Genomic DNA, 57,671 nt, shown 5'->3' with positions numbered 1-57,671 from the left:
ATTTAAATTGATCAACGTCTATTTTAACGCCCAATTTATCTAATTGTTCTTGTGTACCGTCGACAGTTTTTGTTTGATTATGCGCATTTACAATTTTGAATTCTTGCGCACTTGAATCATAAGATAATTTAGAATACGCCCCTGCCGGTATAATCCACGTCGCTATGACGGCAATAACAGTTAATATAAATAGAATAGTAAATGCACCTGGCATACTTAATTTGAAACGTTTCTTTCTTTTTTTAGATTGTGTGTCTGAAATATCTTTAGCGTGTGTCATGTAATTCAACTCCTTTGTATATATTTATAGTTAAGACATGCGTCACACTTTCTATTTTTGAAAATGATCAACTTATATTTGTGAAAATTTTATCAATCTTTATCAACTTAAGTTTATGTCTAATACAAGTTACATTCAATATAATTACAAATTAAAGTATAAACATTTGAAATACCGTCATACTTCCTTCACATAACTTTACGAATAATCTTTTGAAAATAGCTTGCTATTTTATTGTAATTGTGTAAGCGCTTACTATACTGATGTTGCCCTTTTCAAAAAATAAAAAGAGTAGATAATTAAGTTGTTGAATACTTTAAATTATCCACTCTTATACGTGTTATTTAATTATCGGAACCACGATGTTTACGACGTCCTAACCATACGAATAAGCCGCCTGCTGCTGCGATTACCAATGTGATAGGTAACCACGATTTCTTAAGTGTTTCGCCGGTTGCTGGCAATGAGAAGTTGCCGTCATCGTCGAATAACCCGCTTAGTAATCCACTGTCATTATCCAAATTACCAAGTGACAAGCCTTGTACAGGGTTCGGAATATCATCTATACCATCCAGTAAACTACCGCCTGAATTTAAGTTACCTAATAGACCGCCGTTAAGTAAACCTCCTAATAGGTCTGAACCTAAATCTAAACCACCGCTATTGTGCGTATTGCCATTAATACGATCAAGTAGTGTAGGACGATCTTTTATTGGAGATAAAATGTAATCTAGTTTATTTTTAGATTGGTTTAATTTGTTCTGCAATTGTAGTAAGTCATTCGCCTTACCATTTAGCGCACTTTTGATTAAATCAAGCGTATCTGCTTTTGAAGTTTGTACTTTTGAAATAATATCAGCTAACGCATGTGCTTTAGCTTGATTTAACTTCGTAGCTAAAATCGTTTCAATGGCTTGTTTCTGATTAGTGCTTTTATCTAAGATATCTTTTAAAATATCATCTGCCGTATTCGAAGCTTGTGCTTTAAACTCTTGTTTTAAGCGTTCAACAAGCTCAGAGTTTGATAAGCTTTCATTCATTAAACGTTTTGCTATACTTGATGCTTCGTTATTACCTAAACGTGTTGATAATAATGTCTTGATTAATTGCTCTTTATTTGGTGCTTGATCAAACATTGATTTTAAAATGTCATCACTTGATGTTGTAGTTAAACCATCAAGTTGTTTCATAATTTGGTCTGTAATTTGTTTGTCTGATTTACCTGTAATATTGATATGTTTTAAAATGTCTTGCGTTTCATTTTTACTGAAGACACTACCAAGAATTTGTTTAACCGCTTCTTGTTTATCAGAAGTACTATTCAATTGTTTAAGAATAAGATGACGATTATCTTTGACTTTATTACGTACTGAAGCAATATCTTTTTCAATATTTTGACGTTGTTGTTCCGATAAACCTTGATTTTGATTTACTTGATTACGTAATTCTCTTAATTGCTCAAGTTTACGATCTGTATAGCGTTGACTTGTGTCCTCATGTTGTTTTTCTGTTTTTGAAATCGTTTGATCAATTTTTTCTTTATCAGATAATTTATCTTTTAAAGCGTCAAAGTGTCTATTTATTGTAGAATCAGTATCCACGCTTTGGCCTTGATGGTATTCGTTATTATTTTTCCCCATATGTTCAATACCACTTAATAGGCCTTCATCAGAATCTTCATTACTTTCTACTTTCTCTGAGACAGGCTCTTCAGTTGTATTCTCTTCAGTTGAAGGTTGAGTTTCTTTTGTTGCTTGTGCTTGTTCTTTAGTATTATCGTCTTGTGCTTTGTTATCTTTATACGTGTGTACATCATTTTTGACTTTATTTAAGTCATCTAAAATTGAAGTGCTATGTTTATCGGCATTATTATTCTCTTCATTAGATGGCGTTTCCATTGTATTTTGTTCTTCAGAATTTGTATCCTCTTTAGTTGGTTGTTGAGCTGATGCTTCTTCGCTTGTTTCAGGTTCGTCATTTTGTTGACCTCTATCAACCTTTTTAGAAAGTGCATCTAAATCAGCCATGATTTTATCTAATTCTGCTGATGTACTATCTTTAGTACTCTCATTTGTAGTTGTATGCGTTTCTTCAGTAGAAGACATTTCATCAGAACGCACAATTGATTTCTCTTCTGCCGTTACATTAGACTCTTCACGTGCATCTTTCAAGATATCATCAATTTCAGATTGGTCTTTCGCATCATCTAAATCATCTTTATAACTCTTAATTTCTGCTTTATCTAAATGTTTTAAACGATTGATTTCAGTTTTCGCTTTTAAAATCGCAGACTTCAATCTAGGTTGCGCTGTCGTTGTTTCAGTTGAAGCTTCAGTTACCTCATCTTTCGTTTGCGCAAATGCGTCTTTTGTAAAGCCATAACCAACTAATGAGCCACTTAATAACAACGCTGAACATGACACTTTTAAGTACGAACTTAGTTTAGAAATTTGCGTATTCTTCTTCACTCATATCACCCTTTATCATTAATATACCCCTACATTATATAACAATTTATTGTAAACTTATACTTCTTATTTTTGAAAATTAAGGGAACTTATCTATATTTTGGATTTACAAAAATTTATAGTTTGATACGTCTACTATTCACTTTCTTATTATCTGTTACTTTTACAGAATATTGATATGCATTAGTTAAGTCAATTAATGATAAATACTTGTCATGTCCTGCACCAGTATCGATATCTAAAATATTTTTCTTTTTATAAAGTTCATCATTTTTTAATCCAAAACGATAATTTGGCACATGACCGTGAATTAAAAACTTATGTTTAGGCACATTACGATTTAACTCGTGATTATAATAACCTGTCGTATATTCTTTAATCTGTTTACTTAACGGCTTATTTGTATCAATACCTGCATGCGCAAAAATATAATCATCTATCATTTCAATCGTAGATAAACTATTTAAAAATTTATGCCAGCGTTTAATCTTTTTATCTTTACTCGCTAACCAACGCATCTCATGGTTCCCCGCCAAAGCAAGTGCGCCTTTACGTTTCAAACGTTTCACTAACTTAAGCGTACCAAACGAATCGGGACCATTATTAACATAATCCCCCATCAACACAAGTTGATCTTTTCTATAATTATATTTTACTGCTTTTAAGAGAGTTACCAGCGCCTTCCGATGTCCATGAATATCAGAAACCACAAGTATCCTTTCAACCATTCCAATCTCTCCTTACGTTCCAACCTTTTACACATTTACTTTTATTATAAAGACTACATTTTAAATAACTTTAAACAAAATATTAACGTACTCTCAAAATTAACACTTTACTATTATAAGTAGTATAGAAAAAATTTATATATTTTGGGGACTAAATTTATGAACACGAAACAAATGCTCATTTTTAAACACTTTGTCGAGTTACAAAATGAAAATGCAGTAGCTGAAAAACTTGGGATAACTCAGCCAACTGTTACATTTCATTTGAAGAATTTGAACAAAGAATTTGGTTTACCTTTATATTTTAAAAAGGGTAAACATTTTAATTTAACAGAAGCTGGGGAGTTGTTATATCGTAACGCCAATAAAATGTTAAATTTAATTCAAGAAACAACCGATATGATGGAAGACTTTAAACAATCCAAACGTGGAACCTTGCGTATTGGCGCAAGTCATGCCCCAATTTACAGTATCTTGCCATCTGCTTTTAAAAACTACATGCATGATCATCCTGATATCGACATCGCACTTACGGTAGATACGGCACCTTGTATCATTGAAAAGGTAAAAAATAGAAAAGTAGATATCGCTATTATTTCTGAAAAAGGGTTTAATGAAGATGAACTACAAGCCAAACGCCTACAAGAAAATCCTCTCGTCCTAGCTATGGATAAACGTCATCCACTTGCACAAAAAGACCAAATTTCTTTAGAAGATGTACAAAAGTATCGTTTTATTATTCATAGTAGTGGTTCAACACGAGAAAGTATTGATGAATGGAGTAAAAATAATTTCGTTAATCTAGACATACATATGGAATCTAATAGCATTAGTAGCATTTTAATGACAATCAAAGATTCAAATTATTTAAGTCTTGTTAGTCAAAGCGCCCTCTTCCATCATCCAAGTATTATTGGTAAAACACTACCTGATGGGCCATCACCTAGTTATATCTCATTGTTATATCGTAATGATAGACATCTTACATCAATCATTCAAGACTTCGTCACACTCATTTATAATACAAATGAAATTTGATATTTTATATCAATCTATATATCCGTTTTTACAATTATATAATTACATCATTCATTAGAAGTGGAAGTGAAATCTATTTTGTTTAATAGACTTCATTAATCCGCTTCTTTTTATCTTTTTTACAGGATAAACAATATAATCACAGATTTTCTCTTTAGTAAATTTATGTAATGTTAATATTTTATAAATTTTATTAATAAAATAACCTTAAAATTATAACAATTTTACAATATATTAATATTTCCCTATAAAAATAGTTCTTTAGATAATATAATAAGGATGAAAGCGGTATAAAAATAATGATGTATATTTTTAGCATATGGATTAAGGAGGCTAGGTTGATGCTCATTTTTTCAATCATCTTATTACTTATCGGCATAGCATTAATCGCCACCAGTAGATTTGTTGCCTATAAACGCGATATTGATTTACGAGAAAAAATATATATTCCGGGGGTATTAATTTTTCTAATCGGTGCATTGTGTCTTATTGGCAGTTGGGTAAACTAATTAACCTTATACATAAACTACATTCTCAGGTACATATTATATGTTACCTGTTTTTTTATACTCTCACTTACTTATCCTCCGACATTTTTTACAAAATGTCGCTTTTTTCAACGCCATTAAATTTTTAATGGTACCCATCATCTTTATATCTTGTTACATTAACCTTTGTAATATGAATCTAAGCGCCTTTTATTGAGAAATATACTAATCAACAAAAACTCATAATTAGTTATTGCATTATTCCAGACTTAGATCATCAAATTTTAAAAAATAGGAGGAAATACATTGGCAAAGCTATTATATAAACTTGGAACATTTATAGCTAAAAACAAATGGCTTAGTGTCATTGGTTGGCTTGTCATCTTAGGCGTAATTATTACACCACTTATGCTTAACTCGCCTAAATTTGATGACGACATTACAATGAACGGTTTAAAGTCACTTGATACAAATGACAAAATCAGTAAAGAATTTCATCAAGACAGCGAAAAAGCCTCGATGAAAATCGTCTTCCATTCTAATAGAGAAGATGGTTTGAAAGATAAAGATACAAAGAAAGATATTGAAGATGCATTAGACAATATCAAACAAAAAGATGATTACATCCAAAATATCTCAAATCCATATGACAGTGGACAAGTCAATAAAGATGGCGACACAGCTATCGCAAATATTAGTTATGTTGTTAAACAAACAAATATGCAAGATTCATCTAAGAAAGTCATCGATAAAGAATTACAAGACGTAAAAGATAACCACAATATTCAAATAGAAAAAACCCAAGGTGGTTCAATGGGTAATGAGCCAGGTGGAACATCTGAAATAGTAGGTATCGTAGTCGCTTTCGTTATTCTACTTATTACCTTTGGTTCACTTATTGCCGCTGGTATGCCAATCATTAGTGCCATTATCGGACTAGGCTCAAGTGTGGGTATCATTGCCTTATTAACATTTATCTTCGATATTCCAAACTTTACGCTAACGCTAGCTGTAATGATTGGTTTAGCAGTAGGTATAGACTACTCACTATTCATTCTATTTAGATATAAAGAACTTAAAAAGCAAGGCGTCGATACAATAGAAGCTATCGGTAAAGCTGTTGGAACTGCTGGTAGTGCCGTTATCTTCGCAGGTCTTACAGTAATGATGGCCGTTTGTGGACTTTCATTAGTAGGTATTGATTTCCTAGCTGTAATGGGATTTGCCTCAGCAATCAGTGTATTATTTGCGGTATTAGCAGCACTAACGTTATTACCAGCATTGATTAGCATTTTCCATAAAAGTATTAAAATTAAGAATAAATCAACTAAAAGTAAAGACCCTAAAAATCACCCATGGGCTAAATTTATTGTAGGTAAACCGATCATAGCAGTCATCATTAGTTTAGTTATCCTCATACTAGCAGCCATTCCTGTAAGCGGTATGCGCTTAGGTATTCCAGATGATGGCATGAAACCTAATGATACTTCAGAACATAAAGCATACGAACTTATCTCAGATAACTTTGGAGAAGGTTATAACGGCCAAATCGTCATGTTAGTTAACACTAAAGATGGCGGTAGCAAAAAAGATATTCAACGCGACTTAAGCAACATGCGTGATGACTTAAAAGATCTTGATAACGTAGATACTGTGTCTCAAGCAAGACTTAACGACAATAACCATTACGCATTATTTACAATTATCCCTGAAAAAGGACCAAACGCTAAATCAACTGAAGACTTAGTTTACGATTTACGCGATTACCATAGCCAAGCTCAAGACAAATATCATTTCGACACAGAAATCTCAGGACAAAGTGTCATCAATATTGATATGTCTGAAAAACTTAATAACGCTATTCCAGTATTCGCAGGCGTTATCGTAGTCCTTGCATTCTTACTATTAATGGTAGTATTTCGTTCAATCCTTGTACCACTTAAAGCAGTACTTGGCTTCATCCTATCATTAATGGCAACACTCGGATTCACAACGCTTGTCGTACAAGACGGCTTCTTAGGCGGTCTATTCGGCGTAGAAAATACAGGCCCATTATTAGCATTCTTACCAGTTATCACAATCGGCCTCCTATTCGGATTAGCCATCGATTACGAACTCTTCTTAATGACACGTGTTCATGAAGAATATAGTAAAACTGGAGACAATGACCACTCAATTCGCGTAGGTATCAAAGAAAGCGGACCAGTTATCGTAGCCGCTGCACTCATCATGTTCAGCGTCTTCATTGCCTTCGTCTTCCAAGACGACACAATGATTAAATCAATGGGTATTTCACTCGCATTCGGCGTCCTATTCGATGCCTTCATCGTTCGAATGACACTGATTCCTGCCCTAACAAAACTCTTCGGCAATGCATCATGGTACCTACCTAAATGGCTAGGCGCCGTCCTACCAAAAATCGACGTCGAAGGTAAAGCACTAGAAAGCGATGATTATCATCAAACTTCTTCTGCTTCTGAAAAAGGCCAAGAAGACACACGCTACAGAGAATTCGTTAGCCCAGACAAAGACACTCATCATAAACAAGATGACACACGTAGCTACAGAAACCATGACAATAATCACCCCCATGAACACTACAACAACGAAGATTACAATCATTCTGTAAGCCTAAATCATAATGAAAACGAATCAAGTCACCATTATAATAACCAACACGAAGATGCACCATCGCACTCAAACTTTGATACAACTACAAACCTTTATAAAGATTTAACAGATAACAACGTTGATCAAGATGTACTATTTAAAGCGTTAATGTTATACGCTCGTGAAAATAACAAAGGCGTATATGACAGATACAACAATCCGCCAAATCACCGTCATGATGACGAACATAGAAATTAAAAATTAAAAGGAGGAAACGCGTTATGTTCAAACATCGTAGTTCGAAATTTCTAGGACTACTAGCCATAATTGCCTTAGCCATCGTGCTAAGTGCATGTGGTAATAGTGGTAGCGGGTCATCAGACGATGGCAAAACAACTTTAGGCAAAAAAGAAATTGAAATTCCTTACATCGCAAGTGATAACTCGACTCCACGTTCTTTAGTCATCGCTGAAGTATTAAAAAAAGCAGGATATGATGTAACAACAACACCTGTCCCAGCAAGTGGCCCATTATATGCTGACGTTTCAGCTAATCATGACTCTTTCCACGCGTCAGGTATCTTCCCAGATACAGATAAAAGCTATTATGATAAGTATAAAGATAAACTTACTTTATATGATGATAAAAACTTTATTGATGACGTTAAAGTAGGACTCGCTGTACCTAAATATGAACAAGATATTGATTCAATTAGTGATTTAAAAGACAACAAAGATTTCGGTAAATCTGTAGACTGGACTATTCAAGGTACAGATGCTAGAAATGGTGTAATGAAACAAACAAAAGATGAACTTGATAAAAACGATTTAGAAAATTACAGCTTAAAAGAAAGCTCAGACCAAGCGCAGTTTAAGAAAATTCAAGGCGCATTCAAACAACAACAACCGATTATCTTTACTGCAATGGAACCTAATTGGTTCTCTAAAGAATTAGATATCAAAATGTTAAAAGATCCTGATAAAATTTACGGCAGTGATCATGAACATATTAATTTAGTATTTAATAACAACTTCAAAGATCAACACCCTGCTGCTTATAAGATTGCAACACGTATGGCAGATAACTGGAGTAAAAAAGATGAAGAGAAGCTCGCTAAAAAAATCTTTGTCGATAATAAAAATCCAGAACAAGTTGCGAAAGATTACGTAGATGATAATGACAATAAAGTGGATGATTGGTTAAAAGATGTAGATACTGAATAATCTACAGAGATTTAAAGGTATCAAGATGAAAATTTCATAAGGGGCATGCTTATTTTATATAGCATGGTAAGACTATCTATATCTCAAAGGTATGGATAGTCTCTTTTATTTTCTCTACATAAATATAAACGAGTGGCATGCGGATATTACTTCTTTTAAATTAAAATTTTTTTATGTAATTAAAGTATTTGTCCTAATTGCAATATCCCTATATCGAGAAGTTATGTTTGGAATTATAAAAGGTATTGTGATAAATTACTCTTATTACGTCAGGCTATCTGGCTATATTAAAGACATAGGAGAATCAGATTATGCCGACAGCTAATCAAAAACGAATGATTAAACATATTCATGAAACAGTTTTTACATTATTAAATGATTATCATTTTGATGAAATAACTGTTCAAAAGATATGTGAAACTGCCGAAATCAACCGTAGTACGTTCTATCGTTACTTTCAAGATAAATACGATATACTCTACACTTTGCCAGATTTTATTATTCAAAAAATTGTCAATGACGATATAGGTCTTTCTACACCTGAATCATTTCAAGTTTTTATCTATTACATCGGCAAACATAAAAAATTGTTCAAGCATCTCTTAGTTTCTTCCCGACAAGTAGATGTCTTTCGCAATCTGACTAATGTGAGTAGAGAAATGATTCTTAATAATGCTAAAAATGAACAAAATCCTTTAGCAATTAAAATTCGACAAAGTAAACATCCTGAAATTGTGGCTGATTTTTTTAGTAGTGGTATTATTGAAGTCTTGAGACGTTGGGTGGAAAATGACTACAATTATAGCGTTGAAGAAGTATTCGAAACGTTAAATAGTTTATTAGAAACATCATTAATTTGTTATAAAGATTAAAAAGCATTCTCACTCGAAATCAAGTGAGAATGCTTTTTTGTTATTTCCGTTTTCTAGATCCTATACTCTTATAAATCATAAAACCAGCGTTGATTACTATTAAGATGGCTATAACGGCTAACACCCAAGTAGGCCAGTTCATAATATTATACATAACTAATAATATCATCAATATAAGATTCAACACGTTCAATGCCATCATTTGTTTATCCATTAAAAATCACCTCTGTACTACATTACCCTCATAAATTTAAAATAATAATTTCTTCACTTCTTGAGCTACTTTAGCTGGTGATTGTGGATTTTGTCCTGTTACGATACGTTCATCCACTAATACATAAGGTGTAAAAGGTAGGCGCCTAAACGAATATTTAGCGTCCCGTTTTTTTATTTCATTTTGTAAGTGGAAAGGTACTAAAGTGTCACGGTTGGCTAATACTTCTTCTATATTTGAGAAACCTGTAATGTGTTTATCTGCAATTAAGTAATTTCCATTTTCTGCTTTGGCGTTAAGAAGCGCTGCGGCACCATGACACACTGAGGAAACGATGCCTCCCTTTTGGTAAATCGTTTCAATAGCGTGCTGTATCTCGTTATTTTCCGGGAAATCATACATAACGCCATGTCCGCCTGTAAAATAAATAGCATCGTAATCTTCGGGATTAGCTTCTGTTATAGGTTGTGCGTATTTCAATTTATTCATAAATTCGGCATCTTTATAGTAAGATTTCGTGGTTTTATCTAACATTAATGGGGAAAGGCTCACGGGATCGATTGGTGTATTGCCTCCAGTGACGTTAAAAATATCTAGTATTACGTCTTCATCTTTAAGTTCATTATAAAAATGAACAAGTTCACTTAACCATAGGCCTGTTGGCTTCTCATGTTCTCCAAAATAATCTGTACTTGTATTTACAATTATTATTTTTTTCACGTTATTCACCGCCTTTTTTAGTTATCCATTTTAATAATTATTTTGCCTTTAGCGTGTCCATTTGTAGAATATTCTAAAGCTTGTTGAGTGTCTTTGAAATCAAACACTTTATCAATAATAGGCTTGATTTTACCGTCTTCGATTAATTGTGCAATTTCTTTCAATTGGTCACCACTTGGGTGCATAAATAGAAATTCATAATTTACATTAAATTGCTTTGCACGTCGTCTTAATTTATAAGAAGCTACGCGTAATAAAGCTTCTTTACCAAGGTTAAGCTTCAAATCACGAGCATTTTTATCTGTAGGAATACCAGAAACAGAGGCGATGGTGCCACCAGGTTTAAGAATTTCGAAGGATTTTTGTAGATTATCGCCACCTAATGTATCAAAAACGCCGTCGAAATTATTTAATATTTTAGAGAAGTCTTGTTCGCGATAATTTATAAATTCATCTACTCCTAATGATTCAACTAATTCTTTTCCTCGGTCGCTACCTGTCGTTGCAACGTATAAGCCCATTGCTTTAGCAAGTTGAATAGCAAATGTACCTACGCCTCCTGAGCCTGCTTCTATTAAAACCTTATCTCCCTCTTTAAGTTGCATCACTTCGTTCAATGCTTGATAAGAAGTTAAGCCGACTAATGGAATGCTCGCCGCTTCTTCAAACGTTAGTCCTTTAGGCATAGGCGCAATTTCAGAAGCATCTATTGAAATATATTCCGCAAATGTGCCAATTTTAGTTTTACGTGGTCGTCCAAAAACTTCATCTCCAACTTGATAGTCTTTAACATTTGCGCCTACTTCTGTAATCACACCTGCAAAGTCGTTCCCTAAAATGAGTGGAAACTCATATTTTAATAAAACTTTCAATCCACCATCTCTAATTTTGAAATCAATCGGATTCACACTAGCCGCCTTAATTTGAATACGTACTTCGTTGGGATTCATCGCAGGCATTGGCATACGTTCTTCTGATACTGGATGATTACCATATTGGTGTATAACCATCGCACGCATATCTGTTTTCATTATTCCCTTGCCTCCTCATCTATATTATTGCATCCCATTATAATTACTAAACCATGTAATTACCAACTATTAGTTTTAAAAAATCACCTATAGCCTAAGACTATAAGTGAGTTAAATTTGTTAACGAACTTCTCTCTTTTCTTTTGGTAGGAAAAGGGCAATTAGAAATGCGATGAACCCTATACTAGCGATAACACTGAATTGCACAAAATAGCTAGGAATGGTACTTACAACAATCATTAAAACAGGTGCAATGGCTGTACCTAAAAATAAAATAAACGTGTTAACTGACAAGAAGAAACCTTGATTGCCATTAACGACCATCCCAACTTTAGAAATTGTAGATGGAATCGCAAATGCAATACCACTTATAAAAGTCACGCTCCATATTGTTAATAGAACTGCGTTTGTTGCACATGCCATTAAAATAAGTGAAACAATACAAGTCGCTAATGCGCCTAAAATCACATTTTTAACACCCATGCGATCACTAATACGACCGGCAAATAGTGAAAGGAGCATACCGATAATTCCGAACAATTTCGCATTAATCGCCATGGCATCAGAACCGCCAATATACTCTGACGTTATATAGTGATTAAAAATTTCATACATACTAATGAACATCGTTAATAATGACAATGATACGGCGTAGCATAAAATAACTACTTTATTTGTTTTAAAGTCACTAAAGTTATTGAAAAATTTAAGTAACTTAATATTAGGATTGATAACTGGACTTTCAGGTATATTTTTATAAATTACAAATGCTAACACAAGATATAAAACAGTTAATACAAAGTAAACAACGTGCCAATTTGAAAATTGAACGATGATTTCACTTAAATTTTGCCCTATCACACCTGATAGCATGAAACTCGTACTAATAAAACTAATGGCCGTCATACGCTTAACTGGTGTATAGGTTTCAGTCACATAGGTAATCGATACTGGTGAAAAAGTTGCAGCAAAGATACCTTGGATTGCACGTAATACAACTAATAAAGTAAACGAATGGATAAAGCCTATCGTCAAACAAATGATGACTAACCCGCTTATACCAAATAAAATTGTTCGAATACGGCCAAACTTTTCAGAAATAGTACCATAGAACAAACAGCTTAATGAATATGTAATTGAAAATGCGACGCCATTTAATGTCGCAACAGATGCTGGTATATCAAAATCCTTCGAGAAAGAAGCTGTTAAGGGTAACGCTGTGTATAAACTACACATCACGATAATACCTGCAATAAAGAAGATGGTGGTAATTCGATTATAGTTCATAGATTTTTGCATATCTTTTCTCCTTTACAAGTTTATCTTTGGTTCAACATTATTATTATGCCACTATGTCTCTAAATTCTAAAGGTGTCGCATACTCCCTCAATGCTATATCTTCTTTTTCAATATATTTATCTCTAATTCGAAACTTTTCTATTGACCTTTTCAAAAATAAGGAATACAATTCTAGTATAAAAATTATATCTGTGAGGTGAATATAGTGAAAATTGAATTAGGATTAACGTCATTTGGAGACAATGACAAAATGGTGACAGAAGATGGTACGCTTGAGGCAGTATCAAACGCTCAACGTATTCGGGATATCGTTGAAGAAATAGAGTTAGCAGACCAATTAGGTTTAGATGTTTATGGATTAGGTGAACATCATCGTGAAGATTATGCCGTGTCAGATCCAGTAACGGTTCTTGCGGCAGCGGCTGCTCGTACTAAGCACATTAAATTATCATCTGCAGTTACAGTGTTGCCTTCAGATGATCCAGTGCGCGTGTATCAACGCTTTTCAACATTAGATGCGGTTTCAAATGGGCGAGCTGAAATAATGATCGGTCGAGGGTCATTTATCGAATCATTCCCGTTATTCGGTTATAATTTAAATGACTACGAAGATTTATTTAACGAGAAGTTACAATTATTGCTAAAAATCAATAAACATGAAATAGTTAGTTGGGAAGGTAAATTACGTCCAAGTTTCGAAGCGACGCCAATTTATCCACGCGTAGAACATGGAGAATTACCTATTTCAATTGCTACAGGTGGTACACCTGAATCTTCTTTAAGAGCAGGTGCGTTTGGATTACCAATTACCTATGCAATTATTGGTGGCAATCCTAGACGATTTACACGCAATATTGAGATTTATAAATCTGTAGCCGCTTCTTATGGCCATAATCCAGATGAATTACCAGTGGCTGTTCACTCATGGGGTTATGTCGCTGAAACAGATGAAGAAGCTAAGCGCGATTTCTTCCCTCCTCTCAAAGCCCATCACGATATTATTGGTCGTGAACGTGGCTGGCCTGAGTTTGATCAGAATGCTTTTGAGCGAGAAATTGGACCAAATGGTGCGATTTACCTTGGTAGCCCTGAAACGGTTGCCCAAAAAATTATCGATACTGTAGAAACATTGGGACTTAACCGCTTCATGATTCATACACCGATAGGTTCTATGCCTCATGAGTATGTCATGAAGTCAATTCGTCTATTTGGCGAACGCGTGAAACCAATTGTTGATAAATATTTTGAAAACAAATAAAAAGGAGAAATTTATATTATGATTTTACGTTATGCTGCAAACTTAAAACTTGCGAAAGAATTATACACTGCTTCAAAACCTAAATTAAAAGGTGACCAAAAAATGAAAGAAACATTCACTAATGTATTCGGTTTACCTGAAGACTCTGTTAAATTAGCAGGTACTGTAGAGGCTACTGCTGCTGCATTATTTGCTGCAAGTTTCTTAAGCAAAAACTTATCTCGTTTAGGATCAATTGCTACTTTCGGTGTACTAGGCGTAGCTGCTTACAAACACTTCGAAGCTGGTCACGGTAAAGAAGGCGCTCAACACGCATTAGATTTATTAGGCCTAGCTGCATTAAGCTTTGCTGATACTTTTTGTGAGAAAAAATAATATACTTGTGAAAATATAAATAGAGAGTAGGACGTGTAATTTGTCCTACTCTCTATTTATATTTAGTTAATAACTCAGGGTGGATGTGGCAATAGCTGATATCTTCTGGGCATTTGTCTAAGCGATCTTGATGTTCATCTGCACTCTTAATGTAATTACTGAGTGGTAGAACTTCAACGGCAATACGTTCCTTATCAGGTCGCTGATTAATGAATACTTGAGCTTCTTCTAAGTGTCGAGGATACTCGCTATAAATACCCGTGCGATACTTCGGACCTTCATCTACACCTTGCTTATTGACACTATAAGGATCGATAATTTCAAAAAGATAATTCATTAAATCTGTAATTGAAACTTGGCTAGGGTTGAAAGTCGTTTTTACACATTCTGCATAGCCATCATAGTCGCCATCAAGTTCAGTTGTTGTTCCATTTGCACGTCCCGCTTCTGTTGCCACAACGCCAGGCAATGTTTTAATAAAAGCTTGGACACCCCATAAACATCCCCCAGCAAGATATACCGTTTCCATCACTGCCACCTCATTTACTTCATCGCTTTATTTAATACTTTTTTAAATGCACGTTTATCTATATTATTATTTTGTTGTTTTTGGTGCTCTAATCTTTCTTTAAAATGATTTTTATCTGTCGCAATATCATTAAGTATGTTCGTTAACTGAGTATAGTCTGTTTGTGGGACTATATTTTTTCTAGCAATAAATTCACGGCGATGTGCTGTTTCATCATAAGCTAAAATTAATTGATTACTTAACATCGCTCGCTCTATAGCATTAGAGATTTCGCCACCACGATTAATATCTAAATAAACATCACATGATTTAAATAGATTACTTGTCATTGATTTAGTGATAGTCGGATATAATGTCACATTTTGGTATTGATTAAGGCGCATTAATTTTTCCGACATTTCTGTGATAGCACCTATATGGAATTCAAATTCTGGTAAGTTTTGAATTAATGTTTCAATATTTGAAATGTCATCAGAATTAGTTAAGTTGAGTATACGTTTTGCGTATTTATTATTTTTCTGATAATCATACAGATATCCAGATTGCACAATTGATCGACGATATTGCGGTTCAATATTTTCAATAATACTTTGATATTCATTTTTATTTGGAATAATTATTGTATTTTGTTGCGCTGAATTGTCTAACATTAGTTTCATATTTCCCGGGACATTACCGCCACTCTGTTCTTGCCAGAAAAGTACCGTTCTTTCAATGATGTCGGAATGATACGTTACAAAAAAAGGTGTGGCTAATGAATTAATAATAATTTTAGATAAATCTAACTCTAATTGTTTTAAAAAGAAAATAATAAAGTCATGTTTTGAAGCAAAGAAATGAGACTGTCCTTTCCAATCTAAGACAATATCTTTAGTGACAAAGTTCTCATATAATACTTCTTTGCCCTCACGATTAACATATGTTTTAACAATCGGTTTCTTTTTTAAATCATATACAGTAGTCGCAAATTTAAAGCCATCTTTTGTATAGTGATCTACTGAGCGTAAATGGTTATCTGTATCAAACCATTCTACAAAACTGACAATACGCGTTTTGAAATGTTTACGATAGAAAATGCGTCCTCTCACAATACCATTATCAATGACTTCAGCATAATCATTATTCCCTTTAATTTCCCAGAATGGAGGAACTTGAACATCATTGAAAAATGCTGGTTTATCATCATCTTTGCGTTGATAATCTGCAAAAAATCGATACGGTGAAATTACATCATCAGGTAAAAAGCCATCATCATCCATAACTATTGTTGAATGATTGTAACCTGCAAGTTGAAGCGATTGTTTAAGTTTTTGTGATGCTGCATCAAAACGTTCAAATAAATTAATCATATAGCACCTCATCAATTAAATTTTGCCATTTTTTCGTAATACTCTCAGTCTTAAATGGTGTCGCAATTTCATACGATTTATCATGTGCTTGTTTAGGGCCATTATTAAAATATTGAATTATTTTTTTCGCCATATTATCTGTAATTTCATCAATATTTTGTTTATCTTGATTGATTGGAATAAGATAGCCATTTTTACCATCTTTTATAAATGTTGGATTACCGTAATTCACATCGAATCCAATCATACCAAGACCAGAACCCACCGCTTCCATTAATGTTAAACCAAAACCTTCACTCGTTGATGCGGAAACAAACAAATCGTATTTAGGATAGATATCATCTAATTTTGCATGGCCTTTTAATTGGATATAGTCTTGGGCATTGTGCTCAGTAATCAGTTTTTCAATTTTTTCCCTTTCACTGCCATATCCGTAAATATCAAATGTTAATTTAGGAACTTCTTTTTTCGCTTCGATTGCCGCTCTAACAATCCAATCTACATGCTTTTCGCTCGCTAACCTTGATGCCGTCATCATCGAATAAGGTTGGCGTTCTTGTTTAGGATAAGTTAATTGATGCAAGCTCCCTACTGGAATAGTACGGACACGCGGTTGGTGTGCAGTAAATTGTTTAAATTGACTTGATAAAGTTTTATTTTGTAAATCTGTAGCTGTGATATAAAAATCAATAACTGGTGCTTGTTTAAAGACATATTCGTAATAATTATTCCATAAAATATGTGTATCATCTGTTGAATTTTCACTGAAATGTTCAGCATGTACTACAATGCCGACCTTACTTGGGCCTTTATTTTCCAAGATAGCCTGACCAACTTCCGTCGATCTATCAATAATCACGATGTCTTGATTAGTTAAATTTAATTTCTGCATGAAATAAGCTACAAATTGTTGTTTACTGTACAAACGCGCATCATCAAAAATATATACGCTCGAATCGCCATCAATATATTCTTTATAAACAATCGAGCCATCTTCATTATAGAACTGGCGCATATATAATTTCGCGCGGTTCTCGCTTGGAGCATAGTATTCTGAAAAAGTGCGGACATAACTGTAATAATCTTTACGAATTAACATGCCATTTACAACAAATTCAGCACGATCTACAATATTTTCACCTTCATTTTGTAAATAACAACTCACATAAGATTGATCGTTACCAATATATAAACGTACAACTTTTCCAGTTTCCACTCTTGCAGTAACAGGGTTACCTAAATCTCTAATTAAGTCATCAACAGTATAAGTTGTTGGCGCTATTGGAATATCACTAAAATATTGATAAAGCCAAATAATTTCATCATCTTTAAAACCTATATTTGATGTTAAAGTTTGAATATTTTCAGATGAAATGAAGTCCAAAAAGATAAATTTTGCGGACTGATTCGTTTGTCTTAATAGCTTAGCACGATAGGCTTGGGCATATTCTACACCGCTACTAGCCCAGCCAATACCGAAATTAATATTATAAATTGTCATTAAAAGACACCTCATTTTAAGGAAAATGTATTACTAAATCTTGTTTTTTATCAAACGTTAAAATGCTTAAACATAAATTACGAATAATATCACGTTTTATATTAATCATCATGGTTTCATATGTTTCTAAAGCTACTTTATGATATTCAAACATGGCATTACGTTGTCCATTTTGACGATTATTAACACTTGCTTTTAATTGTTGTAACTGGTCCACTTGATTAATCCATTCCACATCAATTGCTTTTAAAATCGCTTTTTGGAAAAATCGTAATTTATAGTAATCATTATTCGCTATTTTTAAATTATCTTCTAATTTTTTATTAAAAAGCTGTGTTAAATACTGTAAGGTTTTCTCACGTGTTTGCATATATTTTGTAATTGATGCGTCATTAAAGTTAAAACTTAAATGGTTATAAATATAATGGATAACCTTATCTTCATTGTCTATACGTTCTACCTTTAGGTCATATTCGAATACTTCATGCGCAAGTGAATTGAAATCAAACTGACTAAAATCTTGAGTTTCAAGGATACGATTTCGTTCTTCATAAACACGGTCCCGTTGAATACCGATACTTTTCTCAAATTCATTTGCCATTTCACGATTCATCATAGCTGTTTCTTCTGATACACGTTGTGCTTTTGTCACAATATTTCTTACTCTATTTCTGAAAAATGGACTCTCCTGCAATTTCTCAGGATTAATATCTTTTACCTTCTCATTTTCAGCTAATTTGGCATTACTCCATCTTTTTACAATATAATCGTCTAAAGATACATAAATTTGAGATATACCTGGGTCACCTTGGCGTCCAGCACGTCCTCGTAACTGTCTATCAACTCGGCTGTTTTCCATATGTTCATTAATGATTACCGCTAGACCACCAAGTTCATGAACGCCTGCTCCTAATTTAATGTCAGTTCCACGTCCAGCCATACTTGTCGATACCGTTACAGCACCTATTTGACCTGCTTCTGCAATCATCTGTGCTTCCTTTGCCACATTTTGCGCAATCAACAAGTTATTAGGAATATTTTGTTTAAACAGTTGTGCTGAGAAATATTCTGCCGCTTCAGCCGTTCTAGTAATCAGTAAGATAGGTTGTTTTGTTTGATGAACCTCTATCACTTTCTCAAGAATTGCTTCATTCTTTTCTTCAGATTTTGCATAAACTTTATCTTCTTTATCCTTACGAATAATAGGATGATCAGTTGGAATTTGTACAACTAATTTTGAATATAATTCAAAGAATTCTTTTTCACCCAGTTTTCCAGTTCCTGTCATTCCTGAAAACTTATTAAATAATTTAAATAAATTTTGGAAAGTAATCGTTGCCATTACACTTAAATCTTGCGATAATTCAACGCCTTCTTTTGCTTCAAGCGCTTGGTGTAAGCCGGATTGTAATTTTGTGCCTGGTAACATTCGACCTGTGATACGGTCAATAAGTACAACTTCCCCGTTATAAATAAAATAATCCATATTATCTTTGAATAAATATTTTGCGCGTAAAGATAAATTAATCACACGTACCAAATCAAAGTGTTTAGGGTCATACATATTTGAAACTTTAAAATAATGATTTGCCGCTTCAATTCCTTCTTCCGTAAGCCACACTTCTTTTTTATTCAACTTTACTTTGAAATGCTCGTCTTCAACTAATGTTTCCACAAACATTTTTATAATGTGAAAAAGATTAGATTGCACACGTGGGGCTCCAGAAATAACTAAAGGTGTTTGAGCAGCATCTAAAATAATCGAATCCACTTCATCAATAATCGCAAAATTCAATTCTGGTAAGTATTTCGCATCAATATGATCGGCTAGATTATCAAATAAATAATCAAATCCTAATCGCCCGTTTGTTGTATAAATAATATCGTGGTTATATAAAAACTGTTTCTCACCTTCTGCGTATTCGTAATCATGAATATCTACAAATCCGAGAGATGCTGTTAATCCTAACCATTCAAATAAAGGTTTCATTTCTTGAAAATCTCGGCTAGCCAGATAATCATTTGTCGTAATTAGAAATGCACCTTTGCCTGTGAGTGCATTCAAATAGAGAGGCATTGTCGCCGTCAATGTCTTGCCTTCACCCGTCTGCATTTCAGCAATATTGCCTTGATGCATCACAATAGCTCCCATGACTTGCACTTCTTTCGGATACATACCCAATACGCGTTTCGAAGCTTCTCGAATGGTGGCATAAGCCTCTGGCAACAACTTATCTAGCGTCGTTTCCTCATCAGCTAAACGCTTTTTAAATTCCGTCGTTTTCGCTTGTAATTCTTCATCGGTGTAATTCGCAAATACTTCACTATATCGCTTTACCTCAGTTAGTTGCTTTTTTAATCGCTTCAAACGCATTTGATTAATCAAATGATTCACTCGATCAGCCATCAGCTCCACCCCCATTTCGTCCTCTTACTTTAGCTATAACGCGATTCATAACTTCTACTTTAGATTGAGCGTTTGATACCTCAGAATCTGTCATTTCGTCCTTGTTTGCACTTAATTCCTTAATTTCTATATTTTGAAAATGCAGAACCGATAACCCTGCATTAATTAATTCTAATTTATATGCATAAGCCTCTACAGGAAATTGAAATTCTGACACATCTTCTTTAATTATCAAATATGAAATTTCTGTATCATTTTTACGATAAAACGTCATCTTGATGTAGGCCGCACCTGGTGGGTTTACTTTATAATTTAAAGTTAACGTATAGCGATGCCCTCTTTTCAAAATTGGAAGCGAGGGCACTGCTTTGTCATTATAAAAGTCAGTAATCATATGCCAATCATGAATGACTGTTCCAGAAGGCATTAGCGGATTTTCAAAATATGCCCCATCTTCTTTAAACTGCAATTTTGTGCCATACATAAATGTTTTTCGATTAATATGTCGCCATTCAATTTTAAATTCATTTTGCATTGACATCACTATCTCTCCCGAATTGATCTTTTAAGATAATATTATAAAAATTTACAAACCAGTTTGTAATTGTTGGTGTGTCATCGTTATGGCGACCAGGCACACCACGACTCATCACATGTGCACGGTGTTGACTAAGAACTGGTGACAATGCTTGAAAGGCTGTCGCATCATAATCATCATGTTGCATATAAGCAATCGCAAATGTTGTTTTTGAGAGATTACTGTTTTTTATTTTTTCCCAAAAACGTGTATTCAATTGGTCGATATCTGCTTGAGAAATACTACCTTCATTCGCTAGTAATACATCGTTCGCTGTACCGAATTCGTTTGGACGTAATAACTTCATATTATCTGCAATCGACCCTACATTAAGTAGAGGTTTCCCAACTACTACCGCTGCAGGCTCTAACTCTGTAGCATAATACAAAGCTCCAAACGAACCCATCGATAAGCCAGATAAAATCAAATCGTTCGGTTTGAAATTGAGAAACTCAATTGCATTACGTATAACATCAATAATACCCTTTTCAAAAGTGTCAGAACCTAGATAGAATGCGCCACCTTCAAGCCTTGGATCACCAATTAAAATAAATGGCGCATCCATCTTGTTCATCATGAAATAACCCTCAAAGCCTTCAGCAGAGCGATAACCACTAAAATAGACATTGAGCGGAGGTTTCATATCACCGGGATTGAAATAATAAATAAATTCCTTACGATGAGCATCAGCAAAACGCTTACCACCCATGATAAATTGCCCCATTTCAAGACGCGACCAGCGCTTATGGATAGCACCTAATTTAATCTTCCCTGCTCCTTTAGCCTTTAGAGATACACTGACATTAGCTTGATATGGCAAGCGTGGCAACTGTATAGGTTCTTTCAAATCTTGATGTTCAAAACGCAATGTTTGGTTAGGAAAGTCAATAGATCCATTAGGTGTAATTCTAAGCGTGTACTCTATCTCAACATTCCCATCAATTTCATATTCGGGCCAAATTTCATTTACTTTCTCTTGGTCATTAACCAAGTGTTGCGTCCATGTCACAAGTGGTTTAAATGATTGTCCAAAATCACCTTCAATTACAAGCGCCGTATTCCCCTCATACCAATACTCCCCTTGAAAATGAGGCTTCACTATTGCCTTAATTGGAGATATTCTATCGCCATATTGCCCAGGAAATGTCACCGCTAATAATTTATTGTGCAATTCTTCTTCTGTTTTATACTCTATTTTTTTTATCATTTTAGTTCTGACAAGTGTTTCATTTTCAAATTCTGAAGTCCACACATGGTAATCTATTACTGTGTTATGAGGCGTGCTAACAAGTTGTAATAACTTCATTAAAGGTTGAGAGTACGGACTTTGTACAAATACAAGATCGAAATCGCCATATGCATCAATAATCTCTTGAACTGCTTCAATGTATCCACTTTCAAATTGAAAAAGCGTATCATCAAGATAATCCCACTCTACATTTTTTTTATTATCGAATAGAGGTTCTAAATCTTTGCCCCCCACTTGTAATATCCTAAATTTACGTGCCATATGTTCCACCTTCTATCAAACTATCAAGCTGTTGAATAATAAATTTTGAGCTGAAATTTTCACTCAATTTTATAGAATGTGCGAAAGAATAATTCCAATTTTTTAGATTAAGTAAGAAATAATCTAATGCCATATGGAGTTGTTCCATATTTTCAATGATTAGACCATTTAATTTATGCTCAACATAATCTGTTTGGCTTTTATTTATTTGCGGAATACCTGCACTAATACTTGAAATTTGCAAATATAAATCCGGCTCTGAGTTTAAATCAATTACAACCCTTAATTGAGAGATAGCTTTCATTAAATCTTCTTCAAAAGGTACAGAAATGATTTTAATTGCTTCTATCTTTTCAAGTTCTGTTTCCAGAATATCGCGCACTTCTAAAGATAATTCTTCATTTTCAGTATTTAAAGAATCATTAATTTTTTGTATCTCTTCTTTAAGCCATGGCGCTATTTCATGATTACTTAATTTCGTCATTAAAATTATTTTTGTTTTCTCATGATGATAAATATACTGTGTTAACTGCGTCATAAGCGATTGCAATTCATTGTCCGTCAAGCCATCTATCCAAACACCTATATTCGTTTCATATAATTGGCTACTTATATTTGGTAACATTTGTGCTTCAAACGGCGTAATACGCATGTAATTAAACGGTTGAGATTGTAGATTGTCTGACACAAAGACATCAATTTTCCTTTCATTTTCTTGCGTATCTACTACACATTGATTTGCTACTGTAATTGATTTTAATAACTCATCATGAACATGCTTGTTACGTGGTGTGAAGAGCGAATAACATATATTTTCAGGTTGAAATATATCATTTAATAATTTATTGTGTCGTTCATCTGCCGCCACAATAAGTTTATCGTTAGTTTTTAGATTATTGTCGTTAAATTCACTTAATTTTTCGTGTATTAATTCGTCCATATTGTTATATTCTGTTTTTTGAAAATGAGGTTGATACTCAGCCATAATAGTTATATTTTGTGTGTTAAAATTCTGTCTCATAATGGTAGACCCATCGACATTTAAATAGTCTCTATACGCTGGCTTACTATTTAAGTCATAAGACTCAATTGAGGAAATAAAACCCCTATCATCAATAATAAACTTCCGTTTAAGCACTTCATTTTCAAAGTCTTCAATCCAAAGCAAGTATCCTTCTTGACTGAAATTAATCTTAGAATACATATTGGTAGCCGTAATCGCGATAACTTGAAACGGAGTGTATATAAATTCAGTATCCTCTGGCCAAGCTAAATCTCTATAATCTATCGCTTGCGGTGTTACATTCTGAGCACCTTGAATAGCATCGAAGAGAGACCAATAAGTTACTTCATAGAGCTGATGCCGATGTAGAAACAAACGCAACATGGGCTGATAATTTAGAATAAGCGTTGTGAATGTTTCTTCATTTTTACGATACATTGACAATAAGCTCACCATATCGTCAAATTCAGTAACTCTTTTTTTTCTGAAAAAAGGCTCGACAGCGCTATCCCACCAATAAGTTGAATCGTACCATGCGGGTATAAACTGTTTCATAATATTCTCCTTACCAATATTTATTCAAAATCTGTTTATAACGATCGAAGTATAAATATGTACGAATCGTTTCTCCAATATTTATACTGATATACACTAAAATAATTAGTTGAACTGAAAAATAGATTTCTTTTGACATATTTGGAACAAATAACGTTGAATACATAGGAATAGCTAAAATAAAAGCTACGATAATTGCGCCAGTCCAACATACTCTACGCGCTTTTAGATTTAAATAACGTTCTGTTTCTTTCCCAGGATTCACTGAGTCGAAATAATTTCCATTTTTTAAAAATTCTCTAGCTTTTTTCTTTGTATTAATTAAGAAGCGCGACAGTAAATAATTTAATATAATTTGTAAAACGAAATAACTTGTAATACCTAGTGGATGATTAAAACTCAAAAAGTTTAAATTAAGGTTTATACCAAACAGAGAAACTATTAAATTAATTAAATTATTTAAAAGTACAAAAGCTGACAAACTAACCATAATTGAAATACTTCCTGCTGGATTTAATTTCCAAGCTAGATAGGTCGGTGTCTTATGAGTAGAATTGTTCATAATATCTTTATAATTTAAACGATATTCTGACAACTCAATAAATAATAAGAAAAATAATGCAATAACTAAAATTGCAATAATTAAAATTAGCATGACTACACTAATATTTAATTTCATAAAATGTTGGTTGTTAAATAAAGATTTGGTTAAACTCATGAGAACAATAGGCATAGGACCAGCAATACCATAAGTAATATTTTGGTCTGCTAACCAGACAAGAAACATCGTACCTGTAATAAGTACTAACATGAGCAAAATGATATTAGTATCTTTTATAAAATTATTATGAATATATGTGTTAATTACATAATAACTTTGAAATGCTGCAAATAATAAAGTTAATATACGCTCTTTATAATGTTTCTCAGAACGTGTTTGCTTAGTAACTTTGTCAATGTCTCGATAATTCAATAACATTATAATGACTAAAGAAGTTAGCCAAGGACCAAGTCCTAATGAAAAAATATTTAATGTAGCAAGGTCTCCCCCAACATTAGAAATGGCTAACTTAAAAAATGTATCTTTTGTATCTCGAATCCCTCTAGCACCAATAATAGAAATATTACTCCCTAAAATGTAAATAACTAATATGAAACATGTGAATAATATTCTTTTATATAACACTTTATATTCCTGCTCTTTGAACATAATTCCACCTAATATTTAAAAATAAAGTTTTCTATATTATATCAAAGAGGCTAAAGACATTAATTACTTTGGTTTGGAAAGCTTATCTCAACCAATAATTATGCTTTAGCCTCTTTTTATTTAGAGTAAAATCAGACTTTCAATATCGAAACTCTACTCTTTTTTATCTTTCTTATTTTTACGAGATCTTCTAATCATTCCTAATCCCGCTAACATTGCTGCTACAGCTGAGACTAATACTGATGAGTTTGAACTATCGTTACCAGTATCTGGTAAATCAGTATTGTCTTTGTGATGTTGTGACGTACTGTGTACTTGAGAATTATGACTTTGTGATTCTGATGTACTCATACTATTTGATTCACTTGCATTCATTGAAGTTGAATCACTTGTAGTAGTGCTCTCTGAAGTTGAAAGACTCATTGATGTTGAATGTGTATTAGATTCACTTGTATGAGTCGATGCACTTTCAGAGCTTGAATGACTTGTTGAATTTGTATAGCTATCTGATTGTGAGTCGCTATGTGATACTGAATCACTTGTGCTTGTTGAACCACTGTTTGAATCTGATTGACTCATTGAGTTTGTATGACTTTCTGTATGTGATTCACTATGTGACATTGAGCCACTACCTGAATCTGAGTCACTCACACTTGTTGATGTTGATTCACTATCTGACGTACTTGTGCTTGTTGAGTTGCTCACACTTGTTGATGCTGACGCACTATCTGATGTGCTTGCACTTGTTGAGCCACTCACACTTGTTGATGATGATGCACTGTCTGATGTGCTTGCGCTTACTGAGTCTGAAAGACTCGCACTTTGTGATTCACTATCTGACGTACTTACACTTGTTGATACTGACGCACTGTCTGATGTGCTTGCACTTGTTGAGTCGCTCACGCTTGTTGATACTGACGCACTGTCTGATGTGCTTGCACTTGTTGAGTCACTCACGCTTGTTGATACTGACGTACTGTCTGATGTGCTTGCGCTTGTTGAGTCGCTCACGCTTGCTGAGTCTGAAAGACTCGCACTTTGTGATTCACTATCTGACGTACTTGCACTTGTTGATGCTGATGCACTGTCTGATGTGCTTGCACTTGTTGAGTCGCTCACACTTATTGAACCACTGTTTGAATCTGATTGACTCATTGAATTTGTGTGACTTTCTGTATGTGATTCACTGTGTGACATTGAGCCACTACCTGAATCTGAGTCACTCACGCTTGTTGAACCACTGTTTGAATCTGATTGACTCATTGAATTTGTGTGACTTTCTGTATGTGATTCACTGTGTGACATTGAGCCACTACCTGAATCTGAGTCACTCACGCTTGTTGAACCACTGTTTGAGTCTGATTGACTCATTGAATTTGTGTGACTTTCTGTATGCGATTCACTGTGTGACATTGAGCCACTACCTGAATCTGAGTCACTCACGCTTGTTGAACCACTGTTTGAGTCTGATTGACTCATTGAATTTGTATGACTTTCTGTATGTGATTCACTGTGTGACATTGAGCCACTACCTGAATCTGAGTCACTCACGCTTGTTGAACCACTGTTTGAGTCTGATTGACTCATTGAGTTTGTATGACTTTCTGTGTGTGATTCACTGTGTGACGTTGAGCCACTACCTGAATTTGAGTCGCTAACACTTGTTGATGTTGACGCACTATCTGACGTACTTGTGCTTACTGAGTCTGAAAGACTCGCGCTTTCTGATCCACTTAATGACGTGCTTGCACTTGTTGAATCGCTCACACTTGTTGATGTTGACTCACTATCTGATGTGCTTGCGCTTATTGAGTCACTCACGCTTGTTGATGCTGACGCACTGTCTGATGTGCTTGCACTTGTTGAGTCGCTCACGCTTGTTGATGTTGATGCACTATCTGATGTGCTTGCACTTGTTGAATCACTCACGCTTGTTGATGCTGATTCACTGTCTGATGTGCTTGTACTTGTTGAGTCACTCACGCTTGTTGATACTGACGCACTATCTGATGTGCTTACGCTTGTTGAATCGCTCACACTTGTTGATGCTGATGCACTGTCTGATGTGCTTGTACTTGTTGAGTCGCTCACACTTGTTGATGCTGATTCACTGTCTGATGTGCTTGTACTTGTTGAGTCACTCATGCTTGTTGATGTTGATGCACTATCTGATGTGCTCACGCTTGTTGAGTCGCTCACACTTGTTGATGTTGATGCACTATCTGATGTACTCACGCTTGCTGAGTCTGAAAGACTCTCACTTTCTGATCCACTTAATGACGTGCTTGCACTTGTTGAGTCACTCACACTTGTTGATGTTGATGCACTATCTGATGTACTTGTGCTTGTTGATTCTGAAAGACTCTCACTTTCTGATCCACTTAATGACGTACTTGCACTTGTTGAATCACTCACGCTTGTTGATGCTGATTCACTGTCTAATGTGCTTGTACTTGTTGAGTCACTCATGCTTGTTGATGTTGATGCACTATCTGATGTGCTCACGCTTGCTGAGTCTGAAAGACTCTCACTTTCTGATCCACTTAATGACGTGCTTGCACTTGTTGAGTCACTCACACTTGTTGATGTTGATGCACTATCTGATGTACTTGTGCTTGTTGATTCTGAAAGACTCTCACTTTCTGATCCACTTAATGACGTACTTGCACTTGTTGAATCACTCACGCTTGTTGATGCTGATTCACTGTCTAATGTGCTTGTACTTGTTGAGTCACTCATGCTTGTTGATGTTGATGCACTATCTGATGTGCTCACGCTTGCTGAGTCTGAAAGACTCTCACTTTCTGATTCACTATCTGACGTGCTTGCGCTTGTTGAGTCGCTCACACTTGTTGATGTTGACGCACTGTCTGATGTGCTTGCACTTGTTGAGTCGCTCACACTTGTTGATGCTGACGCACTGTCTGATGTGCTTGCACTTGTTGAATCACTCACGCTTGTTGATGTTGATGCACTATCTGATGTACTTGTGCTTGTTGAGTCTGAAAGACTCGCACTGTCTGATGTGCTCACGCTTGCTGAGTCTGAAAGACTCGCACTTTCTGATTCACTATCTGATGTGCTTGCACTTGTTGAATCACTCACGCTTGTTGATGCTGATTCACTGTCTGATGTGCTTGTACTTGTTGAGTCACTCACGCTTGTTGATACTGACGCACTATCTGATGTGCTTACGCTTGTTGAATCGCTCACACTTGTTGATGCTGATGCACTGTCTGATGTGCTTGTACTTGTTGAGTCGCTCACACTTGTTGATGCTGATTCACTGTCTGATGTGCTTGTACTTGTTGAGTCACTCATGCTTGTTGATGTTGATGCACTATCTGATGTGCTCACGCTTGTTGAGTCGCTCACACTTGTTGATGTTGATGCACTATCTGATGTACTCACGCTTGCTGAGTCTGAAAGACTCTCACTTTCTGATCCACTTAATGACGTGCTTGCACTTGTTGAGTCACTCACACTTGTTGATGTTGATGCACTATCTGATGTACTTGTGCTTGTTGATTCTGAAAGACTCTCACTTTCTGATCCACTTAATGACGTACTTGCACTTGTTGAATCACTCACGCTTGTTGATGCTGATTCACTGTCTAATGTGCTTGTACTTGTTGAGTCACTCATGCTTGTTGATGTTGATGCACTATCTGATGTGCTCACGCTTGCTGAGTCTGAAAGACTCTCACTTTCTGATTCACTATCTGATGTGCTTACACTTGTTGAGTCGCTCACACTTGTTGATGTTGACGCACTGTCTGATGTGCTTGCACTTGTTGAGTCGCTCACACTTGTTGATGCTGACGCACTGTCTGATGTGCTTGCACTTGTTGAATCACTCACGCTTGTTGATGTTGATGCACTATCTGATGTACTTGTGCTTGTTGAGTCTGAAAGACTCGCACTGTCTGATGTGCTCACGCTTGCTGAGTCTGAAAGACTCGCACTTTCTGATTCACTATCTGATGTGCTTGCACTTGTTGAATCACTCACGCTTGTTGATGCTGATTCACTGTCTGATGTGCTTGTACTTGTTGAGTCACTCACGCTTGTTGATACTGACGCACTATCTGATGTGCTTACGCTTGTTGAATCGCTCACACTTGTTGATGCTGATGCACTGTCTGATGTGCTTGTACTTGTTGAGTCGCTCACACTTGTTGATGCTGATTCACTGTCTGATGTGCTTGTACTTGTTGAGTCACTCATGCTTGTTGATGTTGATGCACTATCTGATGTGCTCACGCTTGTTGAGTCGCTCACACTTGTTGATGTTGATGCACTATCTGATGTACTCACGCTTGCTGAGTCTGAAAGACTCTCACTTTCTGATCCACTTAATGACGTGCTTGCACTTGTTGAGTCACTCACACTTGTTGATGTTGATGCACTATCTGATGTACTTGTGCTTGTTGATTCTGAAAGACTCTCACTTTCTGATCCACTTAATGACGTACTTGCACTTGTTGAATCACTCACGCTTGTTGATGCTGATTCACTGTCTAATGTGCTTGTACTTGTTGAGTCACTCATGCTTGTTGATGTTGATGCACTATCTGATGTGCTCACGCTTGCTGAGTCTGAAAGACTCTCACTTTCTGATTCACTATCTGATGTGCTTACACTTGTTGAGTCGCTCACACTTGTTGATGCTGACGCACTGTCTGATGTGCTTGCACTTGTTGAGTCGCTCACACTTGTTGATGCTGACGCACTGTCTGATGTGCTTGCACTTGTTGAATCACTCACGCTTGTTGATGCTGATGCACTATCTGATGTACTTGTGCTTGTTGAGTCTGAAAGACTCGCACTGTCTGATGTGCTCACGCTTGCTGAGTCTGAAAGACTCGCACTTTCTGATTCACTATCTGATGTGCTTGCACTTGTTGAGTCGCTCACACTTGTTGATGCTGATTCACTGTCTGATGTGCTTGTACTTGTTGAGTCACTCACGCTTGTTGATACTGACGCACTATCTGATGTGCTTACGCTTGTTGAATCGCTCACACTTGTTGATGCTGATTCACTATCTGACGTGCTTGCACTTGTTGAGTCGCTCACACTTGTTGATGCTGATTCACTGTCTGATGTGCTTGTACTTGTTGAGTCACTCATGCTTGTTGATGTTGATGCACTATCTGATGTACTTGTGCTTGTTGATTCTGAAAGACTCTCACTTTCTGATTCACTATCTGACGTGCTTGCACTTGTTGAGTCGCTCACACTTGTTGATGTTGATGCACTGTCTGATGTGCTCACGCTTGCTGAGTCTGAAAGACTCTCACTTTCTGATTCACTATCTGACGTGCTTGCACTTGTTGAGTCGCTCACACTTGTTGATGCTGATGCACTATCTGATGTACTTGTGCTTGTTGAGTCTGAAAGACTCTCACTTTCTGATTCACTATCTGACGTGCTTGCACTTGTTGAGTCACTCATGCTTGTTGATGTTGATGCACTATCTGATGTGCTCACGCTTGCTGAGTCTGAAAGACTCGCACTTTCTGATTCACTATCTGACGTGCTTGCACTTGTTGAGTCGCTCACGCTTGTTGATGCTGATGCACTATCTGATGTGCTTACACTTGTTGAGTCGCTCACACTTGTTGATGTTGACGCACTATCTGATGTGCTTGCGCTTGTTGAGTCGCTCACACTTGTTGATGTTGACGCACTGTCTGATGTGCTTACGCTTGTTGATGTTGATGCACTATCTGATGTACTCACGCTTGCTGAGTCTGAAAGACTCTCACTTTCTGATTCACTATCTGACGTGCTTGCACTTGTTGAGTCGCTCACACTTGTTGATGTTGACGCACTGTCTGATGTGCTCACGCTTGCTGAGTCTGAAAGACTCTCACTTTCTGATTCACTATCTGACGTGCTTGCACTTGTTGAGTCGCTCACGCTTGTTGATGCTGACGCACTGTCTGATGTGCTCACGCTTGCTGAGTCTGAAAGACTCTCACTTTCTGATTCACTATCTGACGTGCTTGCGCTTATTGAGTCGCTCACACTTGTTGATGTTGACGCACTATCTGATGTACTTACGCTTGCTGAGTCTGAAAGACTCTCACTTTCTGATCCACTTAATGACGTACTTGCACTTGTTGAATCACTCACGCTTGTTGATGCTGATTCACTGTCTAATGTGCTTGTACTTGTTGAGTCACTCATGCTTGTTGATGTTGATGCACTATCTGATGTGCTCACGCTTGCTGAGTCTGAAAGACTCTCACTTTCTGATTCACTATCTGATGTGCTTGCACTTGTTGAGTCGCTCACACTTGTTGATGTTGACGCACTGTCTGATGTGCTTGCGCTTGTTGAGTCGCTCACACTTGTTGATGCTGACGCACTGTCTGATGTGCTTGCACTTGTTGAGTCACTCACGCTTGTTGATGCTGATTCACTGTCTGATGTGCTTGTACTTGTTGAGTCACTCACGCTTGTTGATACTGACGCACTATCTGATGTGCTTACGCTTGTTGAATCGCTCACACTTGTTGATGCTGATGCACTGTCTGATGTGCTTGTACTTGTTGAGTCGCTCACACTTGTTGATGCTGATTCACTGTCTGATGTGCTTGTACTTGTTGAGTCACTCATGCTTGTTGATGTTGATGCACTATCTGATGTGCTCACGCTTGTTGAGTCGCTCACACTTGTTGATGTTGATGCACTATCTGATGTACTCACGCTTGCTGAGTCTGAAAGACTCTCACTTTCTGATCCACTTAATGACGTGCTTGCACTTGTTGAGTCACTCACACTTGTTGATGTTGATGCACTATCTGATGTACTTGTGCTTGTTGATTCTGAAAGACTCTCACTTTCTGATCCACTTAATGACGTACTTGCACTTGTTGAATCACTCACGCTTGTTGATGCTGATTCACTGTCTAATGTGCTTGTACTTGTTGAGTCACTCATGCTTGTTGATGTTGATGCACTATCTGATGTGCTCACGCTTGCTGAGTCTGAAAGACTCTCACTTTCTGATTCACTATCTGATGTGCTTACGCTTGTTGAGTCGCTCACACTTGTTGATGTTGATGCACTATCTGATGTACTCACGCTTGCTGAGTCTGAAAGACTCTCACTTTCTGATCCACTTAATGACGTACTTGCACTTGTTGAATCACTCACGCTTGTTGATGCTGATTCACTGTCTAATGTGCTTGTACTTGTTGAGTCACTCATGCTTGTTGATGTTGATGCACTATCTGATGTGCTCACGCTTGCTGAGTCTGAAAGACTCTCACTTTCTGATTCACTATCTGATGTGCTTACGCTTGTTGAGTCGCTCACACTTGTTGATGTTGATGCACTATCTGATGTACTCACGCTTGCTGAGTCTGAAAGACTCTCACTTTCTGATCCACTTAATGACGTACTTGCACTTGTTGAATCACTCACGCTTGTTGATGCTGATTCACTGTCTAATGTGCTTGTACTTGTTGAGTCACTCATGCTTGTTGATGTTGATGCACTATCTGATGTGCTCACGCTTGCTGAGTCTGAAAGACTCTCACTTTCTGATTCACTATCTGACGTGCTTGCACTTGTTGAGTCGCTCACGCTTGTTGATGCTGATGCACTATCTGATGTGCTTACACTTGTTGAGTCGCTCACACTTGTTGATGTTGACGCACTATCTGATGTGCTTGCGCTTGTTGAGTCGCTCACACTTGTTGATGTTGACGCACTGTCTGATGTGCTTACGCTTGTTGATGTTGATGCACTATCTGATGTACTCACGCTTGCTGAGTCTGAAAGACTCTCACTTTCTGATTCACTATCTGACGTGCTTGCACTTGTTGAGTCGCTCACACTTGTTGATGTTGACGCACTGTCTGATGTGCTCACGCTTGCTGAGTCTGAAAGACTCTCACTTTCTGATTCACTATCTGACGTGCTTGCACTTGTTGAGTCGCTCACGCTTGTTGATTCTGACGCACTGTCTGATGTGCTCACGCTTGCTGAGTCTGAAAGACTCTCACTTTCTGATTCACTATCTGACGTGCTTGCGCTTATTGAGTCGCTCACACTTGTTGATGTTGACGCACTATCTGATGTACTTACGCTTGCTGAGTCTGAAAGACTCTCACTTTCTGATCCACTTAATGACGTACTTGCACTTGTTGAATCACTCACGCTTGTTGATGCTGATTCACTGTCTGATGTGCTTGTACTTGTTGAGTCACTCATGCTTGTTGATGTTGATGCACTATCTGACGTGCTTGCGCTTGTTGAGTCACTCACGCTTGTTGATGCTGATGCACTATCTGATGTACTTACACTTGTTGAGTCGCTCACGCTTGTTGATGCTGACGCACTGTCTGATGTGCTCACGCTTGCTGAGTCTGAAAGACTCTCACTTTCTGATTCACTATCTGACGTGCTTGCGCTTGTTGAGTCACTCACGCTTGTTGATACTGACGCACTATCTGATGTGCTTACGCTTGTTGAATCGCTCACACTTGTTGATGCTGATGCACTGTCTGATGTGCTTGCACTTGTTGAGTCACTCACACTTGTTGATGCTGACGCACTATCTGATGTACTCACGCTTGCTGAGTCTGAAAGACTCGCACTTTCTGATTCACTATCTGACGTGCTTGCACTTGTTGAGTCGCTCACGCTTGTTGATGCTGATTCACTATCTGATGTGCTTACACTTGTTGAGTCGCTCACACTTGTTGATGTTGACGCACTGTCTGATGTGCTTGCACTCGTTGAGTCGCTCACACTTGTTGATGCTGACGCACTGTCTGATGTGCTTGCACTTGTTGAATCACTCACGCTTGTTGATGCTGATTCACTGTCTGATGTGCTTGTACTTGTTGAGTCACTCACGCTTGTTGATACTGACGCACTATCTGATGTGCTTACGCTTGTTGAATCGCTCACACTTGTTGATGCTGATGCACTGTCTGATGTGCTTGTACTTGTTGAGTCGCTCACACTTGTTGATGCTGATTCACTGTCTGATGTGCTTGTACTTGTTGAGTCACTCATGCTTGTTGATGTTGATGCACTATCTGATGTACTTGTGCTTGTTGATTCTGAAAGACTCTCACTTTCTGATTCACTATCTGACGTGCTTGCACTTGTTGAGTCACTCACACTTGTTGATGTTGACGCACTGTCTGATGTGCTCACGCTTGCTGAGTCTGAAAGACTCTCACTTTCTGATTCACTATCTGACGTGCTTGCGCTTTCTGAGTCTGAAAGACTCTTACTTGTTGATGCACTTGCACTTGTCGATTTACTTGTGCTTTCACTATTCGCTTTGCTTGTGCTTTCGCTATTTGCTATGCTTGTTGATTTGACTGTACTTGTTGAAAGACTGTTACTTGTTGATGTTGAAGTAGAGTCACTAGCTGAGTTTCGAGTGATTGACCATTTAATACTTTTGGTCGTTGTATGGTTACTGCCATCTGTTGCAGTAATCGTTACATTATAATTACCGATTTTTTGTGGTGTACCTGTTACTACATTTTTAGAAGAATCATAAGATAAGCCATCTGGTAAACCATCCATCTTGACATTCGGTGTTGTTCCACTATTATCTGAAGCATTTACAGTTATTGGTGTAATAGGTGAGAAAACTTCATTACTTTGATCAGTCATATCAATAGTAGGAGCTTGGGTATCCTCGTAATAATAAATAACCGATTGACCTGAATTAGTTAATTTCACTTGATTATTAGCACTATTATAATTTGGTGCATTTGAACTATCGACTTTACTATACTTATAACCCATTCCATTTAATGTGCTTTGCTGAGGATCTAATGTAACTGTTTCATCTACATCTCCTGCATAAGTTTTCGGTGGAATAATATCTTTACCTGTATTGACATCGACATATCTCACTTGAGTAGAAGCAGTTTGTGTATAAGTAAAAGTACCAAATTGAATTTGTTGTAGATTTTTAGCTCCTCCTGTTGAAGCAGTGATGGAAAGCGCATAGTTACTAACATTACGATTTCTATTCAACCAATCTGTTAAATTACGAGTGAATTGTTGACCAGCATATGTAACTGTCATCACTTTCGTATCGCCATTATAGTCAATATCAAAATCTTGGAATGAATTATCTTTGGGTTGTATATTTAATTTAGCTGCTCCTGTACTCTCAGTAGTGGCATACCCTGAAGCGTTAGTACTAACAAATGCACCAAATGCGCCTCCACCTTTTACATTAGTTGGGTCTGCTCCAGCTTGAGAACCAGCTTTAGGAGTTGAAGTATTATGGAATGTATCAAGCTTAAAGCCGAATGCGTTTTTCAAACCACCTATTCCTAGTGCCGCGCCTTCTTTACCAGTATCATCAATTTTACCTGGTGAAAAGGCAAAGCCAATACCATCCCCACCAGATATTACTTGGCCATCTTTAGTAACTTCATTATATCCTTCATAACGATTACCTAGGTTAACTTTTCCTGTAAAATGAAAACTTTTATTTGAATTAATTTTAGTGTTTAAAGTAATTGAACCTTTTTTATTAAACTCATCAGGAGTTAAAGTTACTATTCCTGTTTTAGGATCATAAGTAGCAGAGTCTTTGACATTAAAATGATCAGTAAAGTTATCTTTATTAATCGTTACAATGTCATTATTTGTTACCTCAGCTACAGTCGCACTTGTATTGTTGGCAGCTAAGGCAAATCTACTGAAAGTTCTTAGCTTTTTTGGTGTTAAACTTGTAGACGTGCTTGTAGAATCACTTACTAATAAATTAGAACCTATGTCTCGGTTTACTTGGCTTTCAGATGTACTTGTAGATTTAGTTGTTAATGAATCTTTATCATCAACTTTCTCAGATTTATTTGTGCTTGTAGAACTTGTTAATTCACTTTTCTTTTCAGAAGTTGATGTTAATGAATTATTCTTCTCATCAGATTCAGATGTTTCCGTTGATTTGTGTTCTGATGTTCCATGAGTATTTGATGATTTGTCTTTTTGGGTACTATTAGCTACTTCAGATGTATTTGTTTTTTTATCTTCTCCTTTTTCTGAAGAGTTTGATGTCTTGTTATCGTTTTTACTTTCAGAATCTTTAGTTGATTGAGAGTTTTTATGTTCTGAACTTGATGTTGATTTTTCACTTTCTGATTGTTGATCTTGGCTCTCAGACGTCTTTTCTTTATTACTTTCTGAAGTGTTCTCAGTATTTGATTTTCCGTTCTCATTAGATGCACTTGTTTTATCACTATTAGAATTTTGGTGAGCTTCACTTGTTGATGAGTCACTTTCAGAAGTTGAAGCATGACTCGTGCTATCTTTATGTTCCGAAGTAGGCATTTCTTTATCACTTGTAGAATTAACGCTTGTTTCTGTTGAATTTGTCGTTGAATCAGTTTTAACCTGACTTTCTGTAGAAGCCCTACTATTTTGGCTATGTTCTTGTGAAGAACTTGTCATATTTGAAGAAGATTTGGTTGTCGATTTTGAAATAGCTGTTGAATTTTGGTTAGCTACTGTAGCACTATTTGATGAAATTTCAGACGTCATTGGTGTTTCAGAAGCTGCAAAAGCATGGTGGTCATTAAGCATAGCAAAGGTAAATGCACCACCTGCTAGTCCCGTCGTTCTTAGCGCTTGTTTCTTTAAGCTACTATTATTCGTAATTTGATTATCGTTTACATCATTAATTTCTTTATTTAAAAATGGAACACCTAACATTTTTAAAAGTTGAAATTCTCTTATTCCTGCCTTAACCCAATGTTTTCCTGCTTTATAAAGTTTAACTCTAGCTTTTTCTTGCCCAAAGGACCGTTTAAAGTCTTTTTCTTTCTTTGACATAACACTTTCATCTCCATATTTATATTACTTATTAAAATGTAATTAACCTAATTTTTCACAATTCAATATAATTTTCATTATTATATTACCATTTATATGTAAATAGCAATATAATTAAAATTTATTTTTCATGGCTCATAAATTTTTAATGCTACATTTTTACTATTATTTATACATTAATATTAATTTCAAAAAATTATCACTTTATTTACATAGTGTTCAATTTATAAAATTTTGACTTATTTATAAAGGTTAACAGCCTTTACATTTTTATATTTTTCTCTCAATAAAATTAAGTAAAGTATTTTCAATAGTGCTATTTATACTTATTTATGAATATTCATGCTTAAAATGAGTTAATATAACAATTTCGTTATCTATCAAAATCAATATAAAATTTTACTTAATATATTTCTATTCATTATTCTCATTTCACATAATTTAGTATTCAAACATAATTTTTCTAAATCCTCAATTAAAATATTTTATAAAATAGCTTTTATTTGAACTTTTATCTTCCTATTTAAATAGTTATTTTTATATTTATTTGTTTTCTAAATTTTAAATAGCGAAAAACAATAGTTTGTTATGTTATTACTTACAATAAAATAAGCGAAGTTAAGAAAGAGGCATCGCACCTAAAGTATTAAAAAATGAAATAGTTTCGAACGTGGATGTTAGTAAGATGAAAATAACCACTTTAGTGAGTTTTGCACACTAAAGTGGTTTGTTTAGTAATTATGGTTTGAGTATATAGAGAGCACTTCCTATTTTTATTAACTATAATTCTTTTACTAAGTTATACCATTGAACACTTGCATGTTGAGAATCAGATAAACCTTCGTTCTTGTAGCCATATTTTTCATAAAATGGAACGAGCATATCACGACAAGTAAGTGTTACACCAAATCTTGCATTCTTTCTTGCAATATTTTCGAATTTATTAAGCAATTGTCCGCCTAGACCTTGTTTTTGATACTTTTCAGAAACAACTAATCCTAAAACGCTTAAATATCCACCGATATCAGGGTTGGGTTTGATTGTTTCAAATAAATCGTCAGTAATATATTTTTGGGGAATGACTGGCCCATTGATATAACCCGCAATTTCGCCTTCTTGTTCGGCAATAATAAAAGTATCGGAAATGATTTCAATGCGCTGTGCGATTGCTTCTGGTGTAGCCGCTTCTTCAAGCGTAAAACCTTTATTCTCTAATTCAATTAATGTTGGCAAATCCTCTATAGTCGCTTTGCGAAACTTCATCTGATGGCTCCTTTAAATTTCGAATTTATTAATCAACATTACCATAAATTAATGTTTTTTGAGATATGACAAAAATGTCATCTAGTTGATAGATAATATTAAGGTTGTATTTAATTTAATATGTTAATTTATAAACATGCATAAGTATGATATTTATAATTTTTAAATTATCAACTTTATGTATGAAGAATGATAATTACTAAGGAGTGAGTTCTTTGATTAAAAGAGGATTTAAATATGCTTTTGGAACAACGCTTGTAACGTCTTCCCTTGTACTTTTGTCACACGGCCATGCCTTTGCAGCAACGAATGATACTGACAATCAATTCAATCATGATGCGAATGGTAACCCTATTACTGTTCAGTCTGACGAGACTGTAGATCCCGGTTTCAATCATGACGTTGACGCTAATAACAACGTAGATTCTGGATTTAATCATGATGTAGGTAATAACACTTCTGAAAATTCAGAGGAAAATGCTACAGATTCTGAGTTTAACCATGACGCGAACGGCAATCCTATCACTTCGGGTAATCATTTTCCTGAAAATAACTCACCTAAGACAACACCACAAGATCCTTCCAAATCTAGCGCATAGGAAAATGATAACGGCTTCAATGGTTATCCTGAACAACAAGGGTTAGTTAAAGAATCAAGCCATCAACAAAAACAAGATCCTTCTAAATCAAAAGCTGAAGAAAATGATATCGGTTTTAACGGTTATGCCGAACAACAAGGATTAGTTAAAGAATCGACTCATCAAACATCTATGCCTCAACATCAACGACAAGAACCTTCAACAAATACAAAAGCACATCAAACTGCATCAAATGTTCATAACGAATCAAACTCAACAACTATGAATCACCCTAATCAATCAACAACTCTTAGTAAACCAATATCACATTCTCAACAAGTGAATGGCGCAACAGCGCAATCAACTTTACCTAAGACTGGCGAATCTAGCACAAATACCCCCCTATATGTTGGATTATTGGCGCTTATCTTAGGTGTAGGTTCTCTTAGCCTTAAACGCGTCATTACTAAAATGCAATAACTGTATTTTCTAATTATCTGTTACTATTACTGCAACACATTTCTTTTATGCAAAATGAAAAAGCTATTACCTCAGTTTTTCTAAGTTCTGAGTGTAATAGCTTTTTACTATTCAATATTAAACTAATAATAATTTAATGCCTCTAACGATGTTCACTATAAATAAATAAATTCCAGCTACAACTAAAATAATTGTTATAACCCAACTGCCAAATACTAACCAGCTATCCGCATTTGTTGTAGCGTTGCCCATTCCTCCAGCAAAGAGCATTAAAGCAAAAGGTGCTAATGCGAAACATACCCATGTCATAATATGATTAAATAATGCTTTTCGGGCATGTGTTGATACAGGAGGTGAAGCTACTATCCACATAATAATAGGTAATATAATAGGTGCAAAAAATACACTTAAATAACTTAATGATGATGCTATATTTTCATTTTTACTGCCGTAATATGGATCTGTAACATAAGAATTTTTATTTAAATCTTTCATACTTACTCACCTCAATTATATAAAAACATATAATTTGAGGTATTGTAAGGCGAAAGTCTCAAAATTACAACTCTGTAAGTTTCCATGTAAACTTCAACTACCTCTCTACAATCTCTTTCAACATTTTCCAAAATAAAGGAATAACTCCACTACTCTAATTTATTTATTGTTATAATACATGTATTACACTATGAAACAATGTGAGGCATTTATATGACAGATCAATTAGTATGTAAATGGCTAGATTTTACAGCTACTTATAACAATGTGTCTAAACAACTGGAACAAGACTTAATGTCGCGCCATCATCTTGCGTTGAAAGAATTTTATGTCTTAATGTATTTAGATTGCGCTGAAGATAACCAATTACCATTGAAAGAATTACAAAATAAAGTGGGGTTAAGTCAAAGTGCAATGTCACGTCTTGCGACTAGAATGGAATCAAAAGATTGTGGTGTAATACGACGTCAAGGTTATGGTGATGACAAACGTGGAGTTTATGCTAAGATGACAGACAAAGGTCACCGCTTCTACGATGAAGTGAAGGTGACATTTGAAGAAACCCTGCGCGCCACTTTTCAATAAAAATAGTAAATAAGAGCCTGGGACATTTAATAATGTCCCAGGCTTATTTCACATTTGGCAGTAGCTAACTGAATTGAAAATGCGCTTATATCAAGCTTTTTTCAATTCTAGTTATCCTTGCCGGGGCAGGACGACAAAATTATTTTAATTTCTGTCCCGCTCCCTAAAATTTTACCTATGACTCATTATTTAATTTCTTCTAATGCTGTTCTAACGTCAGTATCACCGGCTTGGATATAAATCGTTTGTTTATCGACTTTCTCAATATCTAATGCATTAATCAATGTTGTCGCTACATCGTCACGTGAAATAGTATAACTATTTGGATCTCCGTCTATTGAGAATGAAGCATTGATTTTACCTGTGCCTTCGTCATCTTGTAATGGACCTGGACGAACAATGGTATAGTTTAAATCTGATTGTTCAATATAGAAGTCTGACATATGTTTTGCGACTGCATATGGACGCATATCATCAGACTCTTTATCTGGATCAGGGCTGTCTGTAGCACTTAATTGTACTAATTTTTTAACGCCGTGCTTGCTTGCGGCGTCAACTACTTTTTTAGAGCCCCATAAATCAACTAATAATGTTTTATCAGCGCCTGTACTACCGCCTGAACCTGCGACGAAGATCACTGCATCAATACCATCAAACGCTTGAGAGATGTCTCCTTCTAAGTCACCGATTACTACATTATCAGCACCTACATTCTCTAATTCTGAAACTTGTTCTTCTTTACGCACTAAAGCGACTGAACTGTGCTCAGTATCTCTCAATTGTGCAATGACTTTGCGACCTACCGCACCATTTGCGCCTACAACTAATACGTTCATGATAAAACTCCTTTCAATATATTTTTGTATGCATGCACATGCATTATAATCAATTATATAATATAACATTGCCTTTTTATTTATTTTAAAACATTGAACATTAAAAAAGAAAGAGCGGACAAAAATCTCATTCAAAAATAAGATTTCTGTTCCGCTCTTCTTTTCAAATTAATAAATAACAATATTACACAATACGTTTACGGATGGCACCAGAAATTAAATCGACGATAGCTACCATAATCACTAAGCCAATTAAGATGATACCTACACGATCCCATGAACGCGTTTGAAGCGCAAAGATTAACGGTGTACCGATACCCCCTGCACCAATCAAACCTAAGATTGAAGCTGAACGTAAATTTAATTCAAAGCGGTATAACACTAGTGATAAAAATGAAGGTAATATTTGTGGAATAACTGCAAACACTAATGTCTTCGTTTTATTTGCACCGCTTGCTTTTAAAGATTCAACAGACGCAAAATCTAAACGTTCGATATCTTCTACAAATAGCTTTCCTAACATCCCTACAGAGTGAATACCAAGCGCTAAAACTCCAGAAAATGAACCAGGACCTACTGCTTTAATGAAAATAAGTGCCATAACAATTTCAGGGAATACGCGAATCACACTTAAAATAAATTTAGTAATGCCAGTAACTGGACGTGCTTTAACTAAGTTACGCGCGCCTAAAAATGCAAACGGGATACAGATAATTGCCGCAATAAAAGTACCAATGACAGCAATGGCAAATGTTTCAAGTAAGCCACGTAATAAGTCTTCTCCAGCTGGTATGTAAACATAACCCCAATCGGGATGGAATAAGCCTTTAAAGATTGACTTTAAAATTTCAATAGATTTAGATTTCAGCTCGAGTGCAGGCATGCCAGCAAAGCCCCACACAATGATTGCTAAAACGACAATAGCGATGATCCAATTTTTAATTAATTTTTGCTTATGTTTTTTTGATTTAACGGGATACTTTTGTTCTAACTTATGCTCATTTTGTGTCATGCGAGTTGTTCCCTCACTTTCGAACTTACGTAATCAATAATTACAACAATGACTAATGTAAATAGGATAATCATCGCAGTTTTAGGATATTGGAATAAGCCTAATGTTGAATCGTAGAATAAACCAATACCACCAGCGCCTACAAGACCAAGTACCGCTGAAGCACGAATGTTAATTTCGAATGCGAATAATACATATGAGAAGAACGTAGATAGTATTTGAGGAACAACACCAAATATAATCCACTTCGTTTTATTTGCACCCACTGCCGTCATTGCTTCCATTGGACCTGGGTCAATCGTTTCAAGCGCTTCGTATAATAGTTTCGCGATAACACAAATGGTTAGAATGAATAAAGCTAACACCCCAGGAATTTGGCCAATACCAAAGACAGCTACAAAGATGGCAGCTAATAGTAAGTCAGGAATGGTACGCACGATATTTAAGATAAAACGCGCAGGAATCGTAATCCATTTCGTTTTAACAATATTACTAGCACAGATTAAAGCGATTGGAATAGATACTATCGCTCCTAAAAATGTCCCTACAATAGCCATACGAATGGTATCTAACATAGGTTTCGTAATGGTACTTAAATATTCCCAATCAGGAGGTACCATCTGTCCAAAGAATGAAACAATTTGAGGTAACCCTACCATTAAGTCACCAAAGCTAAAGCCTGTATATAAAAAGCTCCAAATGACTAACGCGATTACAAGAAAAATTGTAAAACTTGTCTTAAGCGAAAACTTCTTATTTAAATATTGATCATATTTACTCGTTGTAGGTGTCGCCATATTACTCCACCCCTAGCTTCTCATCATCTTTAAGTTTACGACCATAAATTTCATTAAATACATCTTCTGTAGCTTCACTCGCAGGACCATCATATACTAGTTCACCAGCGCGTAAACCAATGATACGTGTACCATATTCAAGGGCTAAATCTACAAAGTGCAAGTTAATAAGAATCGTAATACCTAATTCTTCATTAATCTTCTTTAAATCATCCATTACTTGTTTCGTTGTTAAAGGGTCTAACGACGCTACAGGTTCATCGGCTAAGATGATGGCTGGTTCTTGTGCAAGTGCGCGTGCGATAGAGATACGTTGTTGTTGTCCACCTGATAATTGATCTGAACGTTGATCATATTTATCTAAAATATTGACACGTTCTAACGCATTCATTGCCTTCACTTTATCTTCTTTCGGGAATAATCCTAAGACCATTTTCCAAGTAGGATGATACCCCACTCGACCACTCAATACATTACGTAACACTGAAGAACGTTTTACAAGATTAAAGTGTTGGAAGATCATTCCAATATTACGTCGCATCATTAATAATTCTTTACCTTTAGCTTTAGTAATCGATTTACCTTCAATGATAATTTCCCCAGAAGTAATATCATGAAGTCGATTCACCGATCTTAATAATGTAGATTTACCTGCCCCTGATAACCCAACAATAACGGCGAAATCGCCCTTTTCGATATTTAAGTTGATATCCTTCAAACCGACGTGTCCATTAGGATACACTTTGTTAACATCTTTAAATTCAATTTGACTCATTTACTTAACACCCTTCATTTTACAAAGAAAAGCTATGCCCAATTGTCGTGGACTTAGCTTTTCCTTGTCACTTATTTAATTACAGTGTTGCTAAAAACTGAGATAGCCTACATCCTTCTCCATTCAAGAAGTGACTGACTCAATCTCTATTTCACAATTTATTTCATATCTTGAACTTGTTTTTCATATTTTCTTACGATATCGAAGTCCTCATCTTTAGCATCTGTGTAACCTTCATGAGAGTACACTTCACTGATAATTTTGTGACCTTCTTTAGATTTAGCAATGTCTTTAAATGCTTTTTTAAGTTTTTCTTGGAAATCTTTGTTCATGTCTGGACGAACAGAGATTGTATCGTTAGGAATTGGTTCTGTTAATTTTAAAATTTTAGTGTCTTTAAATACATTTGGTTGGTCTTTCTTAACAATGTTACGAGCATCTTGGAATACTGCAGCTGCATCTACATCGCCATTTAATAATGAAATAACTGCTTGGTCATGACCTTTCATGTTTACGATTTTCATATCTTTTGTTGCGTCAATACCAGCTTCTTCTTTAAGCGTTGAGATAGGGAATGTGTAACCTGCTGTTGAAGTAACGTCTTGTAATGCGATTTTTTTACCTTTTAAGTCTTTTAAGCTATTAATACCAGAATCTTTTTTAACTAAGATTTCTGATTTATAGTCTTTCACAAGTTTTTTTGAACTTGAACCGTCATCATTAACACCAAAACGTTGTGCTTGTAATAATAAGTCAGCCGCTTTTTGATCATGTGCTAAAGTGTATGCAGTTGGTGGTAAGAAACCTACGTCTACTTTTTTAGATTTCATTGCTTCAACGATTGTATTGTAGTTAGTTGAAACAGATACTTTTACTGGAATGCCTAATTTTTTAGATAATAATTTTTCAAGTGGCTTTGCTTTTGCTTCAAGTGTGTCTGCATTTTGTGATGGAACGAATTGTACTGTTAACTCTTTAGGTGTGTAACCATCTTTAGAATCTGACCCGCTGTCAGAGCTTTTGTTCTTGCTATCTAATGAGCTATTATTTCCACATGCCGCCGCAAAAATAAGAACTGTTAAAGCAAGAACTAAAAGATACTTCATTTGCTTCATAACTGTAATGCCCCCGTTCGATATGTATAAAATAGTGTAAATTGTCATTCTATATGACATTTATAAGATTATCACAACATTAAGTTAAATAATATTTATTATTTGTGAAAATTTTATAGAATCTGTTTATAATATGAATGAAATGTAAACTTTTCTTAAATATTCGCTTAACATTATCTTGAATATCAAATTTTTTATTATACTTTTTCTATGTGGGCTACTTAGCCTATTTCTTACTTTTCAAAAATGAAAAATGTCTTAATAAATCATACACATAGTTCAATAATAGGAGAAAAATATATGAAACTGATTAAAGTGTTAAGTTCAACCTTATTAGCCTCGACGATTTCATTAACAGGCTTACAGGTAAGTCACGCTGCACAAAGTCATACTGCTAACAATTCGCAAACCGTATTATTTGATGCATCACATGCACAAACGGCTGGTGCTGCGGATTGGGTGATGGATGGCGGTTTCTCTGATTACGCTGATTCAATGAGACAACAAGGCTACACTGTAAAAGAAATTGACGGCGAAGATAATATCAATGACCAAACTTTGAGTAACAGTAAGATATTAGTGATTCCTGAAGCCAACATCCCTTTTAAAGAAAATGAACAACAAGCTATGGTTAATTATGTAAAAAATGGTGGCAACATTATCTTTATCGCTGACCATTATAACGCGGACAGAAATTTAAATCGCATTGCTCTTCAGAGGCCATGAACGGTTATCGCCGTGGCGCTTATGCAGATATGACGAAAGATATGACTGCTGACGAGAAGAATTCACAAGCTATGCAAGGTGTAAAGAGCTCAGATTGGTTATCTGACAACTTTGGTATCCGCTTCAGATACAACGCACTTGGTGATTTGAATACACAAAATATTGTTCCTAGTTCAGAAAGTTTTGGCATCACTCAAGGTATTCACTCTGTATCCATGCATTCTGGTTCAACATTAGCAATTACAGATCCTACGAAAGCGAAAGGTATTATTTATACACCTGAACATTTATCATCTAAACAGAAATGGTCTCACGCTGTAGACCAAGGTATTTATAATGGTGGGGGCGTAGCTGAAGGGCCTTATGTTGCGATTGCGAAAGTCGGCAAAGGTAAAGCAGCCTTTATTGGCGATTCATCGCTTGTAGAAGATAGCACGCCGAAGTACAAACGTGAAGATAACGGTCAGACTAAGAAGACTTACGATGGCTTTAAAGAAGAAGACAATGGCCAACTTTTAACGAATATTACAGATTGGTTTGGAAAAGTAGACAATGTAACGAGCATGAAAGAAAGTGGCATTAAATTAGATCAACCAACACCTACACTATCATTCGAAACACCACAAAATTCAACGGAAACTCAAAAAGAACCGTGGTCCCAACCAGAACAAGGTTACAAATGGTATGATCGCTCAACATTCGCACCTGGTAGTTACGGCGCAAAAAAATCAACGAACGACCAAAGTAACGATTCAAATGCTAGTCACAACGATAATGATGGTAATTCAAAAGGAAGCGACACAAAGACACCTTCATCTGCTCATACAACAAATGGCAACGTGCAATTTCACTTACCAGATAATATTCAACCCAACAAACCATTCCAAATCACCGTTAATTTAAGTAAGATGGAACAAAGTAAAACGCTCAATCACTTAAAATTATCGATTTATCAAGATGGTGGCATGCAATTAGCTAGTTTCACTCAAGACGATAAAAACTATGACGACCCTGGTTATAGCCAACCTCAAAGTGTAACCACAGACAATGAAGGCAACGCCACACTCACATTCACCGCCAAAGTAAATACAAATATTTCAGGCGCAAACATTCGCCTAAAACAAGGTAATAAAACACTTGCCACAGGCTCAATTCAATAATCTTAAAACAATCCTAAAGAGATATAAGAAGATAGCGTATACTACCCAAACGTGCCCTTCTTTATCTCTTTTTTACGAAAGGACGATACTATGACACAACTCTCTTTTTACATCGTAAGCGACGTACACGGCTACATCTTTCCCACAGACTTCTCATCACGCAACCAGCAGTTACCGATGGGCCTATTGAAAGCCAATCATTTAATCGAAAGTGAACGCTCACAAGATGATATTAGCTTTAAAATAGATAACGGCGACTTCCTACAAGGCGCCCCATTATGCAATTACTTAGTTTCTGAACGCCAAACAAGTGCCCCATTAACTAATATTTACAACCGACTCAACTTCGATTTTGGCACAATTGGCAACCACGAATTTAATTACGGAATTCCCTACCTCAAAGACACACTTAACCAGCTACACCACCCAGTCCTATGCGCCAACATCTTAGATACACAGCACCAGCCATTCACAGGTAAGGGTATTCATTTTTTTGAAAAGGCAGGCCTCACAGTCGGCGTCATTGGCTTAACAACACAATACATACCTAACTGGGAACAACCCAACCATATCAAAGACCTACAATTCCATAGCGCCGTAGACACACTGTCACAATTATTACCTGACGTACGCAACAAAGCAGACATCGTTGTCGTGTCGTATCATGGTGGGTTCGAAAGAGACATTGACACTAATGAACCGACAGAAACTTTATCAGGCGAGAACGAAGCCTCAGAGATTCTAAATCAATTTCATGATTCAATCGATGTGTTAATTACAGGTCATCAACATCGCGATATCGCAACAGTAAAATACGATACAGCAGTGATTCAACCAGGCACTCGCGCCACACAAGTTGGTAAAGTTACATTAACATTAAATGACCAACATCAAATTATTAATAAACAAGTAGCCTTACTACCTGTTACTTCAGAAACAGATTTTGAATTATTACCAGAAGATGCTTCACTTTTAAACGATTTAGAAGACTGGCTAGATACAAATATCACGACGCTACCTGAACCTATGTTAGTAGAAGACAAATTTGAAGCGCGCGTAAAACCTCATCCGCTTCTTAATTTAATTAATCTCATCTTGTTAGAGAAAAGTGGTGCCGATATAGCAAGTACAGCTTTATTCGATTCAGCAGCTGGCTTTAATACACAAGTGACTATGCGAGATATTATTAATAACTATCCATTCCCTAACACATTCCAAGTCCTTGAACTCTCAGGAGCCGCCATTAAAGAAGCACTGGAACGATCAGCAAGCTACTTTGCGCTAGATGCCAATAATGAAATCACTATTAACGAGTCGTTCTTATATCCTAAACCGCAACACTTTAACTACGATATCTACGGTGGGATAAGCTACACGATTCACGTAGGACGACCTATTGGCCAACGCGTCACAGATATTAAAGTAGGAGACACACCTTTAAACGAAACACAAAAGTACACAATTTGCGTGAATAATTATCGTGCCGTTGGTGGCGGAAATTATGACATGTTCGCTCAAGCGCCTGTAGTGAAAGACATTCAAGAAGAAGGCGCGCAAGTATTAATCGATTATATGACAACTCACAATCTCGACAGCCTTCCACAAGTGGTGAATTTCGAAGTAACCATTTAAATAAGTTAACAAAAATACCTCTAACATCAGTACTTTCAACTACTCATGTTAGAGGTATTACTTTATTCTTCAAATTGGATATTTTTCTTTTCATAAAAATGATTTAACGTATTCAGTAAAATACCAAAAATAATAATGCCACCAGATACGAACGTAATGATTAGATAAGGGAAACCAATTGATAATAGAATTGAACCAATCAATGCGCCTAAAAAGTTAGCAACATTAAAGATTGAAGCAGCTAACGTACTAGCAAGTAACGGCGCTTCTTTCGCACTTAAAATAATCTTACTGTTAAGTAATGGCGTTGTACCAAACGTACCGAAACCGAATAAGAAACAAATAATAATTGCTAAAATTGCGCTATGCACAGCTGTCACGAATGAAATAATCGTTAAGAACAATAATAAAAATGTGTAGAATAAAAATTTCGTTAATTTTGGTTCAGGCACGCTACCAGTGATAAGATTTCCCGCTACACCGCCTAAACCGAACATAAATAGACATAGCGTCAGACCTACGATGCCATATGGTGAAAATTTGTGAATCATCGGTTCCATAAATGTATACGTTGTAAACACACCAGAATAACCAAATATAATAATAGACATAATAATTAAAATATGTGGATTTTTAAATACTTTTAATTCACCTTTAATATTCGTTTCTGTACTTAAAGTTACATTAGGTACAAATTTAATCATACCTAACATTGTAATGATAGCTAAACCAATCATTACACCAAAAACAACGCGCCAATTTGCGAAACCACCTAAGAATGATCCGAATGGTACACCTATCATAACTGCAATCGTTAAGCCTGCTTGTACTAATGCAATCGCTTGTGGCTGTTTACCACGTGGCGCCACAGCAGCCGCCACACTCATACATACACCAAAGAACGGCGCATGCATTGAAGCAGAAAGCAATCGGGATAACAGCAAAATAGGAAAGTTGGGCGCTAACATTCCAATAATATTACTTCCTATAAATATCGCTACTAATATAGGTAATAAACGTTGTGCATGAACTTTCATAGTAAATATGCGCATAAATGGTCCGATGACTGCTACGCTCACCGCATAAACGCTAATCAATAGACCTGCGCTCGAAATCGAAACTTTCATATCTCCTGCAATTTGTGTCAATAAACCTGTCACAACATATTCAGCCATGCCCACTGTAAAGGTACCTAGCATAAATATGAAAAACATCATTCTGTTATCCTTCATTATTGCCTCCTCCTTTTTATTCATTTTTAATAATACGATAGCTATATTACAAAAAAATGTATGTCATGTGAAGAGGTTTGTTCATATTTTTTAATTCCTTGAAAGTCTTATCTCATAAGTTTTCATAAATTTTCATTGTATTAAAATTAAGATAATTTAAGAAGTTTTACCTAAGGTTATAATGACTTAATACACTTTTCACTCCTGTATATTTATTCAATTTTATTGATATATACATTTAAAAAATTTTAATAACGTATTCTAAATTACTTCTCATTTTTAGGAGAAAATCTATTATGCAAGAATTAATTTAAAGGAATGTCAGTATATCTAATTCAAAAAAAGAATAAAAAAACGTTCTGGGAGCTTATTGTGACTTCCATCCCAGAACTGTTAAGCGGAGTTATTCGTTTTTTTTAAAATTTATTTACTTAATTATTAGAATGACGTGGCGAATAATTAATAAAAAATAGCGCAATAATAACGCACAAGCCACCTACCATAATATGAAGTGTAAAAGGTTCGCCTAAACCTATAATTGAAAAAATGGTAGAAAATAAGGGTACTAAAAATAGAAAACTACTCGCAATCGTAGCACCACGCATTTTCAAACTGCTAAACCATAATCCAAATGAACCGATTGACGCTGGGAAGACAAGCCACCAAAACCATAGCCATCCCCACCCATTTAAGTATGTGATTGAATAATGCTCTCTTAGGATGACACTTATAAACAACATGATTAGCCCACCTAATAATAATTGCCAACCTGTTAATACCCAAGCCCCTTTATCAAAGACAAACTGTTTTGTCACAATTGTATTACACGCCCAACATAACGAACCACATAAAGCTACAAGCGCACCCCAACCTAATAACGTACGATCTAACCCTAAACAAATAGCCACACCCGTAATGCCTAATACCAATGCAAAACATTTCACCTTCGTTAAACGTTCGTTTAATAAGAAATGCGCAAGCACGGCTAACCATAAAGGATTCGTGAAGAGTAAGACTGCTGACATTGAAGACGATACGCCAAATGCCATTGCAATATTTAATAACCCCATCGTTCCAGCCGTTTGTAACAAGCCAATAACCGATACAAATACAAATCCTTTAAAAATGCTACCATTACTTTCAGGTAGTACTTCTTGAATGCCCCTTTTCAATAAAATAAAAATTAAAATAAGAAGCCCTGCTATAATGAAACGCCATCCTCCAAGTAACATTGGAGGAACGTGCTCAATCGAAATCAAATACTTTCCTGTTGGAAAAGAAGATCCCATACATATTGTTGTTAAAATAATACAAACATAAAAAGATAAATAAGAACGTTGCTGTAATTTCATAGATGTCATCTCCAAATTATTCATTAAAGATAATTAAGATATTCTTTGTCTTTAATTAACATTATAAATGCACTCCTTTATTTTTCAATGATAATATATAAAATTTTTATATTATATTTTATAATTGAATAAATCAGAAGAAACAGGTGAACGTTTATGAAACTATCTAAAGGATGGGAACAGGCCATTTATGTTTTATTAATTCTCAATCATCTCCCTCAACATCATGTATTGACTTCCACAACGTTAAGCGAACGTTTAAACGTTTCAGACTCTTACTTGAAGAAAATTATTAAGTCTCTAGCGAAAGAAGGACTTGTTCATTCAGCACCTGGCAAAAATGGAGGTTTTTCTCTCAATAAGCCTCTAAGTGAAATCACATTTTATGATGTCTTTTTAGCAATTGAAGGCCGAGATAAGATTTTCTCGAGCCAACATTTATTGAAATCTTTTTTAGGTGAAAATGAAGGCCAAAAAGCTGAACTATGTGTTGTGAGTCATGCACTTAACAATATTGAAGAGACCTTAATATCTACATTATCTTCAATTACTTTGAAAGATGTTAACCAATCAATCGATGAAAAGTATAACCTTGAAGAACTATTCCTATGGATTTCTGCTAATGGTAAAACACAATGAGTTAATCCTTCCGGACGTCTAATATCAGACAACCCGAAGGCTACTTTTATAACTTTAATGACAAAAATAAGCGTCTTTTTGACTATTATATTTGTCAAAATGACTAAGATGATGTATCGTATCAATTAAGGAGTTGATTAAATTGCGAAATCGCCTAAAAGAATTACGTGCTCGCGATGGCTACAATCAAACACAACTCGCACAAAAAGCCGGCATTTCGCGTCAAACGGTTTCTTTGATTGAACGTAATGATTTTATGCCATCCATCTTAACCGCAGTTAAAATTGCACGCATATTTAATGAACAAGTTGAAAACGTCTTTATATTCGAGGAGGAAGATTTATGAAAGTAGGTAGATATTTACTCTATTTATTGATAGGAGGTATCATTGGTGGAATGATAGGTAGCTCAATAGGAATGTTAAGTGATGGGAACATCTTCGGTAGCTTACATTTCGCTTCATACAGTTTCACGATTATTGTTACCATTATCGCTTCATTAATTAATATTGGACTTATCTTAGCGATTTGGAAGACCTCTCAGACATCTTTAAAATACAAACATAAAACTGAAAATGCCAGTGATATTAACCTCGACCAATATGATCAAAAAGCTAATTTAACTTTCATGAGAACTGGCACATTATATTACATTACAATATTAATCGCTTTATTAAATATATTTATTATTGCCTTAGGTAATGGCCCATCATCTATTTTATTTTTAGTCATTGTGCCATTTATATTGACATTAATTCTGTCAACCATGTTTGGTTTCTTTTATAGAAAGTATGACACGCGTATGCCTAAACAAGGCGAAGCCAACTATACAGAACGCATTTTACAAAATATGGATGAAGGTGAGCGTCATATTACACTTGAATCAATGTTTAAAGTGTATCACGTCAATATTTCCTTAATAATGATAGGTGCTATGTTCTTAGGTATCTTTTCAATTATTACAGGTATTAACCAAGCAATTGGCATTGGCATCTTAATCATCTTATTCGCTTACAACACATTTGGTTATATGTTAAAAGTACGTAAATTTTATAAATCCTAATTATTTATTGCTAAATTTATACTATGATGAAAGTAACAAATTAAAAATCCAATAAATTCTATGCTATCTACAGAAAGAGAGGATTACTATGGAACATCTTTTGCAAGTGCAACACCTGAACAAATCTTATAAGAAATCCAACTTTAACTTAAGTGATATTTCTTTCACTTTAAAACCCGGCGAAGTAATTGGGTTAGTTGGAAAGAACGGTTCCGGTAAATCAACGCTAATTAATACGTTGGTAGGCAATCGTTTCAAAGATTCTGGAGAAATTTCATTCTTTGATAAAGTAGTATCTGACAAAGATCATGATTATAAAGAACATATAGGCGTCGTATTTGATGATTTACGTGTCCCAGAAAAACTCGAAATCAAAGATATGGATAAAGTTTTTGCGAATATTTTCAAAACATGGAACAGCGATCGTTTCTTTGAAGTCATTCAACGTTTCGAATTACCAACTAACGCTCAAATTAAAACATTCTCAAGAGGAATGCGTATGAAAGCAGCCTTAGCCATGGCTTTAGCGCATGATACAAAATTACTCATACTGGACGAAGCAACTGCTGGTATGGACGTATCAGGGCGTGAAGAAGTCATTGAAATGTTGGAAGACTATATTTCAGAGGGTAATGGCATACTCATTTCATCTCATATTTCCGAAGATATAGAACATTTAGCTACAAAATTAATCTTTATGCGTGATGGTGAAATTGCACTTCAAGAAAGTAAAGAACACTTGTTAAATCAATACGGAATTGTAGAAATTGATGAACATGATGATTTAGAAATTCCACAAGACATCATCATTGCATCAAGAGTAAGACAAGGTAAACGCCAAATCTTAATCAAAGATTGGTCTAGTGTTACGAACGCTCACCCACTTAACAATATTGATGACGCGACAAAATTAATTATGAGAGGTGATAAATAATGAAAGGTCTAATATTAAGTAGTTTTTACGCATCTAAAAAGTCACTTATCACATATTTAATTGTAGCCATTATAGCAAGTTTCTTATTTGCCTTCATAAACCCAGCAATGGCATGCTTCTTACCAATGATTTTCTTATTGTCACCGGTGACAGATAACTTAAAACGTGAAAAAGACTCTAAGTGGATGTATTATGTCTCAACATTGCCATCACACCGTAGTGCTTATGTTAAAAGCTATTTCGCATTTTATGGCATACTCATCTTTATCGGATTAATTATTGGTTTAATTGCAGTATTAGCGATACATCAGAATTTAATGTTAACACTTATTTCAGGTTTAGTAGGTATTGGTGCGGCAGGAACATATGCTATCATGTTCCCGTTAACATTTAAATTTGGTCCTGAAAATTCAAATGTCATCATGATTTCAACATCGGTTATCGTTCTTATTTTATTCTTTATTACTTACTTTGGTGTTATTATGTCTGCCATTGCACGTTCAGGTTCATTCTCTGATTTAGGAACAAATCCTACAGATATCCTTTTCATTAGTTTATATGCAATACTTGGTTTGATTTGTTTAGTGGCTTCTTATTTTATTTCATTAGCCATTTTCAACAAACAAGAGTTATAAAGTTCAGATTATAAAACATGAATACACATATAATTGGTTCTAAACACTAGGAAGCAACAGCTATCCAATGTTTAGAACTTTTTTTGCGTCCTAAAGTCTATATGCGTCATTCCTTCATTATAGGGTATGGATTAATAAAAGCTTTTAACAAAGGAGTCCTCATTTAATGGATATACAAGCTATTGAACGCTATTTGGGTATAGATGCTTCACAATACGACCATCCCACAGTTGAAGCACTCGATTATTATATAAATCGATATATGATGACGGTGCCTTTTGAAAATATAAATGTACAAAACGACGTACCTATCTCTGTAGAGATTGACAATCTGTTCGATAAAATAATCAATCAGCATCGAGGTGGTTTCTGCTATGAAATGAACCACTTCTTCGGTACCTACCTTGAAGAAAAAGGTTTCACTGTACATCGCATGCCAGCAACTGTACATCAACCCGGTGGGCATACAAGTCCTCATGGTTCTCATATGTCACTCGTAGTTCCTATTGATAATATCAATTATGTAGCTGACGTAGGCTTTGGCGACTTACCTTTACAATCATTACGTATCGCTTCCCTAGATCCAACACATCCTGTTACAGATTTAACTGGCCAATTTCGTGCTATTTCTGAAAATGAAGACACATATAGCGTACAAAAACTTGAAAATGAACAATGGGTTACACGTTACGAAGCTGAAATGAAACCCCAAAATATTCATGATTTCGACGATATGATTGAATATAATTCTAAAAATCCTGAGTCTATCTTTGTAAAACAACTCATGATTACAAAACCACAATTATTCGGACGTGCTACGATGTCGTTTAACCATCTGACATTAAGTAAACAAGATAATAAAGAACAAATTGATGTCACATCAGATAATTATCGTGACATGCTTGAAAAGTATTTCAACCTAGACGTAACAATCAAACCACTCGAACAATAAATTAATTTTCCAAACGAAATAAGACATAAAAGTGTAATTAAGAGGTGTAAATGATGAGTAATATAGAAATTATCGGGGCAAAACAGAATAATTTAAAAAATATAAATGTAACGATTCCAAAGCCTCAGTTAACTGTTTTTACAGGTCGGTCAGGCTCGGGGAAGTCTTCACTCGTCTTTAATACTGTCGCTGCAGAATCAGAAAGATTGTTAAACGAAACTTATTCAAGTTATGTCCAACATCAGCTCACACAATATGAGAAACCAGATGTTGATCAAATTAAAAATCTTCCCGTTGCAATGATTATTAATCAGAAGCGACTTGGAGGTAATTCACGCTCCACGGTAGGTACTATTTCTGATATTTATGCCTCCGTACGTCTTTTATGGTCTCGTATTGGTGAACCTTTCGTAGGTTATTCTGACATCTTTTCATTTAATAATCCGAAAGGGATGTGCGAGAGATGTTCTGGATTAGGCTACGTTGAAGATATTGATTTAGATGAGTTATTAGATTATGATAAATCACTTAATGAAGATGCAATTAAGTTCCCTTCTTTCAGACCTGATAGTTGGCGTGGTAAACGTTATGTATATTCTGGTTTATTCGATAATGATAAAAAGTTAAACGACTATACTAAAGAAGAAATGGATACGTTTCTTTATACAGAACCTACTAAATTAAAAAATCCGCCATCAAATTGGCCTAGAACTGCTAAATTTGAAGGATTAATTCATAGATTTCGTCGTTCATTTTTACTAAATGATAATTTTGAAAAGAAACGTTTTAAAGCAGATATTGACCGCGTCGTCTCTAAACATGACTGTCCAAGCTGTCATGGCCAACGTCTTAATGACAAAGTGTTGAGTTGTAAGATCAATGGCTTAAATATAGCAGAATTTACGAACTTACAAATCGACGAAGCGTTAGCCTTTTTAGAGAAAATAAAATCAGACAAGGCACGTGTGATTATCGAACCGCTCAAACAACAACTTGAAGCATTAAGTTACATCGGTTTAAATTACTTAACTCTAGCGAGAGAAACGACTTCCTTATCTGGTGGTGAATCACAACGCATCAAACTGATTCGTCATTTAAACAGTCCATTAAGTGACCTTGTTTATATCATTGATGAACCAAGTGTCGGCTTGCATCCTGAAGACATTAAACGCATCAATGACATCATTCAATCCCTAAAAGATAAAGGAAATACCGTTCTCGTCGTTGAGCATGACCCTGACGTTATTAAGACGGCTGATCACATCATTGATTTAGGTCCACGCGCTGGTAAACATGGTGGCGAAATCACCTTCACAGGTAGTTACAAGGACTTACTTCAATCTGAGACAAGTACTGGCCATGCGTTGAAACAAACACATACCTTAAAGTCCGAATTACGCCAGCCTAAAGAAATGATTAACATTTCAAACATTAGTCGCAACAACCTAAATGATATTTCTACTGAACTACCGAAACATGCAATGACGGTCGTCACTGGTGTGGCAGGTTCAGGTAAAAGTTCGCTCATTACAGCAGCATTTGAAAAAGATCAAGAAGCCATTTTCATCGATCAGAAACCTGTGCATGCATCTAATCGTTCTAACCTACTCACTTATTTAGATATCTTTGATGATGTGCGTAGTTTCTTTAGTAAACATACTGGACTTAAAAAGAGCATGTTTAGTTATAATTCTGAAGGCGCATGTCCAGAATGCCATGGTAAAGGTGTATTGAAAACGGAGCTTGCGTTTATGCCGGACTTTTCACAAGTGTGCGAAATGTGTGGTGGCACAAGATACCGTCCTGAAGTATTAGAAGCGAAAGTAGATGGCTATTCTATTGCTGATGTTTTAGCGTTAACCGTTGAAGAAGCAATTGAGAAGTTTAGTGACAGTCCTAATATCACACGTCCGCTTCAAGCTCTAGCTGATACAGGACTTAACTATATGACGTTAGGTCAATCTCTCGATACGTTATCAGGTGGGGAAACTCAACGCGTGAAGTTAAGTCGTTATCTTACACAAGATGTGACAAATCAACTGTTCATCTTTGACGAACCAACAACTGGCTTACATGAAGATGACTTACCTATATTAATTGATTGCTTTAACAACCTTATTGCTGAAGGTAATACAGTTATCTTAATCGAACATAACTTAACGATGATGACGCAAGCAGATTGGTTAATTGATATCGGACCTTTCGCTGGAGATAAAGGGGGCCAATTGCTTTATGCAGGCCAACCAGAAGGTATTTTTGAAGTTGAAAATTCAGTAACCGCAAAACATTTGAAAGATTATATTAAACATTAATTTCTAATATTCAATACTAATA

45 protein-coding genes and 2 pseudogenes (1 of these 47 only partly in view) are annotated in these 57,671 nt (G+C 35.5%); 22 read left to right on the top strand and 25 right to left on the bottom strand.

Annotated features, from left to right (window positions below; genetic code table 11):
• The 3 genes from LIX58_RS05725 to LIX58_RS05715 all read right to left on the bottom strand — a co-directional run.
• Positions 1–280 carry the 5' end (the start) of a YfcC family protein gene (locus LIX58_RS05725; protein WP_154838157.1) on the bottom strand. The gene continues 1,295 nt to the left of window position 1, outside the view, so 280 of the gene's 1,575 nt are visible here — the first part of the coding sequence; its start codon is at positions 278–280; its stop codon lies beyond the left edge, outside the window.
• Positions 281–624: 344 nt separating this feature from the next.
• Positions 625–2,748 (bottom strand): hypothetical protein, encoded by a 2,124-nt coding sequence (locus tag LIX58_RS05720; protein WP_226386159.1) that lies wholly within the window; start codon positions 2,746–2,748, stop codon positions 625–627.
• A gap of 116 nt (positions 2,749–2,864) precedes the next feature.
• Complete coding sequence (locus tag LIX58_RS05715; RefSeq protein WP_154838161.1) at positions 2,865–3,476, bottom strand: metallophosphoesterase; 612 nt, start codon at positions 3,474–3,476, stop codon at positions 2,865–2,867.
• Positions 3,477–3,635: 159 nt separating this feature from the next.
• Here LIX58_RS05715 and LIX58_RS05710 point away from each other — a divergent pair, with 159 nt between their 5' ends.
• The 5 genes from LIX58_RS05710 (at position 3,636) to LIX58_RS05690 (ending at position 9,707) form a co-directional block, all read left to right on the top strand.
• Positions 3,636–4,514, top strand: a complete 879-nt coding sequence (locus LIX58_RS05710; protein WP_154838163.1) for a LysR family transcriptional regulator — start codon at positions 3,636–3,638, stop codon at positions 4,512–4,514.
• Between the two features lie 341 nt (positions 4,515–4,855).
• On the top strand, positions 4,856–5,023 hold the full coding sequence (locus LIX58_RS05705) for a hypothetical protein (RefSeq protein WP_168210257.1): 168 nt from the start codon (positions 4,856–4,858) through the stop codon (positions 5,021–5,023).
• A gap of 285 nt (positions 5,024–5,308) precedes the next feature.
• The gene (locus LIX58_RS05700) at positions 5,309–7,870 is read left to right on the top strand and encodes an MMPL family transporter (RefSeq protein ID WP_154838164.1); all 2,562 of its coding nucleotides are present in this window, start codon (positions 5,309–5,311) and stop codon (positions 7,868–7,870) included.
• A 23-nt stretch (positions 7,871–7,893) separates the two neighbouring features.
• Entirely contained in the window at positions 7,894–8,835 is a 942-nt protein-coding gene (locus LIX58_RS05695; protein ID WP_154838165.1) for a glycine betaine ABC transporter substrate-binding protein, read from the top strand.
• A gap of 311 nt (positions 8,836–9,146) precedes the next feature.
• Positions 9,147–9,707, top strand: coding sequence for a TetR/AcrR family transcriptional regulator (locus LIX58_RS05690; RefSeq protein WP_154838166.1), 561 nt, complete (start codon positions 9,147–9,149; stop codon positions 9,705–9,707).
• A gap of 250 nt (positions 9,708–9,957) precedes the next feature.
• On the opposite strand, the gene LIX58_RS05685 is transcribed toward LIX58_RS05690, so the two are convergent.
• The 3 genes from LIX58_RS05685 to LIX58_RS05675 all read right to left on the bottom strand — a co-directional run bounded on the left by LIX58_RS05685 (position 9,958) and on the right by LIX58_RS05675 (position 12,971).
• Complete coding sequence (locus tag LIX58_RS05685) at positions 9,958–10,641, bottom strand: type 1 glutamine amidotransferase domain-containing protein (protein ID WP_154838167.1); 684 nt, start codon at positions 10,639–10,641, stop codon at positions 9,958–9,960.
• 17 nt (positions 10,642–10,658) lie between these two features.
• Positions 10,659–11,660, bottom strand: a complete 1,002-nt coding sequence (locus tag LIX58_RS05680) for an NADP-dependent oxidoreductase (RefSeq protein ID WP_186805205.1) — start codon at positions 11,658–11,660, stop codon at positions 10,659–10,661.
• Between the two features lie 132 nt (positions 11,661–11,792).
• The gene (locus LIX58_RS05675) at positions 11,793–12,971 is read right to left on the bottom strand and encodes an MFS transporter (protein WP_154838169.1); all 1,179 of its coding nucleotides are present in this window, start codon (positions 12,969–12,971) and stop codon (positions 11,793–11,795) included.
• A 205-nt stretch (positions 12,972–13,176) separates the two neighbouring features.
• On the opposite strand from LIX58_RS05675, the gene LIX58_RS05670 reads away from it, so the two are divergent.
• Together LIX58_RS05670 and LIX58_RS05665 are read left to right on the top strand one after the other, a co-directional pair.
• Positions 13,177–14,229 (top strand): LLM class flavin-dependent oxidoreductase, encoded by a 1,053-nt coding sequence (locus tag LIX58_RS05670; protein WP_154838170.1) that lies wholly within the window; start codon positions 13,177–13,179, stop codon positions 14,227–14,229.
• Positions 14,230–14,247: 18 nt separating this feature from the next.
• Positions 14,248–14,604, top strand: coding sequence for a DoxX family protein (locus tag LIX58_RS05665; protein ID WP_126565434.1), 357 nt, complete (start codon positions 14,248–14,250; stop codon positions 14,602–14,604).
• Between the two features lie 52 nt (positions 14,605–14,656).
• Here the strand turns inward: LIX58_RS05665 and LIX58_RS05660 are convergent, their stop codons facing one another.
• The 9 genes from LIX58_RS05660 to LIX58_RS12600 form a co-directional block, all read right to left on the bottom strand.
• Positions 14,657–15,133 carry a peptide-methionine (S)-S-oxide reductase gene (locus tag LIX58_RS05660; RefSeq protein WP_154838171.1) on the bottom strand — a complete coding sequence of 159 codons (477 nt, stop codon included), beginning with the start codon at positions 15,131–15,133 and terminating at the stop codon, positions 14,657–14,659.
• A 14-nt stretch (positions 15,134–15,147) separates the two neighbouring features.
• Positions 15,148–16,482 (bottom strand): accessory Sec system glycosylation chaperone GtfB, encoded by a 1,335-nt coding sequence (gene gtfB / locus LIX58_RS05655; RefSeq protein WP_154838172.1) that lies wholly within the window; start codon positions 16,480–16,482, stop codon positions 15,148–15,150.
• Positions 16,475–17,983 carry an accessory Sec system glycosyltransferase GtfA gene (gtfA, locus tag LIX58_RS05650; RefSeq protein WP_154838173.1) on the bottom strand — a complete coding sequence of 503 codons (1,509 nt, stop codon included), beginning with the start codon at positions 17,981–17,983 and terminating at the stop codon, positions 16,475–16,477. The genes gtfB and gtfA overlap by 8 nt, the downstream gene beginning before the upstream one ends.
• Before the next feature lie 16 nt (positions 17,984–17,999).
• Positions 18,000–20,390: an accessory Sec system translocase SecA2 gene (gene secA2 / locus LIX58_RS05645; RefSeq protein WP_154838174.1), complete on the bottom strand. Its 2,391-nt coding sequence runs from the start codon at positions 20,388–20,390 to the stop codon at positions 18,000–18,002.
• Positions 20,383–20,931, bottom strand: coding sequence for an accessory Sec system protein Asp3 (gene asp3, locus LIX58_RS05640; RefSeq protein ID WP_154838175.1), 549 nt, complete (start codon positions 20,929–20,931; stop codon positions 20,383–20,385). Before asp3 ends, secA2 begins: the two co-directional genes overlap by 8 nt.
• On the bottom strand, positions 20,915–22,477 hold the full coding sequence (gene asp2 / locus LIX58_RS05635; RefSeq protein ID WP_154838176.1) for an accessory Sec system protein Asp2: 1,563 nt from the start codon (positions 22,475–22,477) through the stop codon (positions 20,915–20,917). The genes asp3 and asp2 overlap by 17 nt, the downstream gene beginning before the upstream one ends.
• Positions 22,467–24,035 carry an accessory Sec system protein Asp1 gene (asp1, locus tag LIX58_RS05630; RefSeq protein WP_154838177.1) on the bottom strand — a complete coding sequence of 523 codons (1,569 nt, stop codon included), beginning with the start codon at positions 24,033–24,035 and terminating at the stop codon, positions 22,467–22,469. The genes asp2 and asp1 overlap by 11 nt, the downstream gene beginning before the upstream one ends.
• Before the next feature lie 10 nt (positions 24,036–24,045).
• Positions 24,046–25,245 carry an accessory Sec system protein translocase subunit SecY2 gene (gene secY2, locus LIX58_RS05625; protein ID WP_154838178.1) on the bottom strand — a complete coding sequence of 400 codons (1,200 nt, stop codon included), beginning with the start codon at positions 25,243–25,245 and terminating at the stop codon, positions 24,046–24,048.
• A gap of 153 nt (positions 25,246–25,398) precedes the next feature.
• A complete protein-coding gene (locus tag LIX58_RS12600) occupies positions 25,399–35,319 on the bottom strand; it encodes an LPXTG cell wall anchor domain-containing protein (RefSeq protein ID WP_413470812.1) in 9,921 nt (3,306 codons plus the stop codon).
• A gap of 52 nt (positions 35,320–35,371) precedes the next feature.
• Here LIX58_RS12600 and LIX58_RS12670 point away from each other — a divergent pair, with 52 nt between their 5' ends.
• The 3 genes from LIX58_RS12670 (at position 35,372) to LIX58_RS12660 (ending at position 36,907) form a co-directional block, all read left to right on the top strand.
• Positions 35,372–35,497 carry a hypothetical protein gene (locus tag LIX58_RS12670; protein ID WP_264177235.1) on the top strand — a complete coding sequence of 42 codons (126 nt, stop codon included), beginning with the start codon at positions 35,372–35,374 and terminating at the stop codon, positions 35,495–35,497.
• Positions 35,498–35,881: 384 nt separating this feature from the next.
• Positions 35,882–36,214: a hypothetical protein gene (locus tag LIX58_RS12665; protein ID WP_226386157.1), complete on the top strand. Its 333-nt coding sequence runs from the start codon at positions 35,882–35,884 to the stop codon at positions 36,212–36,214.
• A gap of 495 nt (positions 36,215–36,709) precedes the next feature.
• Positions 36,710–36,907: a hypothetical protein gene (locus LIX58_RS12660; protein ID WP_226386156.1), complete on the top strand. Its 198-nt coding sequence runs from the start codon at positions 36,710–36,712 to the stop codon at positions 36,905–36,907.
• Positions 36,908–36,957: 50 nt separating this feature from the next.
• On the opposite strand, the pseudogene LIX58_RS12655 reads toward LIX58_RS12660, so the two are convergent.
• Positions 36,958–37,077, bottom strand: a pseudogene (locus LIX58_RS12655) (KxYKxGKxW signal peptide domain-containing protein); the annotation flags it as partial.
• A 780-nt stretch (positions 37,078–37,857) separates the two neighbouring features.
• The gene (locus LIX58_RS05590; protein ID WP_226386155.1) at positions 37,858–38,340 is read right to left on the bottom strand and encodes a GNAT family N-acetyltransferase; all 483 of its coding nucleotides are present in this window, start codon (positions 38,338–38,340) and stop codon (positions 37,858–37,860) included.
• Positions 38,341–38,555: 215 nt separating this feature from the next.
• Here LIX58_RS05590 and LIX58_RS05585 point away from each other — a divergent pair, with 215 nt between their 5' ends.
• Positions 38,556–38,939 (top strand): hypothetical protein, encoded by a 384-nt coding sequence (locus tag LIX58_RS05585; protein ID WP_226386154.1) that lies wholly within the window; start codon positions 38,556–38,558, stop codon positions 38,937–38,939.
• Positions 38,940–39,110: 171 nt separating this feature from the next.
• Positions 39,111–39,398, top strand: coding sequence for an LPXTG cell wall anchor domain-containing protein (locus tag LIX58_RS05580; protein WP_226386153.1), 288 nt, complete (start codon positions 39,111–39,113; stop codon positions 39,396–39,398).
• Positions 39,399–39,515: 117 nt separating this feature from the next.
• On the opposite strand, the gene LIX58_RS05575 is transcribed toward LIX58_RS05580, so the two are convergent.
• Positions 39,516–39,893 carry a hypothetical protein gene (locus tag LIX58_RS05575; RefSeq protein ID WP_154837130.1) on the bottom strand — a complete coding sequence of 126 codons (378 nt, stop codon included), beginning with the start codon at positions 39,891–39,893 and terminating at the stop codon, positions 39,516–39,518.
• Positions 39,894–40,106: 213 nt separating this feature from the next.
• On the opposite strand from LIX58_RS05575, the gene LIX58_RS05570 reads away from it, so the two are divergent.
• Positions 40,107–40,478, top strand: coding sequence for a MarR family winged helix-turn-helix transcriptional regulator (locus LIX58_RS05570; RefSeq protein ID WP_126564543.1), 372 nt, complete (start codon positions 40,107–40,109; stop codon positions 40,476–40,478).
• A 185-nt stretch (positions 40,479–40,663) separates the two neighbouring features.
• Here LIX58_RS05570 and LIX58_RS05565 read toward each other — a convergent pair whose 3' ends face one another.
• From LIX58_RS05565 to LIX58_RS05545, 5 genes are all read right to left on the bottom strand, one after another.
• Positions 40,664–41,314, bottom strand: coding sequence for an SDR family oxidoreductase (locus LIX58_RS05565; RefSeq protein ID WP_154837128.1), 651 nt, complete (start codon positions 41,312–41,314; stop codon positions 40,664–40,666).
• A 184-nt stretch (positions 41,315–41,498) separates the two neighbouring features.
• Positions 41,499–42,326 (bottom strand): phosphonate ABC transporter, permease protein PhnE, encoded by an 828-nt coding sequence (phnE, locus tag LIX58_RS05560; protein ID WP_154837126.1) that lies wholly within the window; start codon positions 42,324–42,326, stop codon positions 41,499–41,501.
• Positions 42,323–43,123, bottom strand: a complete 801-nt coding sequence (phnE, locus tag LIX58_RS05555; protein ID WP_154837124.1) for a phosphonate ABC transporter, permease protein PhnE — start codon at positions 43,121–43,123, stop codon at positions 42,323–42,325. Before phnE (LIX58_RS05555) ends, phnE (LIX58_RS05560) begins: the two co-directional genes overlap by 4 nt.
• Position 43,124: 1 nt before the next feature.
• A complete protein-coding gene (phnC, locus tag LIX58_RS05550; RefSeq protein ID WP_126564547.1) occupies positions 43,125–43,898 on the bottom strand; it encodes a phosphonate ABC transporter ATP-binding protein in 774 nt (257 codons plus the stop codon).
• Positions 43,899–44,056: 158 nt separating this feature from the next.
• On the bottom strand, positions 44,057–45,013 hold the full coding sequence (locus LIX58_RS05545) for a phosphate/phosphite/phosphonate ABC transporter substrate-binding protein (RefSeq protein ID WP_154837122.1): 957 nt from the start codon (positions 45,011–45,013) through the stop codon (positions 44,057–44,059).
• Positions 45,014–45,313: 300 nt separating this feature from the next.
• Between LIX58_RS05545 and LIX58_RS05540 the strand changes: the two are divergent.
• Together LIX58_RS05540 and LIX58_RS05535 are read left to right on the top strand one after the other, a co-directional pair.
• Positions 45,314–46,899: pseudogene (locus LIX58_RS05540) on the top strand (DNA-binding protein).
• 90 nt (positions 46,900–46,989) lie between these two features.
• The gene (locus LIX58_RS05535; protein WP_154837120.1) at positions 46,990–48,531 is read left to right on the top strand and encodes a bifunctional metallophosphatase/5'-nucleotidase; all 1,542 of its coding nucleotides are present in this window, start codon (positions 46,990–46,992) and stop codon (positions 48,529–48,531) included.
• Positions 48,532–48,593: 62 nt separating this feature from the next.
• On the opposite strand, the gene LIX58_RS05530 is transcribed toward LIX58_RS05535, so the two are convergent.
• Both LIX58_RS05530 and LIX58_RS05525 read right to left on the bottom strand, forming a co-directional pair.
• Positions 48,594–49,763: an MFS transporter gene (locus LIX58_RS05530; RefSeq protein WP_154837119.1), complete on the bottom strand. Its 1,170-nt coding sequence runs from the start codon at positions 49,761–49,763 to the stop codon at positions 48,594–48,596.
• 431 nt (positions 49,764–50,194) lie between these two features.
• Positions 50,195–51,115 carry a DMT family transporter gene (locus LIX58_RS05525; protein WP_154837117.1) on the bottom strand — a complete coding sequence of 307 codons (921 nt, stop codon included), beginning with the start codon at positions 51,113–51,115 and terminating at the stop codon, positions 50,195–50,197.
• A gap of 156 nt (positions 51,116–51,271) precedes the next feature.
• On the opposite strand from LIX58_RS05525, the gene LIX58_RS05520 reads away from it, so the two are divergent.
• From LIX58_RS05520 to LIX58_RS05490, 7 genes are all read left to right on the top strand, one after another.
• Positions 51,272–51,754: an RrF2 family transcriptional regulator gene (locus LIX58_RS05520; protein ID WP_154837101.1), complete on the top strand. Its 483-nt coding sequence runs from the start codon at positions 51,272–51,274 to the stop codon at positions 51,752–51,754.
• Positions 51,755–51,896: 142 nt separating this feature from the next.
• Positions 51,897–52,100, top strand: a complete 204-nt coding sequence (locus tag LIX58_RS05515) for a helix-turn-helix transcriptional regulator (RefSeq protein ID WP_154837099.1) — start codon at positions 51,897–51,899, stop codon at positions 52,098–52,100.
• Positions 52,097–52,816 (top strand): DUF3169 family protein, encoded by a 720-nt coding sequence (locus LIX58_RS05510; protein ID WP_226386152.1) that lies wholly within the window; start codon positions 52,097–52,099, stop codon positions 52,814–52,816. Before LIX58_RS05515 ends, LIX58_RS05510 begins: the two co-directional genes overlap by 4 nt.
• Before the next feature lie 88 nt (positions 52,817–52,904).
• Positions 52,905–53,750 (top strand): ABC transporter ATP-binding protein, encoded by an 846-nt coding sequence (locus LIX58_RS05505; protein ID WP_154837095.1) that lies wholly within the window; start codon positions 52,905–52,907, stop codon positions 53,748–53,750.
• Positions 53,750–54,385 (top strand): ABC-2 transporter permease, encoded by a 636-nt coding sequence (locus LIX58_RS05500; protein WP_154837093.1) that lies wholly within the window; start codon positions 53,750–53,752, stop codon positions 54,383–54,385. Before LIX58_RS05505 ends, LIX58_RS05500 begins: the two co-directional genes overlap by 1 nt.
• Before the next feature lie 166 nt (positions 54,386–54,551).
• Entirely contained in the window at positions 54,552–55,337 is a 786-nt protein-coding gene (locus tag LIX58_RS05495) for an arylamine N-acetyltransferase (RefSeq protein ID WP_154837091.1), read from the top strand.
• Between the two features lie 53 nt (positions 55,338–55,390).
• On the top strand, positions 55,391–57,649 hold the full coding sequence (locus LIX58_RS05490; RefSeq protein WP_226386151.1) for an ATP-binding cassette domain-containing protein: 2,259 nt from the start codon (positions 55,391–55,393) through the stop codon (positions 57,647–57,649).
• Positions 57,650–57,671 lie beyond the last annotated feature (22 nt).

It is taken from the genome of Staphylococcus sp. Marseille-Q1834 (assembly GCF_916858875.1).
Lineage (GTDB): Bacteria > Bacillota > Bacilli > Staphylococcales > Staphylococcaceae > Staphylococcus > Staphylococcus pragensis.
The sequence above is the reverse complement of the archived record's forward strand: the minus strand, read 5'-3'. Positions and strand labels throughout refer to the sequence as shown.

What these genes read in the sequence shown, in the direction of transcription:
- LIX58_RS05715 (WP_154838161.1), bottom strand. Translation starts at nt 3,476, where the DNA reads ATGGTTGAAAGGATACTTGTGGTTTCTGATATTCATGGACATCGGAAG.
- LIX58_RS05710 (WP_154838163.1), top strand. Translation starts at nt 3,636, where the DNA reads ATGAACACGAAACAAATGCTCATTTTTAAACACTTTGTCGAGTTACAA.
- LIX58_RS05705 (WP_168210257.1), top strand. Translation starts at nt 4,856, where the DNA reads ATGCTCATTTTTTCAATCATCTTATTACTTATCGGCATAGCATTAATC.
- LIX58_RS05695 (WP_154838165.1), top strand. Translation starts at nt 7,894, where the DNA reads ATGTTCAAACATCGTAGTTCGAAATTTCTAGGACTACTAGCCATAATT.
- LIX58_RS05690 (WP_154838166.1), top strand. Translation starts at nt 9,147, where the DNA reads ATGCCGACAGCTAATCAAAAACGAATGATTAAACATATTCATGAAACA.
- LIX58_RS05680 (WP_186805205.1), bottom strand. Translation starts at nt 11,660, where the DNA reads ATGCGTGCGATGGTTATACACCAATATGGTAATCATCCAGTATCAGAA.
- LIX58_RS05675 (WP_154838169.1), bottom strand. Translation starts at nt 12,971, where the DNA reads ATGCAAAAATCTATGAACTATAATCGAATTACCACCATCTTCTTTATT.
- LIX58_RS05665 (WP_126565434.1), top strand. Translation starts at nt 14,248, where the DNA reads ATGATTTTACGTTATGCTGCAAACTTAAAACTTGCGAAAGAATTATAC.
- LIX58_RS05660 (WP_154838171.1), bottom strand. Translation starts at nt 15,133, where the DNA reads ATGGAAACGGTATATCTTGCTGGGGGATGTTTATGGGGTGTCCAAGCT.
- gtfB (WP_154838172.1), bottom strand. Translation starts at nt 16,482, where the DNA reads ATGATTAATTTATTTGAACGTTTTGATGCAGCATCACAAAAACTTAAA.
- gtfA (WP_154838173.1), bottom strand. Translation starts at nt 17,983, where the DNA reads ATGACAATTTATAATATTAATTTCGGTATTGGCTGGGCTAGTAGCGGT.
- secA2 (WP_154838174.1), bottom strand. Translation starts at nt 20,390, where the DNA reads ATGGCTGATCGAGTGAATCATTTGATTAATCAAATGCGTTTGAAGCGA.
- asp3 (WP_154838175.1), bottom strand. Translation starts at nt 20,931, where the DNA reads ATGTCAATGCAAAATGAATTTAAAATTGAATGGCGACATATTAATCGA.
- asp2 (WP_154838176.1), bottom strand. Translation starts at nt 22,477, where the DNA reads ATGGCACGTAAATTTAGGATATTACAAGTGGGGGGCAAAGATTTAGAA.
- asp1 (WP_154838177.1), bottom strand. Translation starts at nt 24,035, where the DNA reads ATGAAACAGTTTATACCCGCATGGTACGATTCAACTTATTGGTGGGAT.
- secY2 (WP_154838178.1), bottom strand. Translation starts at nt 25,245, where the DNA reads ATGTTCAAAGAGCAGGAATATAAAGTGTTATATAAAAGAATATTATTC.
- LIX58_RS12600 (WP_413470812.1), bottom strand. Translation starts at nt 35,319, where the DNA reads ATGACAGTTACATATGCTGGTCAACAATTCACTCGTAATTTAACAGAT.
- LIX58_RS12665 (WP_226386157.1), top strand. Translation starts at nt 35,882, where the DNA reads ATGTCATTATTTGTTACCTCAGCTACAGTCGCACTTGTATTGTTGGCA.
- LIX58_RS05590 (WP_226386155.1), bottom strand. Translation starts at nt 38,340, where the DNA reads ATGAAGTTTCGCAAAGCGACTATAGAGGATTTGCCAACATTAATTGAA.
- LIX58_RS05580 (WP_226386153.1), top strand. Translation starts at nt 39,111, where the DNA reads ATGCCTCAACATCAACGACAAGAACCTTCAACAAATACAAAAGCACAT.
- LIX58_RS05575 (WP_154837130.1), bottom strand. Translation starts at nt 39,893, where the DNA reads ATGAAAGATTTAAATAAAAATTCTTATGTTACAGATCCATATTACGGC.
- LIX58_RS05570 (WP_126564543.1), top strand. Translation starts at nt 40,107, where the DNA reads ATGACAGATCAATTAGTATGTAAATGGCTAGATTTTACAGCTACTTAT.
- LIX58_RS05565 (WP_154837128.1), bottom strand. Translation starts at nt 41,314, where the DNA reads ATGAACGTATTAGTTGTAGGCGCAAATGGTGCGGTAGGTCGCAAAGTC.
- phnE (WP_154837126.1), bottom strand. Translation starts at nt 42,326, where the DNA reads ATGACACAAAATGAGCATAAGTTAGAACAAAAGTATCCCGTTAAATCA.
- phnE (WP_154837124.1), bottom strand. Translation starts at nt 43,123, where the DNA reads ATGGCGACACCTACAACGAGTAAATATGATCAATATTTAAATAAGAAG.
- phnC (WP_126564547.1), bottom strand. Translation starts at nt 43,898, where the DNA reads ATGAGTCAAATTGAATTTAAAGATGTTAACAAAGTGTATCCTAATGGA.
- LIX58_RS05545 (WP_154837122.1), bottom strand. Translation starts at nt 45,013, where the DNA reads ATGAAGCAAATGAAGTATCTTTTAGTTCTTGCTTTAACAGTTCTTATT.
- LIX58_RS05535 (WP_154837120.1), top strand. Translation starts at nt 46,990, where the DNA reads ATGACACAACTCTCTTTTTACATCGTAAGCGACGTACACGGCTACATC.
- LIX58_RS05530 (WP_154837119.1), bottom strand. Translation starts at nt 49,763, where the DNA reads ATGAAGGATAACAGAATGATGTTTTTCATATTTATGCTAGGTACCTTT.
- LIX58_RS05525 (WP_154837117.1), bottom strand. Translation starts at nt 51,115, where the DNA reads ATGAAATTACAGCAACGTTCTTATTTATCTTTTTATGTTTGTATTATT.
- LIX58_RS05520 (WP_154837101.1), top strand. Translation starts at nt 51,272, where the DNA reads ATGAAACTATCTAAAGGATGGGAACAGGCCATTTATGTTTTATTAATT.
- LIX58_RS05510 (WP_226386152.1), top strand. Translation starts at nt 52,097, where the DNA reads ATGAAAGTAGGTAGATATTTACTCTATTTATTGATAGGAGGTATCATT.
- LIX58_RS05505 (WP_154837095.1), top strand. Translation starts at nt 52,905, where the DNA reads ATGGAACATCTTTTGCAAGTGCAACACCTGAACAAATCTTATAAGAAA.
- LIX58_RS05500 (WP_154837093.1), top strand. Translation starts at nt 53,750, where the DNA reads ATGAAAGGTCTAATATTAAGTAGTTTTTACGCATCTAAAAAGTCACTT.
- LIX58_RS05495 (WP_154837091.1), top strand. Translation starts at nt 54,552, where the DNA reads ATGGATATACAAGCTATTGAACGCTATTTGGGTATAGATGCTTCACAA.
- LIX58_RS05490 (WP_226386151.1), top strand. Translation starts at nt 55,391, where the DNA reads ATGAGTAATATAGAAATTATCGGGGCAAAACAGAATAATTTAAAAAAT.